Raw genomic sequence first — 57671 nt, forward strand, 5'->3', positions numbered from 1 at the left:
CCTCGATCGTCCGTGGAATGGATATGGGCAAGGTTTCCGTTGTCACATTCAGATGAACCGACACCGGAGGCTCTGTCGATTCAATCATAGTTCCCGGACACATCATGGACCAATCGAGCTCAGACTTCTGCAGCCGTTCATAATTCAGGTTGTGAGTTTTAAACGCGGGCGGGAAGCCGGGCAGATTATTGCCAATGAGGTCGGTATATGGAATATCCAGCAAGCCGGCCCCTCCCATTACCCATACCCTGCCGGAAAAACTAGGGTTGATCTCACATTGGCTTATGATGTTATCAACGAGACGAACGAACTCATCTCCTTGACCTGCATGGCCAGCAGCAATAATAGCGGCGTCTTGATGCGAGAGCGCCTCGCAGACGCTTACCGGGTTGATGATATCGTCCACGATCACCTTCACATCTTTGGCGGAACGCTCTCCTTGCTGTTCATAAAACTTCTCGGAGTTTCGTACGAATGCGGTCATTTCATGTCCCATTTTACACCCTTGCTCCAGCGCTCTTCTCCCCGTATTTCCCGTTGCTCCAAAAACAATAATTTTCATCGTTTTTCCTCCTTTTATTATGACTCCCGATATTTCATCTCTGGATTGACTCAAGCTTAGCATCGTTTAAAAATCTTGATAAGAACCCACTTTAATGTAGGGTCCTTACTTAAAAGTAAGTTTTAAGCAGGAAGGGTTATCCCTGTTCGTCCACAGCGAAAATCGTAAAGGAAGATGGACTGTAAATAACAAAAGCTGCCTGGGAAAATCCAGGCAGCTTTTATTATGAATCCTTGAATTAGCGTGAAAATGAATTAACCAGCTTTAAGAAGCAGACTCTTCATATTTCCGTTTATTATGGTTTTCTCCCCATGCGCACATGACTTCTGCTACAGGAATTAATGTTTTGCCATATTCACTAAGGGAGTATTCTACTTTTGGAGGGACGGTTGGGTAGACCGTTCTATCGATTATGCCCTCTCGTTCCAAGTCCCGTAGATGTTGCGAAAGCATTTTTTGAGAAGCATCAGGTATCAATTTTTCCAGATCGTTGAATCGCTTATTGGATTGTATCAAATGCCATAATATCAATGGTTTCCATTTGCCGCCTAGCACATGAAGGATTGTCTCCACCGGACATTCAAGCTGATGAATCATGGATAAATCATCCCCTTGCCTTTAAGTAAGCTCATTACCCTAAAGGGTTCACTTAACAAAATTTTACAGGATGTTTGCAAGCCGGTCAACCTGAAATCTTCTGCCCGTGGAATCTATTCATCTCGAACAGCCTCCAAGCAATAAAAAACGGCAATTGATCCTTTTCAGGATCGAAAGCCGTTGTACTTCTTAATTAAGCTCTGTCAACCATTTATGCGCGATCGCGGCCACGGTTTCTCATGCCGGCAAGACCCAGCAAACCAAGGAGACCAAGCCATCCCCAATCGAAATCATTATCGTCTGCGGCATTTGCCTTGTAGTTGTTCGTACGCACCGTATTCCCGTTATCAATACGATTCATATCCGTGCCCAACGTGCGGTTTGTTGCGTTAATTCCTTTATTGACTTCGTGACGTATTTCATTGCCTGGCGTGTTATCCATCCTTGTCATATTGTCGGCAAAAGCTGGAATAGCGGAAAACATCATCAAGCAGGCTGCAAGGCCAAAAAACGCTAACCACTTCTTCATCTTTTTTACCTCTCTTCAAGTTAAAGTAACAAGCTCAATTATTTTTCATCAATAATGCGCTTATTATTCTCAGAATGGATAAAAACATATTTAAAAATCATCTTCCACGACTTTCCGCACGTCGCTGCAGCTAATCCTTTATTTCTATCTCCACAATTAATCAGCCCCCTTAGTGAATGTTGGCCTGAATCGCCCATTTACATCCGCTGCCGGGTTGTGTTATCCTTGATTCCATAGTTTTCGAAATAGATTGGCAAAGGCGGTGAGAACCCATGGTCGAGGATAACGAGGAAGTCAAACGGGCAGTGAAAGTATACAAAGCACTCGGAGAGCCGACCCGGATCAAAATAGCGATGCTTCTTACAGAAGAGAAGAATCTCTGCTGCTCCGAAATCGGCAGCAAGCTTGAGTCCGTTGCCGGATCCACGCTGTCGCATCACTTGAAGCAGCTTACGGATTGCGGCCTGCTCACGCTGCGCAAAGACGGCACGTACATTTATTACAGCGTCAACAAAGAAGTCGCGGGGAAGTACGCCCCTTATCTACTGGGGTAGCCGTTTTTTTTTCGTCCTATATTTCGATATATTTAGAAATATAAAATATTTATAAAGAGAGATACGGATAAGGAGCTGGAACGTTTGTCATACAATTTAAAAATTTATATGCTGGCTTTAGTCAGCTTTCTCGTCGGCACATCCGAATTCATCATTGCCGGCATTTTGGATAAGGTATCCAATGATATCGGTGTCTCAGTCGCGGCGGCGGGTCAGCTGATCACCGTTTTCTCCCTTGCTTACGGGTTCGGAACACCGTTCCTGATGGCGGCCGCTGCCAAAGTCGACCGCAAAAAGCTAATGCTATATGCACTCTCGGTCTTCATCGTTGGCAACGTCGCGGCCTACTTCTTCTCCGGCTTCAGCGCCCTTATTGTTTCCCGCGTTATTGTAGCGCTTAGCAGCGGCGTGTTCGTCGTGACGGCGCTCACGGTCGCCGCGAAGCTCGCACCGGCGGAGAAGCAGGGCAGCGCCATCGCCACGCTCGTCATGGGTTTCAGTACAGCGCTGATCGTCGGCGTACCACTCGGCCGGCTAGTCGCTTCCGCCTATGACTGGAATGTGGTTTTCGGTGGCATCGGCCTGCTCGGCCTGCTCGCGCTGCTGCTCATCGCCTTCGCGATTCCGAAGACGGACGGCGAGCAGCCGGTACCGCTGCGGGATCAACTGAAGCTGCTCAAGAATCCGAAAATCGTCGTCGCGCTCGGCATTACGTTCTTCTGGCTCGGCGGCTATTCTATTACCTACACGTATATTTCCCCCTTTCTGCTTGATATTACGGGCATGAGCGAGAAATTCGTCAGTATCGCGCTGCTCGCGTTTGGCATCGCCAGTCTGATCGGCTCCAAGCTTGGCGGCTTCGGCACCGATCGTTGGGGATTTAAGCGCACGCTGGTGACCGGCATGTTGTTCCACGCAGCCTGGCTGGTCGTGATTTCATTCGCTGCCCATTCGCCGGGACTAATGTTCCCGCTGCTCATGCTCTGGTCCTTCTCCGCTTGGTCGTCCGGCCCGACGCAGCAGTATCATCTGATCTCGCTCGCGCCAGAAGCGACCAGTATCATGCTTAGCCTTAACAGCTCCGTCGTGCAACTGGCCATGGCAGCCGGCGCGGGCATCGGCGGCATCGTCGTGGAAGGCGCTTCGCTGACCGCCATCACCTGGATTGGGGCCGCTGGAGTAGCCGTCGCCGCGCTCATGTCGGCTGCAGCATTCGGCTACTTCCGCGTCGGAGCGGCTTCCCGGGCAGCGCATAAGGAGGCTCGCGCAGGGAAAATCAACCTGTAAAGCAATCCCCTTTCACGCCAACCGGGCAGCGCCAAAGGCGCCTGACCCAATCATCGCGAGAAGAAGCCCGCGGCTCCCGCTTGACAAGCAGGCCGCAGGCTTCTTTTCGCAAACATGCTTCATCCTTCGTGGCCTGGCCGCAGATTCTCGTTTCTCATCTTCCAGCCAGAAAGAGATTGATTTACTTTGGACATAGAGGAATAATTAGATCGTATCCATTCTAATAAGGCGGTGATCGACTTGGTTCAATCGGGCGTAGGCATCATGACCATTCAACTTACCATGGAAAATCGCAACAACCCTTTCTTTCTGACCGTCCTCTGGGACGCTCATGACGTCGTTCTCGTCGATGCCGGACTTCCTGGCCAGATGGAGATGATTCGCTCCGCGTTCCAAGAAGCGGGGATTCCGTTCGAGAAGCTGACCAAAATCCTCATTACCCATCAAGATTCGGATCATATCGGCAGTTTGCCCGATTTGGTACAAGCCTTTGGAGACCGGGTTCAAGTGTATGCTCATGAAGTCGCCATCCCTTACTTGGCGGGGGAAATCCCCCTCGACAAGAGCAAGAAGCTCGTCAGAACGCCAGTCAAAGTCGACGTCGCCTTGCAAGACGGCGATATTCTGCCTTTTGCCGGAGGTATCCGCGCGGTGTTTACTCCCGGCCATACGCCGGATCACACGTCCTTCTACCATATTCCGAGCAAGACCTTAATCGCCGGCGATGCCTTAAGGGCACAAGACGGCATCCTGCAGTCATACAGCCCGGTCTATACGCCGGATCAAGCCACGGCGCTGCAATCCATCGCTAAATTTCAAACGCTGGATCTCTCCAAAATAATCGCCTACCATGGCGGAGAATGCACGGATGACTTGCAAGAGCGCCTGCAGGATATCTTGGACGCGGGTCCGGTCGAGAACAACTAACTGCTTCCCTGCTCTAAGCCGATGGGAACATGGAGAAAGGACGGCTACATGGCTTCAATTGCCATGTAGTCGTCCTTTCTGGCGTATTACGCACCTAAATTTAGTTACTACAAAACAACAGCGGCAGCTGATAATCAGCTGCCGCCAAGTGTTGTCTGCCACTTCTCGATTATATCCCCGGCATGACGTTGCCGCCATTGACCGGAATATAAGCTCCTGTGATGAAGCTGGCCAAGTCCGAAGCCAGGAACGCGACAGCATTCGCGATCTCCTGATCGGTGCCGCGTCTTTTGAGCGGAACGTTCTTGACATAACCTTCGCTTTCATCCAAACCATTCGTACGCTCTCGTTCGCTGATCGTCCACCCTGGGGCAACCTGGTTGACCGTAATTTGATGTTCGCCGACTTCCTTTGCCAGCACTCGATAAACGCCGTCCATGCCTCTTTTGCCCGCCACGTAAGCCGATTGCGTCGGGAAATTCTGCATCGAGCACTCCGTATTTATGCCGATGAAGCGTCCGTCCTTCTTCTCGATCATGGCCGGAATGAAGGCTTTTGCCAGATAAACGCTCTGCATGACGCAGGACTCGAATTGACTCGCGTAGTCCTCGGCCGGCTGTTCCAGCACGGAAGTCCATTTGTACTGGACGACCGCGTTTGCCACGACAATGTCTACATGACCCAAGCTCGATTCGACGGTTTGCTTCAGCGCTTCGATGGAATCCTGCTTCGTCACGTCGGCTTTGATGGAAGCTGCGCGCCTTCCAAGTGCCTCGATCGCGCTCTTCAATTCAGCTGCTTTGGCTTCATTGCTATGGTAATGCAAAGCGATATCTGCGCCGCTTTCCGCGAGCGTAAGAGCGATAACTCGGCCGAGCTCACCCGTCGCTCCCGTCACCAAGGCTACTTTCCCGGTAAGATCAATCTTCATGTGTTCGTTCTCCTTGTCTGTCCGGATTTATTTCCTTCGCTTATCTCCCCTACCAATAGGCGGGGGCAATTACGTCTAAGTCAATTGCTGTGCAATCTCCCAGATATGTCCTGCCGGATCTGTGAAGGCTGCCGTACGCACTCCCCACGGACGGTCCACTGGACCGTTAAGAAGAGCAACTCCCCGTGTATCTAATTCGTTACATATCGCATCCACATCATCCACCCGAATGGTAAACTGGAAACGTGATCCGGATTCTTGGCTTGCGACTGTTCCGGGATGGATAAGGCCATATGCCTGGGAAATATCCAGGAGATTAATGCTCATATTTCCGAAGTTGAATACCGCAGATACGTCGTCTTCATATACAGCGGTAAATTCAAATACTTCTTGATAGAACTTCTTCACTCTTTGCAAATCTTCTGCAAATATTGTAATAACATCAACGTTCATCTGCCCTAAAGTGCGCATATGTACCCCCTTACATTTTCCAGCGCTAATCGTTGTATTTCACACCACAGTATTTTATTCTACATAAATTGGAGGTATCCTGCCCGATTGCGCACAGCAAAAAGAACCTTCAAATCCATTAGTGGATTTTGAAGGTTCTTTTTTTACTGTTTCTATTGCAACGTTCCTGCTCGTATATGTTCGTTATTGCTATTATTGTTCTTTTTTGCTTAAGAACTCATTTTCCACAGCTTCACCATCAGGATTATTATTCTTGATCTGGCTTAGACGTCCATTACGAAACTCGCCGCCATGAACATCATTTTGTCGCTGCCCGTTATTATCGGTTTGATCATGCTGGTTATGGTTATAGTTTTCATTATTTGACATTTATTGACACACCCTTTCCGTACAGATTATATCTAGAGTGTGTAGGCCTGGTTAAAATTATGCAGCCCTAGGATTTCTATTTGGTTACATCTTCCAATCTCAGTATCTTTTCCATAGCCATTACATCGACAAAATTGCCGTCTATTATCCCCTGTTTATAAAAGATTCCTACTTCGCGATACCCAAGTTTACGGTATAATCCTTGACCTAGACCGTTGAATGGAAAAGTAAAAAGAAGTATTTTATAAAAACCACTACATAAAGTAACCTCTTCAAGTTTCGTTAGCAGCATGCTTCCAATGCCTATCCCTCTATGTTCTCTTTCAATGTAAATCGACAAGTCTGCAACACCATCATATGCGGAACGAAGAGAATATTTATTTAAGGATGCCCAGCCCACAACAGCAGCGCCTTCAACAGCAACAAGAACGGAATATCGTGCACTACGGCTATTGAACCAACCTTCCATATAGCTGATGTCTTTTGGTTCGACTTCTAAAGTGGCAATACGATCTTCAATTCCTTGATTGTATAGGGTTAGAATCCCCTGAATATCCAATGGAGTTGCGTGCCTCACGAGTATCTCCGACATTAGTTTGCCTCCTGTTTGGATATCGAACGGACAATAGTTCTCGAAGCTTTGCCCAACCCTAGAATAAATCGAAAAGTAGGACCATGACTATGTGCAGATAAAGGTCCTGCAAAGTATAGCCCTTTTAGATTGCTTTCAAAGTTCTGATTTAGCTTCGGAAATGCGGAATGACCTTTCTCTCTGATAATCTTTCTTTTTAAACGGTCTTCAAGAAAAGGCAACTTATCCAAATGAATATGAAACCCTGACGCTAAGATAATATGATCAGCATATGTTTCATCACCATTAGTAAACTTTAGTTGTACTTTGTTGTTTTCTATACTTGCCCGGTTAACCGTCATATTAGAAAGCTTTGGAACCTTCTCTTCCACGAGAGGCTTCAAAAAGTGTGCAATAGGAACCGTTACTGAACCGGCCTTCCATAGGAACCTTTTAAAGGGACGAGGCAACTTATAAAAAACCTCTCCGATAAATGTAAAACTGATTATACCTAATTATTTGCAAATTGCAAATAATGATGTTATAACTTACTCAGGAGGTCATGCAAATGGAAAATGTCAGAAATATGTTTCAGATCCTATCCCGAAATTTCGGTTTGTTAAATGAACAATGCTGCGACGCCTGTTGTGGCCAAGAGGTATCTCTTGTACAAAGTCACATCCTATATGAAGTTAATCGACAGCATAATCCCTCCATGCAGGATATTGCAGGAGCTCTTGGGATGGACATCACTACTTTCAGCAGACAGGTTAAAACCTTATCTGATAAAGGATTATTGAAGAAAACCCCTCTTCCTTCCGATAATCGTATTCATATTTTATCACTAACGCCTGAAGGCTTACGTATTGAAAATGCGATTAACCTAACCGTAAATACTCAGCTTAACGGCGTCCTTTCCACGATGAGTGAATTTGAACGAGAAACGGTGCTGCGATCCATTCAATTGTTTAATGATGCTGTGCAAAAATCACCAGCTTGTTGTATACCTCCAAAATAATGGAGGTTTACATCTTTATCTATACTTGCAAATTGCAAATATTAATGGAGGAGAAAATGAAAAATGAGTATAACATTGCCAACAGCTATTATAGGTGGAGGTCCAATAGCATTAGCCGCTGCAGCTCAGCTTGTGAAGAGAAACATGCCCTTTATTTTATTTGAAAAAGGCGCTCAGATCGCTTCCTCTGTACTTAGCTGGAAACATGTAAGAATGTTTTCTCCATGGGAGTTCAACATGGATTCAGCTGCTAAGGAGCTCCTTATGGAGTCTGGGTGGCACGCTCCAGCAAAAGATCACATGCCTACGGGGCTGGAATTAGTTAATGAGTACCTGTTACCACTATCTCAGCTAAAACAATTACAATCCTTTATTCATCTTCAATCATCGGTTAAAGCCATCTATCGAAAAGGATTCGATAAAATGAAGACAGCTGGCCGGGATCTTGCCGTTTTTATTATCGAATATGAGCAGCATGGCAATTTATTACGCATAGAGGCTTCTTCGGTTATAGATGCCACTGGAACATGGCTTACACCTAACCCGATGAGCTTCTTCTCGAACGTCTGTGAGACCTCGGTGGAGGTCTGCGTCTTGCCCGTTAGCTCCGCGCCGAGTTGGAACGATCCGAGGAGCGGGAATGCTTTGTCACTGGACTTGCCTCCGATCTTTAGTTGTACGCCGATCTTGATCGTAGCCGAGACGGACGTCTGCATAGACGTGGTATAACCGAACTGGAAGCGCGCGACACTATCGCGGAACGGCTGCCCGTTGAGAACATAGGGCGGCGGGCCTTCAACAACGCCGAGGAGCGAGCGAAATTCGCGACTCACCGGCAGCTGCAACGTCGAGGAATCGTCGCGCACAAGTTCGTCCGACTCCCAGCGAGCGACGTAGAGTGATGACTGCGCGTTATAGTAATTGAAAACGTACCAAATTTCCTGGCGCAGCTCCGTCGCCGAGACGGCTTGCACGTACGTAAACGCACCGAAGTGTGCCCACAGCGGGTAACGCGTGTAGCCCTCGCCAAGTGTCTTGGCGTCGTACCAGGTGTCGGACGCGATGCCGTACTCCTTCTTCTGTTGCGGCTTCCAGCCGGCCCACGTCTTTCCATGCCAGCCGTTGACGATCATTTGCAGAATCTGCCCGGTATTGCCGCCTTTGGCCGATCCCGCGGCGACGGCCACGAACTCCGCAGATCCGTGAAACTCCGCGTGCTCGACTATGTCCGTGATGCGCAGTCCCGATCCCGGGCCGCCTGCCACGTAGCTATAGATGCCGCCCCAGACATTCCAGTGCTTCGAGGCCATTGCGTACATCAGGCGCGGCGCGCCGGCTGCATCGACAAACGCGCAGACGCTGACATTGCCGACATTCGTCCATTCCCCGCGTATTTCGCTGCCCCAAATCTGACCGTCATCCGACCAGGCCACGGCGGCCTTGTCTTCGCCGCCTTGCTTGTGGCTGCCGAAAACAAACATGCGCTGGCCAATGGACGCAGCCGAAATCTGGCGGTCACCGTACACCGTGAAGTTGTCGAAATAGACCGGCTCAGCCCACTTCTCTCCATCGATCGTCCAAGTACGCGCAACCTGTCCGCCTCGATTCGAGAAGAAGACGTACATGACGCCGGCGTGCGTGCATGCGGCGATCGACATTACGTCTGCATTCCCCTGCCAAGAGACTGGCTGATTCGGGATGACGGGCTTGTTCGACCAGATCACCTCGATGCCCGATCCGGTTGACCGTGCCTTCGTAGAGGCGATCCTTGTCTCGTGACCGGAATGCTGCGCGATGCGCTGCATGTAGAAGAGGAATGCGTAATCGTTGTAATAACAGCCGGTCGTAGGGGACGAACCTCTCCAGGGGCTCGAATCCTTTAGATAATGCTCCGTATAATCTGCCATGAAATCTCTCCTTTGAATCTGCAAAATAGGAAATGCGTCAAGAGCGAATTACTCATGACCAATAAAGCTTACTGAGAAAAATACTAGAAGTATATTAACTAAAGTTAAGTGTTTTCCTATCACGGGAATTCTGTACACAAACAGACCCGAAAGAAACGGGCACCTTTGTTCAAGGTTCCCGTCTTTCCGGTCAACATGAATGACGCTTTGGCCGCCTTAACCCGCAGCCTCCTTCCGTTGAATATGCAGGCCGTCTTCCTCCGACCATTCGGCATAGTAGACTGCCTTGATGCTGTCGACGCCCTGCTCCGCGAGCTGCGACTGCAGCCATTCCTCACTGCGGCCAATCTCCTTGAGCTCGGCGCGCTGCAGCGTACCTTGTTCGATAAGAATGCGCGGCAGCCCGGCCTTCTGCTCCTGCACCTGCAGCTCCGCTCGAGTCGGGGGCTCTTCGCCCGGCTTTTTCATCACGCTCAGGCTGCCGTTCGGTTCGAATACCGCGAAGGCGACTTCGCGCACGGTGAAGACGCCTTGCTCCCTCAACAGCATGCCGACTTGATGCATGTCCAACCGATTCCGCTTCATCGCCTTAACGTCGATCTCGCCGTTGCGAATAATGATATCCGGTCTGCCGCTCAGCGGCACCGACAGCCACGGCATAACCTGAACCGCTTTCTCCAAGGCAAGCGACAGCGCCATCCACAACGCGAGAGCGTAAATGAGCATCGAAAAATGCACGTCGCGGTCGTAGATCGTATTGCCAACAAGCTCGCTCAGCATAAGAGACGAGACGAAGTCAAACGGCGTCAGTTGGGAAATTTCTTTTTTACCGAGCAGCTTCGTCATGAACCATAAACCGAAGAAACCCGTGATGAGCTTCAGCGAAATCAATGCGTAATCCATAGAAAGTCACACTCGCAATCCACTTCGATTTTATGGATATATACCCCGCTCGCGCCGTGGTGAAGCGAAGAACCATTCTATTTAGCAAAAATAATAGGATATTTCTGCGAATACAAAAAAGCCGCATATCGCATGCGACTTTTAATCCAGATACAAAATCTCGACTTCGCCGGGAGCGAAGGTTTGTTCCGCATAAACTTCCCCCCAACTGCAAAGCGATCTTAGCAAAAAGGATGTCCAAATGTCCCTTCTCAGACGCACTGCTCGCTCGATATGACGCTTAATACGACCACGGCAATCGATTTGCTCCCCATCGATTTCCACCTCCACCACATTATATGCGCAGGTGAGGCATGGGACATCGCGCTAAATTCCTCCTGGGTTATCCTTTTGAAAGTATGATGGAGTTACCTTCCATTTGAACGCCGCTGCAGCATTCCATCGTGAAGAGCCCGCTAGGGTGTAACCCTCCTTTACTTACGGCCCTTCCTTCAAGCAGAATCTCGTTACGGCAGAAGGCAAGTCCCTCCGTGCTTCGCGCCGATAGAAGCACGGCCTGGGATGTTCTGAACCGGTTGTCCTCAATACGAATGTTGCGGTGCACCGGTTCCGTGGAAGACTCATTCTCGGGAGCAATACGAATAACGGGATGCTCCTCCCCGCCGCAGGCGCCAAATTGATTGCTAGTAATGCGCAAATCCCCGACAGCGCCTGATTCATACCAGGAATTCGCATCGGCCGCAACCAGAATAGCGCTCATATATATGCTCTCAAACCTGTTGTCCTGTATGACCGTTTTTCGTGGTGACGTTGCCAAGATGCCCCGTGTTGGTATTCTCGCAAAATGATTTCTCTCAATGATGACTTCTGGCGTCCAAGTCACATTCTCGATTACATCAAGCGCCCCGTGGACTTGTGGAACAGGCTGCTCCAATGTCAGGAGAAACTCACGTGGATTCAGCATTTCCACCGCCGCGATTTGGCCAAAAGCATATGACGCAAGACTGCTGGCATCAACAAAGGCAATTTCGTCCCCTGGAAAGAAAGCGCGGAAACCATATGTTTGCGGATGCATGAATCTAACCTGTACTTGTTCAGGCGCAGGTTGTCCGACGATGCGCAAGTATGTGCCATGAATGTTGATGGCATCGTCGTGTGCTCCGGCAAACCGGCTGCCTGTAATAGAGATAAGGCCCCGACAGCCAGACAAATGAAGAAAATCGGCGAATCCCGCCACCGTTCTCCCGGTCTCGGGACGTGGCGTCATATCGAGGTTCGTGAAAGTCAATTCCTCGCTGAACTGGCCGACAACGCCTAGCCCATGCATGAAATGAAGTCCCATGTCGGTCATTCGTATCCTCTCACTTTCCACAATCAGGACACCGACTTGGTCACGTATACCGTCCCTCATCTGAACGGTTATCCCCGGCAGGACATCCGGAATGGCATCTTCATCAAAATGAAAACGAAGGCGGCGACTGCCGATTTCCTCAATGCTTTTAGCCCGCGCTGGCCAATTATCCACACGCCATGTGCTGTTTTGGTTCAAGCCGCAGTGTTGTACCGGTCCTTCGCGAAATGTCCATCCTTCTCCAACCCAAGTAAGATGACCATCTTCCAATATATAGTGCGAGTCCGGATGCACAACAACGTCAACACTATGAACACCACAATGCTCAACGGTCATCTCAGTCACGGTCGGTACCGCATAATCGAAGCGCAGGTTGCGAATTTCAACATCCGCGCAGCCGTCCAGCAGAAGCATCGTTTGTTTACCATGGACAATAAAAAGGGACCCGTTCCCCTCCAGTGTAAGTTGGCGCAGTCTCTTCAGCAGAAGTGCGATTGTTTTCGTGACGTCCTGATTTTCCTCTTCGCTGGCTGTATTGGTAATGGGATAAGCCGCCTTAATTGCATGCTCAGGATAAAAATGATACGTTCCGAAAGGAACGTCCAGAATGATTGGGACATCTTGCGATTCCGCTGCCTCGAGTGCGAGCCGCATGGCCATCCCGGCATGATTCTTCAAAAACTCTGCGTCGCCAAAGTCCGCTAGCGATATTACTTTAACGAGAGTTGGATCCGGATGCTGTGGTTTGTCGGAATTCAACTTAAAGCACCTTCATTCTATTAGATTAGGTTATAATCATTATTCGCGAATATCCTCCGATCCCCTCTTGGTATAGATACAAATAAACCATCATTCGAAATCGAATGATGGTTTATTTTTTTCGAGATAATGGTTAACAAACGTTGAGTTTAAACCGGAAACCTGTTATTTTGCAAAAGCATCGCCGGAAGTCTTAACCGGAGTGAGCGTTACCCCGCCTGTATTGAAGATTGATCCGTTATCCGAGACGTATTGGTATTCGTTTGTATCGCTGCTGAAAAGCTTGAAGGTGCCGGTGGAATCCTCATAAAGCTCTTCCTTGACCGGGAATCCGGATTCCTGATCGAGATACACGATGTACTGCATATTGGCCTGCGTGTTGTCATTAATATTGGACTGATAGCTGTTCATGACCTTATTCAGGGTCTTTCCGTCTGACGTTTGCTCGGTGCCGACGGAAGTCCAATAGCTTGCTTTATAATTATCCTTAACGCCGCTAAAAGCGAGATTTTTTTGATCCAATTTTTCGAATGCCGACGGATCATCCGCTCTCTTCAGAATTTTACCGCTTACGGGATTACCGTTCTGGTCCCGTTGAATCACGACCATGTCGTTAAAGCCGTTGAGATAGTACGTGCTTTGATAGCGCAGCAGCTTGTGATCGGATGAATAATCCATTATGTCCGTTCTGAAATCCTTCGTTTGCGGGTTATACCAATGTTCCAATGTAAAGTTCTGGCTGCCGTCGGTTCTCGAGTACGTGTCCTTACTGTGTTCGATGGATCCCTGAGCTATGTCTGATGTAATACGCTTGTCAGTTGGTGCAGACGCCGTAATGACCGTATTTTTCGGAATCGCGTCGTTACCGTTAGCCGCGAATGCGGTAATGGTGCCAAAGCTTCCGATGACGAGTGCCGACGCCAGGATTGTTCCAGTTATTTTTTTGCTTTTGACCGCTTCGAGAAGTTTCATGTTATTCCCTCCGGATATGTGATTTGCGTTTGGAATGCGCATTTCCTACTAACAATTTCATTATAATAACGCCATATTTCAGAACTATCGGCAAGTTGTAAATTAGTTGTATAATCCGGGAAGGATGATTTGGATAACGGTTCCAACGTTTGCGCGGCTTTGAATATTTAACTCTCCCTTATGAAGCCGAACGATTTCGGAGCAAATGGCAAGTCCTAATCCGGCTCCGTGATTCGTCTTCGAACGGGTCTGATCCACCGTGAAAAACGGCTCAAACACGTTCGGAATATCCTGCTCGGATATCCCGATTCCCTGGTCTTGCACTTCGATGACATAGCGGAAGTTTCCCGTCTGATACCCGCGTAACCAGATGCTGTCCCCCGCCTTCGAAGCCTTGATGGAATTGTCAATCAAGTTGGTGCAAAGGATTTTGATTAAATCTCTTTCCATAGGCAGTCTCAAGGCTTCCGCAGACATGGATAGTTTCACCTGCCTCTTTTCCAGCTGCGGCTTCATTAATTGTGCAGTCTCTTCGAATACTTGCTGTATCTCCTCGACGGTCATGTTGGGCTTGTTATTGTCGACGAGGATGAGATCCATGAGCTTAAAAGCAAGGCTTTCAAGCCGTTTTCCTTCGTTGTATATATAATTGAGGGATTTGTAAAACACCTCTTCATTAAAGGTCGTTGTTCTGAGCAAATCGGCGTAGCCGATAATGGAAGTAAGCGGCGTCTTTAATTCATGCGTCAAGTAATGAATAAACCGCTGCTTGTTCGTGGCGGCAGTCTCCAGTGCATTGACCTTTTCCTCGATTGCCTCAGCCATCTTGTTGAATTGTTCCGACAGCAGCCCAATCTCGTCCTTCGATAACACATTGACGCGATGCGTATACTGACCAGAAGCAATGGTCTGTGCGGAACTGGTGAGCATCCGGACAGAACGTGTGAGAAACCAAATGAGGCTGTACAAGCCGGCGGCCAGGACGATGGTAATGACGATATTGATCTTGATGAAATTTCGAATCTGAGCGTTTTTGTCCTCGTAAATGCCAGTCAAATCCAGGATGTACGTAAGCTTGAAGTCGCGTCCGCTCAAGTTGAGATCACCGGCGACAAACAAAACGCTCTTGTGGCCGATGCTGCGAATGATGTATTTTCTGCCCTCGGAATTTTCTAATTCAAGCTCCGGTCTCGGGACGGCAATCGTTTCGGAGAAATCGGTAAATACCGTTTGTTCGCGATTATCCTTAATTTCAATGGAAACGTTGCTCGGATCAAAGGATTTCAGGTATTTCGAAGCGTTATTCTGCAAAAAAACGGCTGGATCGTCTTTTGTGGTATTTAAAAGCTGATTCAAATTGTTGATATACGACCAGTCCGTTTCGATTTGAGCGGTTAAAATATGCTGGTCCGATAAGCCTCTATCGACTTCCCTTACTAGATTCTGATTGAAATTATGCGTGATCAGGTAAAAGGAAGAGGCGTTGAAGAGTACCTCAAACAGGAGGAAGGTGCACCAAAACACTTTCAACCATAGTTTCATAAGAGAACCTCAAGCCGGTAACCGAATTTGTATACGGTTTTTATCCGGTCTTCCCATCCCAGTTTTTTTCGCAGCTTTTGGATATGAATATCAACGGTCCTCGTCTCGCCGCTATACTCGTAACTCCAAACGAGCTCAAGGATTTTTTCCCGGGATAGCGCTTTATTTCGGTTATTAATGAGAAGCAGGAGCAGCTCGTATTCCTTCATCGTCAGTTCAACAATGACACCGTCTCGCTTGACCGCACGCTCCTCCAGGTGAATCTCGAGGCCTCCGTAGTCCATCCGTTCGCTTTTTCTGCCGTAACGGCGAAGCACGGCTTCGATTCTGGCGAGTAACTCCATCGCTTCGAAAGGCTTGACGATATAGTCATCAGCACCCATTTTCAGCCCTTTCACCTTATCAACAAGGGCATTTCGGGCCGTCAGGAAGATCACCGGTATTTCGATGTTCTTGAAACGCTCCAATAGCTCGTACCCTTCGACATCCGGGAGTGAGATATCCAGCAACACCAAATCGGGCGTGAAATCCGTAAGAACACTATGCGCGTCTTGCCCGCTATAAGCCTGCTGGCATTCGTAGCCAGCCAATTCAAGATTCAATCTGATCAGATCGGAAATCGCCGGGTCATCTTCGATGATGATTATTTTTTCCATCCCTATTACCTCGCAGACATTATTTCTTCCCTATTAATGATAGAGGAAAAGGGCTTAATAACCTATGTCCAAGTTGTAAATTAGTTGTAATATTATTCAACGATGATATGCCCATTTTAGCATGTGCGAAATTCGAGCAATCTTGGTAAATTCAAGGAAGCCGGGATGGCAGTGCTACTGCAAAAAAAACGACAGTTGATCAAGGATCAACTGTCGTCGTATTGTTCTGAGGTTTTTGGCGTATTCAGATGCCCTCCAGCTTTAAACCCGTCAATCTGCCATACTGCCTACAGGAGCGTCTCGGCTCCGTCAATGTAGATCTCCGTACCGGTAATGTGGCTGGACTGGTCGGAGGCGAGGAACAGCACTAGATCGGCCACCTGCTCGGGTTGCCCCGGTCCGTGCTCAAGCGGTTGTGCTCCTTCCGGGTATTCGACCGGAATGCGAATTTTGTCCACCGCTTTCGTACTCTTTGTATTCTCACCTATATTCGTCTCGATTGCCCCCGGACAGATAGCATTGACTCGAATCCGGTAACGGGCGAGCTCCAGTGCGGCCATCTTGGCGAAGGCTACTTGACCTGCCTTGGAGGAGCTGTAGGCGGACATCCCGAATCCGGAAAATTTCCGGTTGCCGTTGATCGAGCTCGTCACGACGATGCTGCCCCCCTTCTCTTTCATATGAGGAATGGCGTTTTTGACCGTTAGGAACGTTCCCCTCAGGTTAATTCCAAGCGTCTCGTCCCACGACTCCGGCGTTAGATCCTCAATCGGGGCGAGCGTGCCGTTGATCCCGGCATTGGCGAATACGACGTCAAGCCGGCCGAATCGTTCTGCCGCTGCACGGATGGCGCGCTCCATTCTGCCCTGATCGGATACGTCGACGTCATAAAATTCGGCTTCGCGGCCCATGCCGCGGATCTCCTTCTCGACGTCCTCAGTACGCTCGTCGATTAAATCAAGCAGGCAGATATTCGCTCCGGCACGCGCAAGCTTCAGCGCGGAAGCCCTGCCGATACCAGAACCAGCTCCCGTCACCAGTGCCGTTTTGCCGGCGAGCGGAAGCCCCTCTGTCGGCATGCCTCCTTGTTCCATATCATCCAATCGTTGGTCCATTGTGCATCTCTCCTTTTCAAAGAAATCTTGCTGGGAATAATTAACCGATCCTCTATTGTATACCCATCTTTGACTAGGATAACTCAAGCTGCACAATAGACGTGCGTCGCAAAATATTGTACTCATTTATGGGCTGAAATCATTTGACGTAATGCTGCCATCCAGGAACGACCTTTGCAACATCCATCCTCTCTTCCCATTCAATAAACCGCTCCTCACGCAAACTCTCCAACGCCTTCCGGATTTGACCGGTCTCCCGCCCGGCTAAACGTGCCAATTCAGGAATGAGTATACGTGCATTCTGATGTCCGTTCCTGTTGTAAAGGATTCGCAGCAGCTTTCGCTCCGTATCATTTAACACATTAAGCCCCCTCATTCCTTCTTGTTATTTCAACGTCTACTATCTGTTCGAGAGCGAAAATGCGAATGGCTTGTGCCTGAAAGCAATAAGCCTTTAGCCGGCCGCCTTTCACCGAAATCACACGTACGTCCCGAATGCTAACCTTACGTTTCCGATCGATGTATATAAGCTGCACAACCTTGCCAATAAACTTCTCCATCCGCTTCACCCCAACAAGAACACTTGTTCCTATTATACACCGAACATACGTTCTTGATACAAGATGTAAAATAATCCAGCCACAGGGCTGGATTGATCTCCTATCGATATATGTAATGAATGGGAGGCTTGGGTATTTATTTATTTATTTCGCCGTTCATTTTTGAGCAGCATTGGTTCTTTTCAGGACAGCTTGAATATGTTTATTCAGCGTAGACACATCGGCAAGCGAAGTCGGCTGGTCAGACAGCCCGAAGCTTTGCTTCAGCTTAGCGATACGATATACGCTGGCATCAATCACGGATTGCGGAATTTTCCCGTTTTGCACGGCTGTCGTTAGTGCATGAAGCACGGATTGTTGCTGGGCCACATCATGACCGACTAGAATAATATCGTTGCCCGCGAGCACGGCTTGAACCGATGCGGGACCAATCGCTTTAACCTTTCCTACGGCCCCCATCGTCATGTCGTCAGTGATGACTACCCCGTTAAATTTCAGTTCCTCTCTAAGAAGATCTTGGATGATTATGCGGGACATCGAAGCAGGCGTGTCCGGATCAAGCTTGGTCATTAGGATATGACCGATCATCACTACAGGAGCGCCTTCTTTTATTGCCGAACGGAACGGAACGAGTTCAATGGAGCGAAGTCGCTGCAGATCATGATTGACAATGGGCAGCCCGAAGTGGGAGTCAACGGATGTGTCGCCATGACCGGGAAAATGCTTGACTACAGGTATAACCCCTTGCGACTTTATACCAAGCATCTCCTGCACGCCCATGCTGCTGACTAATTTTGCGGTGGAGCCAAAGGCGCGGTCGCCGATAACCGGATTATCTGGATTTGTATTGACGTCAAGCACCGGCGCAAAATCGGTATTCAGGCCAACTGCTTTCATCGCTTCGCCTAATGCTGTACCGACTTGGTACGCATAGTTCGTATCGTTGGTACTGCCGACGGACTTACTGGCCGGGAACTTCGTTATTTCCTTCGGCAAACGTGACACCCGCCCCCCTTCCTGATCCGCGCTTAACAGAAGCGGCAGCTTACCGCCAGCCTCGTGATTGATCTGCTTGAGCCCAGCAAGAAGCTTGTTCGTTTGTGCTGCGGACACAATATTATCGCTATATAAAATAATTCCGCCTACTTGGCGTTCCTTAATAAGCAAGCTGATATCCGACTGAACTTCCGTGCCGTCCATTCCAACCAACACCATTTGCCCAATCTTTTCAGACAAGCTCATGGATGCAACGAGGTCGGCTGTCTGATCCACCGTTGGCGAGGGCTCGTGGTCTATGGGCTTCGGAACTGTGGAAGGACTGAGTGTTGTTGAGGGCGGCGCTGCGGGAGCAGATGGTTCTGCGTGCTTTGTACTGCATCCGCTAAGTACAATGAGAAAGAGCGCAGCTGCGTATATGAGAAACATTCGTAGTAAGCGCATATTAACCCTCCAATTCATTAATGGACTGCGTCACGGAAATATGTACACTATCATCATAACACACTCGCTTATTGCAACGATCCGCCAAATTGGAAGAGCCTATCATCATCTATTCTTGCCAGAAAGACAACCTCTTACGCTTTGTTGAGTGGTGGCGGAGCAAGTGGGAATACTATTAGAGCGGAATCTATAACATTTCACGAAAAAAAAAGCCCGATCTCTCGGGCTAGCGCGTTCAATTCGGATTCCCCCACTCGGGAGGCAATAACCTGGCGTACTGCGGCTGCGCGTACCGGTCATCGATCAGCAACAGCGCTCCGCGGTCACTTTCCGAACGGATAAGCCGGCCTCCGGCCTGCAGCACCTTGTTCATGCCTGGAAAGACGTAGGCATATTCGAAGCCGTTTTTCCCTTGGCGGTCGAAGTAGTCTTTGATGATATTCCGTTCCAGCCCAACCTGCGGCAGCCCCACTCCGATAATGGCGACTCCGGTCAGCCGGTCCCCGACCAAATCGATGCCCTCCGAGAAAATGCCGCCCATGACGGCGAACCCGACAAGCGTGTCTCTATTCCCCGGTGCGAAGGCGGCCAAAAATGCCTCACGCTCCTCCTCCGACATATTCGACCTTTGGATGAGTGTGCGAACCTCTTTATCCCTTGGTTCATGTTCTTCCAGCCCCTGATCCATAAACCGTTCATACACGCCGTTCATATAAGCGTAAGACGGGAAAAACACGAAAATGTTCCCTTGATGCCGGCCGGCCATCCCGCGCAGCAAACCGGCAACCTGATTCATCGTCCGCTCGCGGTCCTGATAGCGGGTTGACAACCGTTCGATTCGGACATCCAGCTGCTCCGGCGAGAACGGCGACGGGATGACAACGGTGTAATCTGTTTCAGCATCTCCGCCCAGCATGTCTCTGAAATAGGGAAGCGGCGACAGCGTTGCGGAAAACAGGATTTGCGCCCGGTAGCCTTTGGCATATTGCCGCAGCAAATGCGACGGATCGAGACAAAACAACTTGATCCGAACGTCGTTCCTCTCCTTTTCGATATAGGTGACGTATCGCTCATCGTACAGCTTGGCAATACGCAAAAAATGCTGGCAGCCGAAATAGACGTCCGACAGCAGCGCATCGGTGTCTCCCGTTATCAGCTGTTGTTCCGCAGCGCTAACAAGCGATTCAAGCAGATCAAGCAGCTGCTCAGGAAGTTCGCGCTCCACGGCTTCGCCATCCGCGTCTTCGCCGATTGATTTGCGCAGTGCGATGAAGTAATGATTCACCGCCTTTGCCGATTGGTGCACAAGCGGGCGGACGTTTTTGCTTGCGCGCTGCAGCTCGAGAAAATCAGCCTTTCGGAGCTCTGCCGAATACATCTCGCGCGCCCGGTCAACGAGGTTATGCGCTTCGTCAACAAGCAGCGCCGTTTGCCGCTTCTGCTCCTCAAAGAGCCGCTTCAGGTTGACGCGGGGATCAAAGATATAATTGTAGTCGCAGACAACCGCATCCGCCGCATAGGCGGCATCAAGCGAGAATTCGAACGGGCAGACTTGATGCTTGCGGGCATAACGTTCGATGACATCGCGTGTCATTCTCGTCTCATGGCCAAGCATGTCAAGAAGCGCGCCGCCGACGCGGTCGTAATAGCCTTTTGCATATTCGCAGAACTCGGCCGTGCAGCGTACTTCATCCTTAAAACAAACCTTATCCTTTGCCGTAAGCGTAACGGCATGCAGCTGGAGCCCGCCTTCTCGCAGCATCTCAAGCGCCTCTTCCGCGGCTGTGCGCGTCGTCGTCCGGGCCGTCAAATAAAAGATCCGCTGCAGCAGTCCCTCTCCGATCGCCTTCACCGCCGGAAACAGCGTCGACATCGTCTTGCCAATGCCCGTCGGGGCCTTCGCGAACAGCTTGCGCTTGTCCGCTATCGTATGGTACACGGAAGCCGCCAGCTTGCGCTGTCCTTCCCTGTATGACTGAAACGGGAAACCCAGTTGCTTGATACTGGCATCTCGTCTCTCAACATGCCGGCTCTTCATCGAGGCGTAAGGATAATACCGGGTAACCATTTCATGAAGGAACTGCTCGAGTTCCGTCATTGTCATCGTACGTACGAATTGGCGGCTCTCCCCGCTGTCCACTTGCACGTAAGTCAGCTGAACGCACATCGATTCAAGCTCTCGATCTTTCGCGACCATGTAGGCATAGCACTGTGCCTGCGCCCAGTGAACGGGGTACGTTTCCTCCATAAGGGAAGGTAACCGCCCGGAAAAGGACTTGATTTCGTCGACGGTCAGCCCTTGATCCGTTTGAAGCAGTCCGTCGCAACGGCCGTCGATGACAAACAGCAGGTCCTCGCAAGCAATCTCTGCCGATACGTAGACCTCTTTAGCATCCTGCTCGCCATATTGCTTTTGAATCTGCTGATGCGTCCTCGTCCCTTCCGTAAGCGAAGTGGCAGATCTGAAGCCGGTTTCGATATCCCCGCTGCGATACGCGTACTCGACCAGTGCCCGCACGGATAATTTCACGGTTGTCGTCATATTGCTCTCCTCACCATTAACCGATCATAATTTCGTATTAAGTCGACTATACCAAACGGATGTTCGGCAGTAAAGACTATGGCTCGCTGATTGGTGATATACAAGGAAGACAAGACCCTCAATAAAAAACGGCAGCCGATTTTCCATCCAGCTACCGTCAAATAATAGTCCATTTCCCTATTTCCCTGCGTGTCTCACGCTGTGCACGTTGTCCGCAAGCTTACGAAGCACCGACGGATCAATTGGCGACAAGTTGGATTTGCCGTAACGAACAGCCGATCCAAAATGCACTTCCTTTACTCCCGTTTCCTGAATAAAACCGGCGATGCCTTCCGTTGTAAGACCGCTGCCGGCCAAAATCGTGAGTTTGCCTTCGCCTGCCGCGGTGACAAGCCGCGCCATCTCCTTGGCAGATTCGACCGCCGGCCGCGGCCCGGCGGAAGTCAGCACGCGCGTAATTTGAGGATACTTCATCAGCGTCTGCAACCCTTCATGCTGGTCTGCCAGCTCGTCGAAAGCGCGGTGGAACGTCACTTGCAAGCCGCCCGTCAGCGGCAGCAGCCGCTCCAGCGCCCGCTCGTCGATTTTCCCTTCCGGCGTTAAAGCGCCCAGCACAATGCCGTCCGCGCCGGCTTTTACAATCGCCTTTATTTCCAATGCCATGGTATCGATATCGTGCTCTGCGTATACGAATGAACGGCTGTGCGGACGTACCATCACAAAAACCGGAATACGGACAGTACGAACCACCTGTTCAACCAGCCCGATTCCAGGAGTTAAACCACCTTCCGTAATAGCTGTTATGAGCTCAAGACGGTCCGCTCCATGCGCCTCCGCCGTCAAAGCATCGTCCATGCAGGTTGCGATGACTTCCAATATCATGAATGCACCTCCAAATTTATCTATCCGTCATAGTCAGTTTAAGTTCTCTATACCGCTGATCGGAAGCCTGATTTCAATGCGAGTGCCTACGCCTACCTTGCTTTGATAGACGATTTGGCCATGATACTGCTTAATGATTTTATGACTGATCATGAGACCAAGTCCCGTCCCCTTTTCTTTCAAACTATAGAAAGGCTGTCCCAAACGGTGAAGGTGCTCCTCCGGAATACCGCAGCCTTGATCTTGTATGGAAATAAGGCATTCCCCGCTTGCCTCCAATTGCAGGCTGATTTGAATTTCTCCGCCGCCTGGCATAGATTCAATCGCATTCTTTAAGATATTGAGAAAGACCTGCTTTATTTGATTTTTCACGCATGCAACCGGGAAATACTCCCCATGATAGTCGCGTTTGAACTCGATATTGTTTAATAAACTTTGCGGCGTCAAAAACTCGAGCGTCTGTTCGATAACGTCTTTGACGTTCGTGAGGGTATATGCTGTGGCCTGCGGCTTGGCCATCGAGAGAAGCTCGCTCGTAATGATTTCAATGCGTTCCAATTCGTCCTGGAGCAAATCGCCGTACTTTATTCTAGGGTTCTCCAGCTTATATAATTGGAGAAACCCTTTGATGGTAGTCAGCGGATTACGGATTTCATGAGCTACGCCCGCCGCCAATTCCCCGACAATGGACAGTTTCTCGGATTGTAAAAGAAACTCCTCCGCTTTTTTACGCTCGGAGATGTCACGGCTGATGATAACGATATGCTCGATCCGCCCCCCTTTCCCTTCGACCGGTTTGCATAGGGAATCAAACGGGATCAAACGACCGTCTTGATGGCGGAACCGAATTTCCATCGAACGCGATGTCTTCTGCTCCAAAATCTTTCTCACGGTTTGGTTAAACACCGTCATGTCATCAGGGCTTATGATCCGGTCCAGCTCTTTGCGATCCTTTACCATATCGGGATATCCTAACACGAATGCATGAGACGGAGAAAAATACCGTACCGAGTGATCCGGATCCATTACCACGATAAGGTCGGACGTATTTTCGGCGATAAGCCGATATTGATACTCGCTTGTGGAGAGGGACAATTCCATTTCGTTGCGTTCGGCAATGGTCCGGCGCAGACGTTCATGGGACTCGATCAGCAGCCCGCCTAACAGGACTCCTAATAGGACGAACAATAAATATTGCAGATGGAAGAGCGGCTCGTTCACCAGGATGCGAAATGTAAATACGATACACATGTAAAGAACAATATAAGCACCCGACAACGCCAGGCTTCTCTTAAAGAGAGGCAGCTGCCGGCGGGAGAAATACACGTGCAAAAGGGAAAAGATCACCATAATGAAGGCCCAGCCGCCTATGGCGGGGAACCAGTTTCCGCTTGTAAGCAACCGGATGGACAAGGCAAAAAGGCCGGTGATTAAGCCCGGAACGGGGCCAAGATAAGCAAACATCAAAATGACGGGAGCATAACGGATATCGTACACATAGCCTTGCTGCTTCACGGCTAATAAAACGAGGATGAACGAAACGACGCCCGCATATAAACCACTCCAAATCAGCGGATGCTTAAGCGGCCTCAGATTGATAAACGAACGGATCACTAAAGGTGCACTAACCAAGAGTGAAAAAATCGAGAGATTCACGATGTAATCAAAGAGAAACAAGAATGATCACCTACGCCTTGTAGTCTTGCTATTACGTCTTTCCCGAAACCTGCATCGAATACTATTATTCTGGAAGCGACCTTGATATTCCTGCCCAGCCCTTCCAGTATTTAGACGTATGACGATCGAGTTAGTTGCACATGCCAAAGGGGGATTTCTGACCATTAAAAAAGGAGCTGCTGATAGCAACTCCCATTCTTAAGCTCACGATATAACGCTCTGATCTGTGACTTCGGATCCGGACGATTGAGAAACCCACAACAGCGACGTGCGGATACTTGTCTGGAGAATCTTCTTCCTCCGCGTTTCGTCGGTATCCGTAAAAAAGAAAACATCGCCGGCGGCATTCAGCAAAGCAGCCTCCGCCGCCCGGGAAGCAAGCGGCTCGCGCTGTATAAGATAAGAGCAGATTTGATAGCAATAGGACTCGTATTTCCGTAAGATAGCAATCTTCACTTTCCTGTCCATAGAGAAACCCTTCTCCCTCTCCGATTGCGTGTTTCAAAAGGCTTAGCCCTTTTACCATAGAGTAAGGAAAACTCTTTAAGAAAAGATGCGGTTAAATATTAAATATTTCTTAAAATGGATAAAAAAACGTATGCCGTTAGAATAATCGCTCCCGAAACGGTGTAACGAGCGACTGATAAGCAGTCTGCCGCCCCACCTCCAGCTTGCTGATAAAACCCTCCCGCCAAGCCGCTGCAGCTTGAACTTTCTCCAGCAACTTTACGGCTAATTGAGGGTCATCCGAGGCAACAATCCAATCGGCCAAGTCCAGGCCATGCATCAGATCGAAGCTTTTGAACCGGTAACCGATGCAGACAAATGGAACGTTCGCCGCAGCTGATAATAGATTGGCATGCAGCTTGAAGTTTATAGTCGCTTCGAACCCGTCCAGCAGCTGCACGTAATCCGCTGCAGAATATACCTTGGGATCAAACGTCACGCGCTCATCATGCCCAAGCTTGCGGTACAGCCTTGTCAGCGCCTCTTTGTCAGGACCCCAGACCGAATACAAATGAAGCTTGTACCCAAGAGCAAGCAGGGAGCGGCCAGTTTCAGCGAGCTGATCCTCCACCTGTTCCTCAGTACCGCCGTAAATCCGGTTATAAGAGGTACCCCAATTGACGCCGATCGTCCGGTGCTTTCCTCGGACTATTCCCTCTGGCTGCCGTGCAGATTCTGGGTTCAGAGCGTTCATCAGCATCGCGGAATCTCCACTGATGGCAATCTGTTTCGGCAAGGCGCCAAGCGATTCCATATAATCTATCGTCCATGGCCCTCGGACCCCGCAATAAGCACTATTCTCCAGCACAGCCTTCAGCTTCAGGCAATATGGCGCACTTTCTTTTGCTGCCTCCGGTATGAGCTGCCCGTCCGGCGACGGCGCCCATTTATGAAGCCGGTCATGACCGCTGCCCCAGACGATTATTTTTTTCCCGAGCTCCAGCGCCTCATGAACAAGATCGACATACCCCGGTACGATTAGCGATCCGCCGCCGAGAACAATCGTATCGTACTGGCTTACTTTCTTCCATTCCACTTGCGGAAGCGAAGGGATAACATGATACTCCTCCTCCTTCAGATGTGCATCCGCCATATCCTTGAACATTTCCCACATCCACTCATCCCCAAGGTTGTTGAAGCCAATCCACCCTAAATACAATACCTTTCGCATTTGTCACAATCACTCCGTTCCTATCCATTCTTCATAAGCAAGGAGTTATAAAGCTGCTTCATCTGAAGCGCTTTGTCCCGGATATGAAAATTCGCCCGAGCCCATGCTTGCCCTTGCCGGCCCGTCTCCTCCAGCGTATCTGCGGAAGCGAGCGCTTCGCTGATTGCTTCCCCGATCCGCTGCTCGCTGGGTCGCTCCTTGGAGTTATGGTCGCCGAAATAATACTGCCAAGCCTCGTCAAAAAAAGGCTCATCCACTAAACCAAAATATCCGTGATTGCCAATAGCCAGCACGGGTTTTCCGCACGCCATCGCCTCCAGCGCAACTCGTCCAGTCCCGACAACAAGATCTCCCAGATTATAGTAATCGTGCATTTGCATTTGATTACCGACCAGATGGACGAATGGCGATTGGCATTCAAGGTTCACCGTCTCTACCAGCTCGGCAATGACGGCTGCCTGGTTGCCTGAACCTGCAATGATAACGTGGAGAGGAAGCGTTCCGCTTAAGCGAATGTTGCGTGCCGCCCTCACTACCATCGCGCATACCGCCGCCTTGTCCCACGCCAGACGGGACGCATAGACCACTACCTTTTCCCCTTCCGGAATGTGAAGACCGGCGCGCAGCGCGGCGGATGATTCGGAGCGATACTGCTGGAAATCAATGCCGTTGGCGATCAGATGTGACGGAATGCCCTGACCATCCAAATAAGCTTGTACCGGAAGACTAACACTTACGAAAGTGCAGCCGGCAGCCTTCATCTGCTGAAGCTGCTCTGGCGGGTAATAAGCGCCATGCACCGTGAACACAACCGGGATCCCCAGCTTCCTTGCCGCTTTCGCTGCGTATAGCCCGGACGGCATTTGGTGAATATGCACCAAATCGATTTTCCTGCTGCGCATAATTTGCGCAAGCGTGTATTCCGCTTTCTTCTGGTGTACGGGGTCCAACAGCTGCTCCGCCGTCAGCCCCACGCGGTGAATCGGACACCCTGCACGGACATAAGCTTCGTACATCACGCCGGTTCCGCCCGCATACACAGGCATGACACCAAGCGAAGGGAAAGCTTTCACGAGGCTCAGCACATAGGTTTCCGTACCGCCGACAGACAAGCTATCCATTACCATCAGCAGCCGAATCCGATTACGTGTCATAATCATGCTCCTTCTTCGATTTGCCGAAGTATTGGCGTGAGCGTTGCTTCGGATGCTTGCGATAGTAATACAGCACCTCCCGCAAATTTTCCACGTTCCTTGCTCCCGAATTGATCACTTTCACAATAAATTCGTAATCCTCCGCGCCTTCAATACGTCTTGTATGTCCGCCGATCCGATCAAACACGTTTCCTCGGAACATCGCCGTTCCATGGCAAATGCAATGCCCGCCTTTTGCGTAGATCTTCCCGATCTGATCGCCGTATTTGAGCCAATGCACCGGCATCCGGCGGTCCGGTTGTCCGTCCTCGAACACTTCGTAGTTCGTACCGAGCAGATCGATCTGCGGATTATTGTTCAGATAGCGGACCTGCTTTGCAAGCCGCTCGGGATGGGATAAATCGTCTGCATCTTGAATGGCGATAAACTCTCCCTTGGCTAAATACATCCCGGCCGTAATGGCGCCGGCATAGCCTGTATTGCGCGGCAGCCGCAGCGTATAGATACCTTTGCCTCCGCTGAAGTAAGGCTCGTTGCTGTTAAGCCAATTGATGACATATTCGTATGACCCGTCCGTGGATGCATCGTCGATGAGAATGAGCTCCCAGCTCGAATAGGTCTGATTGAGCAGGCTTGTCAAGCAATCCTTCAAATAGGGAAGCTTGTTATAGACGGTGATGACAATGCTGACAAGTCCTGGCACGCGTTGTAACGACAATTGTTTCCCCTCCCTTCTTCTCTATTACAGCAGCCGAATATAAGAAATGAAGCGCAGCTGAATAATCGCATAGCTTCCGCTCTCATAGCCGAAAACCTCAGATGTGCGGAGCGTTACCGCTGTGCCGTCTACCGACACAAGCGTACCGCTGATCGTTTCCAGGGCGCTTGCAATCTGAACCTCCTTGTTCACGAGTGATTGCAATTCTTCAATCATTGTTCCACCTGCTTTCCTGTTAATTGAAAGGCGACCAGCTGTTCCAGCGGCACCATGACACTCGACCCTCCATGCTCACGCATAACCAAACAATCGCCGCCCACCTTCGTAATGGTTCCTTCGACTGTACCGGCAGGAGTTAAGAGCTCGGCCGGTTTGCCTGTATAGGGCTCAAAGACTTGCTTAAGTTTTTTTAAGCTGTATGCTCCGACATCGCGTTGTCCCTCAAGCCCAATCAATGTCAATTCCTCTCGAATTGTCTGACGCAGCTCTGCTAAGAGCGTTGACGCATCAAGCGGATCCGATGCCGGCGGCTGTGCTGCGTTCTGCTGCAACAGACGAGCCAGCCCGTCAAAATACTCCTTCAGTTCCTTCTCGTTTACGATAATCTTCATCGCTCCTCCATCCTCCTCATCCATGTGAAGCTTCTAAATCTTCATACTTACTAGCGTATACAGTTGATAGGTGGAACGATTGAGGCATTACACCAGCAACTCTATGAAAATTTGCACTCACTATTGCAAAACAGAAAGGACACCGTCCCTGATGGAAGGTGTCCTTCATAGATAAATATTTATGTGTGACTCACGGCAGAATCATGCGATTGATCTTCAGGGGGGAGCAAAATCGTTCCGTTTTTAATAGCCTCATTGTCGTTTGGGTATAGTATCAAGAAACACAAAACATTTCCAGCGGCAGGTGCTTATAATTCCCGATGCTATCAAATGAACGCACCACTTCACAAGTGTATTCTGACCGAAAGGTTAGTCCTAACCTTAAAGAAAACGAACAAACGCTCACAGCCATTTTTGAGCATTGTTCAGATGTGGTCTTCCGACGCTTGACTCTGCACGATGAAACCAAGCTTCTGCTCGTGTACGTCGACGGTATGATCGATAAGGATCTTATTCAGTCCAGCATACTTAAACCCTTGCTCTATGAAGGAGTTCCTCAAGGACTCGGGGCACTGGATACCTTGGCCCAAATGTGTGATCAGGAGCTTGTTGCGGCTCTTCAGACCAAGAGAGTATCCGCATTCGAAGAAGCCGTTGACCTTATCTTAAAAGGAAGCGTAGCGTTTCTTGCGGAGGGCGAGACCTCCCTTCTTCTGGCTGATGTCTCACGGTTTGAAACAAGGTCTATTGAGGAGCCTTCAACCGAAGCCTCCCTGCGCGGCACCCGTGAAAGCTTTACCGAGCAGCTGCGGACGAATACGACCATGCTCAGGCGGATTATCGTGACGCCGGATCTGAAGATGGAATCGAATCAAGTCGGCAAATTAACGAAAACTGAGGTCGTTCTCGCCTATATCGAAGGTCTTGCAACTCCCTCCTTGGTTGATGAAGTGAGGACAAGAATTAAGGCTATCGATATCCAAGGTGTCCTGGAATCGGGCTATATTGAAGAATATATAGAAGATTCCAGCTATTCGCCGTTCCCGCAAATGACAAGTACCGAGCGGGCCGATGTCGTATCCGCGGGACTGATGGAAGGGAGAATAGCCGTCTTTGTTAACGGAACTCCTATCGTTCTTGTCGTACCCATGACGTTCTGGGACGGCCTTCAGGCTCCCGACGATTACTACGAACGTTTTTTGTATGTAACCATGAACCGGTGGATCCGTTATTTGTTCGCCTTGTTCTCTATTCTCTTTCCATCCGTTTATATCGCGCTGACGACGTATCATCCCGAAATGATGCCGCCGAAGCTCATGATGAGCATTACGGGTCTTAGGGAGCATTCCCCTTTCCCGACGGTCATTGAGGTGTTCATGATGGAATTCATGTTTGAAGGATTAAGGGAAGCCGGGATTCGCCTTCCGCAGCAAATCGGTCCGCTCGTCAGTATCGTGGGAGCATTGGTAATCGGTCAAGCCGCCGTTCAGGCAGGAATTATTTCGGCGCCAATCGTAATCGTCGTATCTGCGGCCGGCATTTCTTCGTTTGTTATTCCGCGTTACCGTTTCGGTTATCCCCTAAGAATGCTGAGGTTTCCTCTGCTGATTCTGTCCGGATTATTTGGTCTGTTTGGTGTGGCCATAGGGTTGATTATGATTCTCTCCCACCTGATTCAATTAAATCCGCTGGGCACGCCATATCTTGAGCCCCTCGCCCCGACGAGGAACAGCAAGCTGAAAAATATTTTTCTGAGAAGACCCAGAAAGCGCATGAGCTAGAATGTTAAGGCGGGATCGATTAATGAAGAAAACAATGATCACCATTTGCTTATTAATCTTGACTGCGGCAATCAGCGGCTGCTGGAATCTGAAGGAGACTAACCAACTGGCGATTGTGATCGGCGGAGGGCTGGACGCGAGCGAGGACGGACGGCTGGAAGTCAGCTCCCAGATTGCCATTCCAGCCGGTTTGGGAGGTCCGGATACCGGTACAAATAAAAAAAGAAGCTTTGAGGTCGTCAGTGCAACCGGCAAAAATTTTATGGATGCGGGACAGAATCTGCAGGCACAGCTCTCCCGTACCTTGTTTTACGCCCATCGCCAGACGATTCTGATCGGCCAGCGATTGGCGGAGCAAGGAATAGCGGGAAATGGAATGCTTAAATATTTGGATATGATCGTGCGCAACCCGAAATCGGAGATGAGATCCGTGATTTGGATCGTTAAAGACGGTACAGCCAAGGATATCCTGGCCACAGAGCCCACCTTCGATCCTTTAATCAGTACGACCCTGGTCAGCGTTCAGATGGCACTCGGGATGAAGCCCTATAACTATAGGGAATTTTTGTGTGACTCGTTATCCAAAGGCGGAGGCGAATTGTTGCCAGCCATCAGTATCCTTCCATCCACCAAGAAATTCATCTATTCAGGGGCTGCGATACTGGATAAGGAGCATGAACTTCACTTAACCGGATTTTTGAAACCTGACGAGTCATATTATGCAAATTGGATTATTGGAAGACAAAAAACGCTTACCGTAACATCCTCTGAGAGCCAAAGCAATGGCACCATCAGCTTAAGAGTCATGTCACTCCGTAAGCACATTTCAGTGAACAAGGACTTGCACGGCATGCGCGTGCATATCCAATTAAACGGCTCCGGTAACCTTGTGGAAAACAATTCTTCGCTGGATCCTTCCAGCGCCAAGGACCTCAAGACCATTCAAAGCATGTTGAGCCGAGATGCGGAGCAGGCTGTCGTTAAGCTGATTCATAAAGCCCAGGAGCAATACAAGGTAGATTTTCTCGGGATCGGCGAAATTGTTCATCGCAAATATCCCCGTGAATGGAAATCGTTAAAGAAGAACTGGAACGATACTTTCATTCATATTCCGATTACGGTGGAGGTACACCTTCGGTACAAGGATCCGGGACAAACGAATTCTTCGATATGAGTGACAACAGGTGCACAGGAAAGGACCGTGGATATGAAAATAACGGGGTGGCAATTATTCTGGATCGTTGGAACGGTGGAAGTAGTGATGGCTGTCTGGCTGCGCATCTCGCCTGCCGTGGAAATAGCCCAGCAAGATGCTTGGCTGTCCATGCTCTTGTCATGCGTTCTGGGCGTGGCCATCACCTATCTAGTCGTTAGAGTCGGGATGCTTCATCCCGGCCGGAGCCTGGCTCAATTCAGTCAAGAGCTGCTTGGGTCATGGCTTGGCAAATTGGTCACCATCCCCTATTTTGCGGCCTGGTTTATTTTATCGGGGGACGTGCTCCGTTCGTTTGCGGACTTCATTCATCTCGTGCTGCTGGATCGAACGCCGGTATGGTTATTGATGGCGATGATTGTTGGAGCTGCCGTCTATTTAACGGGTACAAGCGGGATTACGGGAATTGGACGCTTTTGCGAAATAGCGGGACCTGTAACCATAATTACGCTGCTGATCAGCTTCCTGCTTAATGCATGGAACACGAAGTGGAGTGATTTGTTGCCGGTAATCGGCGATGCGAGCCTGACTGAGATTGTCAAGGCCTCCTTGGCTCCGGCTTCTTTTCTGGGTGAATCGTTTATGCTGCTGGTCCTGTTGTCGTTTATATCTAGTTCCAAGCACATACTGGGGAAGTCTATGATGAGCGTCGGGTATACCGGAATTATGGTCACGATGGCAACGGTCATGGTGCTGCTGGTTTTTGGTCCGGAGGTGGCCAAGGAACTCAGATTCCCCTACTTTATGATGGTCCGGTCGATCAACATCTTAAACTTCATTCAGAACCTGGATATTCTCGTCATCTTTATTTGGATATTTGGAGTGTTCGCGAAAATCTCGCTGTATTTGTTCATTACCAGCTATGAAATGGCGCAGTGTTTCCGGATCAAGTCATGGAGGCGTCTGATCTGGTTCAGCGCTCCTGTCATCTTTACCATTGGGATGTGGATTCCCAACGAAGAAACGATTATGGTGCTTCAGAGATTATGGGAAACCATCGTGATTCCCGTCTGCGCGATAGCCATTCCATTATGCCTGTGGATCGTAACATCGGCGAAAAGAAAGCTGGTCAAAGCAGAGTAAGCCGGGGAACCCCGGCACAAAAAGAAACCGCAAGCAGCTTTCGCCGCTCGCGGTCCTCGCAAACCTCTTCTTACTGAATCGGTGCCAGATTAGTACCCCCGATGACGGAATACGCAGAACTGCCCGGCGTCTTCCAGCCAACTGCGAGATGATCGCCGCCGCCCTCTTCCTTGTGAAGCACCTCGACGTAGTAGCGCTGGCCGGCTGTCAGAGTAATCTGACCGGACTGTTGGCCCGTATTTTGGGTCCAGCTCAGCTCGTTCACCCAGTCGACGACTTCCCCGATCTGTACTTTGTTCGCAGGATTAGCATCTGTGCTGAGGTACAACACGCTGTTGTTATCACCCGCGATTGAGAACTGATAAGTGCCTGAGACCGAAGGTACGATATAGCCGCGGATGCGCGTGCCGTAATTGTCGCCCCAGTTCGACGGAGCCTGGAAGCTCGTCAGCGAGCTGGTGCCCGTCGGAGCTGTTCCGGTCGGGATGCTGGCAATCGTGCTGCCCGTTATATTCGTCCAGTATTCGCGCGTAATTGTGCCTGTAGGCGTCGTGCCGCCTGATGCATTTGTCGTCACGCTCAGCGCGGTGCTGGCCGCTGAAACATTGCCCGCTGCGTCCTTCGCCTTCACCGTGAAGCTGTATGCCGTGCTTGGCGACAGACCCGTTACGTTGAACGAAGTCGCTCCGGTAGTCGAACCTGCAAGCGTTGAACCGTTATATACATCATATCCGGTTACGCCAACATTGTCCGTCGAAGCCGTCCAGGACAGGCTGACGCTGGTTGACGTTTTGGATGGCGACGAAAGTCCTGCTGGAGCCGTAGGAGCTTGCGTATCACCCGCCGCCGCATTTGTCGTTACGCTCAGTGCGGAGCTGGCTGCAGAAACGTTCCCCGCTGCATCCTTCGCCTTCACCGTGAAGCTGTACGCCGTGCTCGGCGACAGACCCGTTACATTAAACGAAGTTGCACCGGTAGTTGAACCGGCAAGGGTCCCGCCATTGTAAATCTCATAACCCGTCACTCCGACGTTGTCCGTCGAGGCGCTCCAAGACAGATTGACGCTGGTCGACGTCTTCGCTGGAGACGTCAGTCCCGCAGGAGCGGCAGGAGCTTGCGTATCGCCGCCTCCGCCGCCGACCGCCATGTTCACATCACACGACTTATATTGACCCGGTGCCGGATCGCCAAAAGTGTTGTTGCTGCACATAACTCCGTTCGTGTACGTGCCGTAATTATAACTGCCCGCAGCGCCGTAGCGAACTTCCTTCGTGCCCGTGAAGCTGCACTGGTTGTTCTCGCCCGCGCACGGCACCCATACCGGCGTCGGAATCGAGCTTGTCGTGACGCTGATCGCGCTGCTCTGCGAAGATGTGTTGCCGGAGGCGTCCTTCGCTCTCACCGTAAAGCTGTAAGCCGTATTCGAGGTCAGACCGCTCACCGTAAACGAAGTTGTCGTCGAACCTACTGTCGATCCGGCTAGTACGCCGTCTTTGTAGACATCATAACCGGCAATGCCGATATTGTCTGTTGAAGCCGTCCAAGTCAGTGTAACGCTTGTATCGGTCTTCGATGGGGACGTCAAATTCGTCGGCGTTGTTGGAGCCGTTGTATCCGGAGGTCCCGCGATAACCGTAATCGTCTGCTCCTTCACGCTGGCGCGGCCGCCGTTATCCCAGACGCCGAGAATAACTTGATACGTGCCCGGCTTCTGGTACGTATACGTTGGGCTGGCAGTCGTAACAGGAAGACCTTCGCCGAGATCCCACAGATTCTCAACGATTGTGCCGTTATCGGTCGACGTGTTCGTGAATGTCACGGATTGCCCAAGCTGCACAGTCAGAGGAGCCGTGAAGTTCGCGACCGGCTTCGGATCGCTGAAGCCTCTGCTTGTAAGCTGCGTGTTCGTGCCGTTGCCGCTGACCGTATTGTTGCTCCACTCCAGATTCGACGCGGAGGACGGATACTGATCGATTGACGGACCGCCGTTGTTGGTGATCGTGTTGTTGATAAAGCTGAGGCGATCGGTTCCGCCAGCGGTCGTAATTTCAATCGCTTTGCGTCCGTTGTTTGTAATCGTATTGCTGTCGAACGTAATGTTTTGCGTATTGCCGTGAATGCGGATTGCGTTGCCGTCATAGCCCGGATAAGCTGCAGCCGGATTACCGGAGGCTCCGTTTTTGAACGTGTTTTTGTAGAAGTATTGGAACTGCTCCGTCTGTCCCGTGCCTTCGCCTTGCAGCTGCATCCCCCACATGACCATGTTCTGGACCGTGTTGTAGTTCCAGAGCTGGTATCCGGTACCCGGTGACTGCTGCATGCCGACCTGTTGGCCGCCGTCAACGAGGTTGCCGGATGTGACGCCGTGGTCGACCATCACTTCGAGGCCCATGTTGCCCACCGTCGTGCTTGAGCCGACATAGTTGTTGCGGACCGCGATATACGCGGAACGCACCGTGCTGATCCAGTGGTCGACCGTATTGTTCTCGACCAGGGAATAATCGACGTTGGTATGTAGCTCAATGCCGAGACCTTCCATCTGCTGGCCGGTGCCTGTGACCGTATTACCACGGACGACTGCATAAGGGCTGTCGTCATTAACGAAGATGCCGCCGCGTCCCGTATCCGCGACGTAGTTATTTTCGATCAGGGAATGATCCGAGCCCCAGCCTACGCGTACGCCGCCGCCCCAGTCCGAATTGACGCCAATGCTCGTGACCACGTTGTCTTTGATCGTCAGATTATCCGTGTTGATTCCATACAGCGCGAACGGGCCGAAGCCGGACGACATGCCGAAATCTTTGACCTTGAGATTCAGCATTTTGTTGCCGCTGCCGTTCTCCGAGACAACCGCGGATTGCGGAACTGTGCTGTTGTTAGCGTCGAGCGTCATCGAGGACACTTCGGCGCCGGACAAGTTGTAGAGCGAGAAGAACGTATTTGCCGTTGTGGAATTGTATTCGATAATGGTGTTGTCCCGGCTTTGGCCCGTAATTTTGACGCCGGACTTGCCGCTCACCGTGCTGCCCAGGTAATACGTTCCGTTCGGGATAAATACGGTGTCGCCGCTCGAAGCCGCATTAACGGCAGCTTGGAAAGCCGCGCTGTCATCGCCCGTGTCGGTGCCGTTTGCACCGTAAGACGTAACGTTCAAAGATGCCGCATAGGCAGGCATTGCCGGTATGACGGGAAGCAGCAGGGCTGTCGTGCATAACAGACTGATGATTTTTTTGTTCGTCTTGGAAGTCCTTAGTGACTTCGCTAGTTTCATGAGTTCACTCTCGCTTTCTTCATTGGAATAGTGGTATACATTCGATTCCGGCTTACCCGCAAAGAAGTTCCAATCTCTGGCGCTTGCTGGTATGTACCATGCCTCACCTCCCTTCAATAAATAACAAGGATGCAAGAGGCCGCTTGCATTGCACGGCCTCTTGCCCAACCGTCACTTAGCAATGGCTATCCGCCTTTACTCGCCGCTTCCGTATACAATGCGTGCATTGCCCCAGTCCGCGTGATCCCAGTCGCTTCCGTTGCCGCCGCTTGTGACGACCAGCTTCAGCACCTGCGCACCGCTGATGTCCAGATCAACAGCTGCGGTCTCTGATTCTGCGGTCATGACGCCGCTGTCGTAAGCAAGCTCCCCGTCGAGCCATACCTCGAAGGAGACCGACCCGTTGCCGTACGTCTCATCATCCACCCCGACCTCAGCCTGGAAACGGCCGTATGCGCCGCTGACGGTGTAGACAATTTCCGAGGCGGCGTGCGTGCCCAGTCCTTTGGCGTATTCAACGCCGTTTAACGTAATCGGCTTGCCATCGGAGGATTTGTCACGCATGATGTTGCCCCAGCCGGCTGTTCCGATGTCCCAGGCATAATCACTCAAATACACGTCACCCGCGGGTGCGGCTTGAACGGCCGTGGCCGGATCGCTGGCTTCGGAAACGTTACCCGCTGCGTCCTTCGCCTTCACCGCGAACGTATTGGACGTTCCCGGCAGCAAGCCCGTTGCTTCGAATGCCGTATCGGATGTTGTCCCGATCAGAATGCTGCCCCGATACACCTCATAGCCTGTAACTGCTTTATTGTCCGTCGATGCAGCCCAGCTGAGACTGACGCTTGTCGAGCCGCTTGCTTCAGCGGCCAGACCAGCCGGCTTGCTAGGCGGTTCAGCGTCTGGCGCCTCGGTTGTAACCGACAGGGTCGCACTAGGAGAGGATAAGTTGCCCGCAGCATCTCTGGCGCGGAGCGTAATCCCGTACGTCGTGAGCGGCGACAGCCCGGATACGAGATATGACGTTTCTCCCGGAGCAGTTGAACCTTCAAGTATTCCGTCTACGTACACCTCGTAGCTGACAACCCCGACGTTATCCGCTGCCCTGTTCCAGCTCAGAGCAATCGATTCATCGGTTTGGAGTGGCGAGACCAGACCGCTTGGAACCGACGGTGCCTGTGTATCCGGCTTGCCTGGACGAACGATTACGATGCGTTCCTTGAGGCTCGCGCGTCCTTCGTTATCCCAGACAACCAGCGTTACCCGGTACGCGCCGAGCCGGTCGTACACATAGGTCGGCTGCGCGCTCGCGCTCGGCAGCCCTGCGCCGAAGTCCCACAGTTGATGCGAGATGGAGCCGTTGTCCTTCGATTTATTCACAAACGTGACCGGTTCGCCGAGGCGCACGAGAGTTGGCGCTTCGAAATCCGCAGTTGGCTTCGGATTAGTGAAGCCTCGTGACGACGGCTGCGTATTGCTGCTGTTGCGGAGCACGACATTCCCTTTCCATTCCAGGTGTTCCGCGGCAGCCGGATACGGATCGACGGCGACACCTTTATTGCCCGTAATGATATTGTTCGTGAAGCTCAGCCGGTCAACGCTTGCCGCTCCCGTGAACTCGATGCCTTTGCGCCCGTTGCCAGATATGACGTTGCTGTCGAACGTCAGGTTCTGCGAGCTGCCGTGAATGCGTACGCCATTCCCGTCATATCCCGGATACGCCGCGGCAGGATTGCCCTCTTGCGTGTTAATGAAGCTGTTTTTGTAGAAATATTGAAACTGCTCGATTCGACCCGTGCCCTCGCCCTGCAGCTGCATTCCCCACATGACCATGTTTTTGACCATATTGTAGCCCCACAGCTGATGGCCCGTGCCCGGAGACTGTTGAATGCCGACCTGCTGGCCGCCGTCCACGATATTGTCTGTCGTCACCGCGTTGTCCGCCATGACCTCAAGGCCAATGCTGCCGACCCTTCCGTCTGTCGGCTTCACGATGTTGCGGCGAACCGCCACTGTGTCGGAACGAACCGCGCTGATCCAGAAGTCGACCTCGTTGTCTTCAATGATGGAGTTATCTACATTCGTGTGCAGCTCAATGGACAAGCCGTGTTCCTTCAGTCCCGAGCCGGTTATTTTGTTGGAACGAATGACGGCACCCGGACTGTCATCGTTGACGAGAATACCGCCGCGGCCCGTATCCGCGATTACGTTGTTCTCGACCAGCACGTTTGAAGAACCCCAGCCTGCGCGAACAGCTGCTCCCCATATGGAAGCGGTTCCAATATTAGTGACAATGTTATTCGTAATGCTGGCATGAGTCGAACCTACGACGTACAGCGCATGCGGACCAAAGCCCTCCGTCGCAATAAAGTTCTGAACCCTGAGATTTTTCATCTTGTTATTGCTGCCGCCTTCGGAGACGACGGCCGACATCGCGATCTGACTGTCGCCGGCATCCAGCGTCAAGTCCGATACCGTTGCGTTCGTCACGTTATGCAAGTAGAACATGTATGTATCCGCTTCGGAGGTGAATTGAATAATCGTTTTATCTCGCTTCTCGCCTCTAATGGAAACGTCAGCCTTGCCCATTACTGTGCCTGACAACTGATACGTGCCCTTCGGAATAAGAACGGTATCGCCTGCCGAAGCCGCATCAACGGCTGCTTGAATCGCTGCCCTGTCGTCCAGTCCGTCATGGCCGTTTGCGCCGTAATCTGCCGCCGAGATCATATTTCCTCCAGCTGGTGGTGCCGCGGCGGCTGCTCCCGGCAGCGGGCTTGCCGCGGACAACAGAACGAGCGACAGGAACAAGCCGGTCACCGTCCGTTTGGTTTTTATCACTGTTATCTCTCCTTCGCACTTGGAATGGGAGCGGATCCGCTTCTTCCCTTCTCCGCTCCTCCATCGTCTACGATCCCTCCCGTCATGGAAACTGTTCATTTTTCGAATAGCAGCACTACGGGGCTATATTTCGCGTTAATTACTGTATTAATCGTTTTGTATAGAACTGTACAAAAACGCAAAAGTCCGCAGAATCTCTCTGCGGACTAACGCTTTACGGTCTAATTCGGACCGCCCGGTTACTATTGTGCTTATTTCTTGAATGTCGAGGAATCATACGCTTTTTGCAGGATTTCCAGGTAACGTTCGAGCTTCAAATCTTGAAGGCCTTTCAGGTAATTGTCCCAATCCTTGTCGAGGCTCTTGTTCCCCGTGATGAATTGCAGCGCGTTCTCGTCAATGTAGGTTTTGATGTTCGTTTGGAGCATGGTAGCTTCGTCGACATCATTGGAATCCAGCCAGATCGCCCAAAGCGGGAACAATTCTTTTGGCTCATGCCCTTGGTAGAGCAGCGTTGCTTGATACAATCGACGCTCGTAATTCGCCGAATCGTAAATGTCCGTGCCTTGTACCCAGCTGTCGCGGTATTCTTTTGGCATATAGAAGTGAGCCATGCCGCTCCAGCCGGCGTTGCGCGGTGCTTCGCCTTCCGTCACGGGAATTGGAGCTACCATCGGCTTGACGCCTTCTCCGAGAGCAAGCTCGCCTTCCTTTGGATCTCTCCAGTCGATGCCCTTCATGCCGGAAGCGCCATTCGTTTGACCTTCATCCGTAAACATGTAGTCGACCAATTTAATGAGTGCGATTTGCTCTTCTTCACTTGCATTGCTTGTAATTGCAAACTTCGCGCCCGGAGATACGCCGCCGCCGTCATGTGTAGCGAGCGAGACTCCGCTTGGGCCTGCAAGCGGCGGAAGCGGGTTATAATCCTTCGAGTTTTTGTTGCCTTGGTCAATGTTCAGGAAGATAGCCGGGTGCATGCCTGCGCCTGCACCAAGAATTTGCGCATCGCCGTTTTCGCCGATTTTTTTGAACGCCTCGGCATTTTGTGTAAACGCGCCCGGATCAATCAATCCTTCGTCAAATAAGGATTTAATGTACGATAAGCCTTGTTTCCATTCGTCTGTTACTGCCGAAGAGCTGACTTTGCCGTCTTTCATCATCAGATGGTTGCGGTCGTCGTCATAGACGAATGCGTTCATCAAGTAAGGAACAATGCGTACGCCGAAATCCTCGGTCGAACCGCTGAGCGGCACTTCGTCTTTCTTGCCATTGCCGTTTGGATCCTGGTTTTTGAAAGCTTCCAACACCTTTTTGAATTCATCGGTCGTTTTTGGAAGTGGCAGATTCAGCTTTTCCAACCAGGACGTGTTCAGCCACATTTTGTTCGGGTACGAGCAGTGGAAACATTGGGAATACGCAGGCAGCCCGTAGATATTGCCGTCCGGCGCTACGCTGAACGCTTTGAAATCCGCGTCGCTATCCAGCGCTGCTTTGATGTTTGGCGCCTGCTTGTCGATCAGGTCGTTCAGCGGAATAAGCACGCCTTGCTTGCCGTACTTAATCAGGTCCGCTTGCGAGAATTGATCGATGTAGGCCGTCAGCATGTAGGCATCAGGAAAGTCGCCGCTGGCCAAGGAGATTTGGCGCTTTTCTTTTGCGCCATCTGAAGGAATCGCTTCGAAATTGAACTTGATGTTGAATTTCTCTTCCACGAATTTCGTAAATTTGTTCGTAGCCAGGTCGATGTTCGGCTCTTGGACCGCGAACAGCTTGATATCTACTGGCGCAGCAGGTTTGCTGTCGTTTGTCGACGCGGAATTGGCCGGTGTGTTCGTATTCGTCGCATTGTTGCTTGTGTTGTTTTTCGAGCAAGCCGACATGACGAAGCTGGCCATCAAGACCGTGACGAGCAGGATTACCATTCTCTGTTTTAACACGTGCAATCGCTCCCTTTTTAATCGATTAGAGGTTTGAACTTCCTGATGCGCTTCGAGCGGCATCCCCCCTTTCCGTGTCATGCCGGATCAGCCCTTGACGGATCCGACCAGCATCCCTTGGACGAAATATCGCTGGACAAACGGGTAGATGATGAGCACGGGCAGCGTTGCGACGACAATCAGCGAGTATTTCAAGAGCTCTGCCAGCTGCTGGCGTTCCACCTGCTTCAAGGCATCCATGTTGGAGCTGCCGCTGTTGTTTTGAATAATGATGCTGCGCAGTATCAGCTGCAGCGGGAATTTGTCGGCGGACTTCAAATAAATCAACGCGTCGAAATAGGCATTCCATTGCCCTACCGCGTACATGATGATAAGAACGGCGATGATTGGCTTGGATAAAGACAGTACGACGCTGCGGATGAAACGCAGATCGCTGCACCCGTCCATTTCACTTGCTTCCACGAGCTCTGCCGGAATGGATTGCTGGAAGAATGACCGTGCAATGATGACCTGCCAGACCCAAACCGCGTTCGGGATAATAAGCGCCCATCTCGTGTCGATCAGGCCCAAGCTTTTCACGACCATATAGGTTGGAATCAATCCGCCGCTGAACAGCATCGTGAACGTGATGATCATCATGATCATGTTTCTGCCATAGAAGGTCGTCCGCGAGAGCGGATACGCCAGCATGATCGTCAGCGAGACGCTGATTAGCGTGCCCGCCGCTGTGTAGAGGAGCGAGTTGCCGTAACCAGTCAGCACCTGCGGATTTTTGAACAATGATTCGTAGCCCCTCAGCGATATATCAACCGGCCACAGCCAGACCCGCCCCGCCGATACGGCGGAAGGGCTGCTGAACGAGCTGCTAAAGATATAGATCAGCGGGTAAAGCACGGCGACCAGCACGAGTGCAAGAATGATGTAAATGATAGTCAAAAACACTTTATCGCCCGAAGATTCTCTGATTTTATTTCTTACTTTCGCTACATTAGCCATGGAAACACCTCTTCATTACCAGATGCTGGATTTCAATAACCGACGTGCCATTGCGTTAACCGTGAATAACAAAATGAGATTGATGACCGAGTTGAACAATCCGACAGCCGTTGCGAAGCTGTAGTTTGCGTTCAGTAAGCCGATCTTGTACACGTATGTCGCAATAATCTCGGAGTTTGCGATATTCAATTGATTTTGGAGCAGGTACACTTTCTCAAAGCCGATCGCCATGACGTTCCCGACGTTTAGAATCAGAATGATTGAGATCGTCGGCAGAATACCCGGCAGGTCGACGTTCCAAATCTTCTGGAAACGTGAGGCGCCATCCACTTTCGCTGCTTCATATAACGTGGGGTCGACGCCGGAGAGTGCGGCCAAATAAATAACGGCGGAATAGCCGGCAGTCTGCCAAATGTCAGACCAGACGTAAATGGATGAGAACATGCCGGGGCTGCCGAGGAAATTGACGGAATCGAGTCCCAAATGATTCAGGAATACGTTCACAAATCCAAGCCTAGGCGCCAGGAAGAGCATGATGATCGACACCATGACGACCGTGGAGATGAAGTATGGTGCGAAAGAAACGAGCTGCACGAAGCGTTTGAACCTCTGCGCCCGCACTTCGTTCAGCATCAGCGCCAGCAGGATCGGTATCGGGAATCCGGCAAGCAGCAGATAGAAGCTGAGCGTAAGCGTGTTCTTTACAATTTTGCCGAACATCGGATTCTCAAAAAACATTCTGAAATTATCAAATCCGACCCACGGACTTCCCCAGATGCCTTTCGTGACGTAATAATCCTTGAAGGCCAGCACCGCGTTCAGCATCGGATAGTATTTGAAAATGATGAAGAACAAAAGCGGTGGTGCTACGACGAGATACAATTGCCAATGTCTAGCAAAACTCTTTCTTGCGCTGAGACGTTTGCCAGCGGCTTCCAAAACAATCCCCTCCTAATAAATCGTGCCTTGATGTATGAGAGCGCTTTCTACAGGACGATCATAGGGGATTTTACGGTCTTCGGGGTAGGTACAATTGCATCTTTCTGCGTACAAATCTCCCGAAAATAGAGGGACAATTGCGTATCACACGGCCATTTGGTCCCTACAGCACCGTGCATCCACACAAAAAAGCCGACCGCGTTTGCCGCGGCCGGCTCCATTCCTTATTTTGTGTTTTTATCCGTTAACCATTGATTGTACGCTTGCTGCATAATGCCGACATAACGGTCCGATCCAAGAGATTTCAGTCTTTCTACGTACGACTGCCAGTCCTTTTCCAGGTCAAGCTGACCCGTGATGAACTCCATGGCGCTCTGGTCGATTTCGTTTTTTATGTTGGATTGCAGGATGCTCACTTCATCCGCGTTCTCCCCGTCAATCCAGACCGACCACATCGGAAAATACTCCTTCGGTTCATGTCCTACATACCGTTTCGTAGCTTGAAATAGCCTTCTCTCATATCCGTTTGGCGAGAAAATGTCCATATCCTGCACCCAGCTGTTCCGATAGGACTTCGGCATATAGAAATGGCCCATCCCACTCCATCTCGTATTATGCGGCGGCTCTCCTTCTTTCGGTGTAATGCTGGCGAACTGGGCAGGAATTTCTGGATCAAGAGCCTGCTCGCCTTGATCCGGCCTTCGCCAATCGATGCCTTCCTTGCCGATTTCCCCATTTGCTTGACCTTCCGGAGTGTAAAGATAATCGGCGATTCGAATGAGAGCCACTCGTGCTTCGGGACTTGCCTTGTCCGTGATGACAAACTTGGCTCCAGGCATAATGCCGGACGGATAGAATACCGTATACGATGCATGTGGTCCTTGAAGCGGGGGAACAGGTGCGTAATCGCTCCCGCGCTTGTTGCCTGGCCCCGTGTTGACGAATATGGCCGGATGCATGGCCATGCCCGCCCCCAAAATTTGCGTCTCAGCATTCTCCCCTAGCTTTTGGAAGGCGTCTGCATTCTGAGTAAAAGCGCCAATGTCGATGAGTCCCTCGTCATACAAGGATTTGACATACTTCAATCCTTCCCGCCATTCGGGCTTCTCCGCCGCCAAGCTGATTTTGCCGTCTGCCACATTTAAATACGTCCGGTCGTCGTCGTATACGAATCCGTTCATTAAATACGGCAGCACGCGTACGCCAAACTCTTCAGTCGAGCCGCTTAGCGGAATCTCGTCCGGCAAGCCGTTGCCATTCGGATCTCCGTATTTGAACGCCCGAAGCACTTCACGCAATTGCTCTGTCGTCTTCGGCAGATCGAGCCCGAGCTTCTTAAGCCATTTGTCATTCATCCACAGCTTGTACGGATACGAGCAGTGGAAGCAGTCGCTGAATGCCCCTAGGCCATAAATATTGCCATCCGGCGCTGTATTCAGCGCGCGCAGCTCAGGCTCTTTCTCGAATGCCGCCTTGATATGAGGTGCATACTGATCTATCAGATCGTTGAGCGGGTAGAATATGCCCTGCTTGCCGTATCGGACGACGTCTGCTTGTGAAAACTGATCGATATAACTCGTTAAAATATAGGAATCGGGATAATGACCGTTCGCCAGCGAAATTTGCCGCTTCTCCTTCGCCCCTTCGTACGGAATCGTTTTCCAATCGAAGGAGACGTTGAACTTCTGTTCCAGCAAACGAGAGAACTCGTTTGTTTTCAGGTTCTGGCCTGTGTCCTGCTGCGCAAAAACGCTGATGCGAAGCGGTTTATTCGTCTCAGCGCCTTGGCGATCAGTCGCATCGCAAGCAGAAAGGACCAGAAGAACGGCGCAAGCGGACAGCAGGGCCAATCCGATCCGAATAAGGTTGTTCAATGCCATCCCCCCCTTCATTCCTCTGTTGTTTGCCGGTAGGAACTTGGCGATAAGCCCGTTACGCGTTTAAACGCTCTGCGGAAAGAATGCGAGCTATTGTAGCCGACGCGGGAAGAAATTTCGTCGACCGTGTACCGGTTCTCGCGCAGCAGCGCAATAGCATGCTCCATTCGTACCTGCTCCAAATAATCAGATAGATTAGTGCCGGTCACTTCCTTGAACAGCTGGGAAATATATTTTTCCGGCCGCTCCACCTTTTCCGCTACCCGGTACAACGTCAGATCGGAATCTGAGAAGTACTCGGATATATAATCTTTGATTTGCTCGACTATCCGCGTATGACTGTCATTCTTGCGGCTGATGACGACGGAGCACATCACGCCGGCAATATCTTCGATTTCAGTCTGAAACGATCGTTTGTCTGTGGCGTGAATCGCGATGATCCGGTCCTTAAGCTGCTCGAATAGGCCGGATTCCATGAACGTCTTCTGGTCGAGCAGCTTCAGCAGCGTTCCCTTCAGCTCACCAACAAGCTGCTGCCACATCTCCACTGACAATTCACGCTGCTCGGTGTTGAGCGCCAACACGGAATGGACTATACGTCTTGCCTCTTCCGATTCGCCCGCGCGGATCGTGCCGATCAAGCGCAGCTCCATGTCGAGCGGATAATAATAAGTCGCGCTCTCGAGCCTGGTTTCTTCAAACCAGACGACCCCTTTACGATCGGCATGCAGGGCATGATCCAACGTTTGCTTCGCTTGTTCGTAGGAAACGTTGACCTCCGTTTCCGATTGAAACGCGGCGCCAAACGCGGCGGTAAAGGAAATGCGGTATTCGTTGAACGCATGCCGCGACAGCTGCTCGAGCAGTCCGGCGATCTCGCTGCGCCCCAGCGTGTTGCCGGTTTCCGCTTCCTTCGATGCGAATACGATAACGATCCGATCGGCGCCCCAGTCGGTGGTCAGCGTAAAGCCTGCAATGTCGAGAAGCGCTTGCTTCAGAAGCAGCCTTGCCGCATGCAGCTCGTTCAGCACCTCTACGCTGTCCATGCCCGTGTAGCCTTGGACGTGCAAAATGCACACGTAGCCGGAATGACCGTAAATCCCCGTATTCGCTTGGGAGGCAGCCGCGAAAATTTCTTCCCGGGACTGCAGTTCCCCGGAGAGGAGCCTTTTCAGGAACGCGTCGCGAATGAGCGGAAGCTGCCGGCGCAGCTCGGATTCCAGCTGATTGCTGCTACGGATCATCTCTGCGATGTTCCCGTGCAGGAAGTCGTATTCATTCCTCTCCGTCGTCTCGACTTTTCCGAACTGTTCCTTGACGACGGACACAAGCTTATGGATCGGAACGCTGTTGCGATAGGCTAGCAGCAGGCCGACCAGCAGGCCGACGACAATTGCGATGCCGGTGAACGTCCAGGTCATGAACTTGATCTGATTTGCATATTCGAGCAAGGCATGCCTTGGAATGCCCGAACGGTACACCCAGCCGTTCGTATCCGAGTGAATGGTGATAACGAGATCGTCATTGTAGAACTGGCTTGTTTTGCTTGCGTCGAAGGTTGTATCCTTTGCCAGCACCTTCATGTCCGGCACGCCCGTGCCGAGCGAAGCGATTGTCCTGCCGCTCACATCGCTGATCTGCGTCCAGCCTCCATACTTGTCCGTGATGCCGGTTAATAGGTTCGTAATCGTCTTCTCGTCGATCATGACAACGGCGACCGCAGGAGACGAACCGCTGAAGCTGTCCAGCGGAAAGGATTGCATATACGTGACGACCGAGGTCATTGTTCCTTTGTTATTGAAATTGCGCAAGGGCATGATCTCGCTCCGGTGCGTTTTACCGAGAATGGATTGTTTCCATTCCGCGAGCGACTGGTCCTCATACCGGAAGCTGTCATAGAAATGCTCGGGTCTCACATAGGCGGAGCCAGGCGTAAGGATAACGTTGTAATTGCCCAGGTAAATATAAAATTGCTGCAGAAAATCGTTGGTCTGCCCGAACGTCAGCACGCTGCGCAATATTTTCCAAATGCCGTATACATTCGTCTGTTCCCCGTTGCTCTTCTCGTTCATTAACACATTCAAATCCGGGTTAATCGCAAGCTGCCTCGTAAAACCCTCGACCTCAGCCATCCGCCTCTCAAGCAGCTCTTTGCTTTTCTGCAGCTGTATGACGCTGTTCTCGATTGACAGCTTCTGCGTGACCGAGATAGAGCTGCGATAAGAGATGTAACCGGCTATGCTGGGAATGATAAGAATAACGATGTAAGACACCAGGAAGCTCCTGAATACGCTGGAAAACTTCTTCATTTGCTCCCCCCTCCCTATATTTATGGTAGCGCTATTAATTGCTCTATTACTATTATTATACAAAATACGATTCCCCGCACTTCATTTCGTTGACAGGATAACGAAAAGCAACCGAAGGATTGCATTCCCTCAGTTGCTTTTCGCTGTTCTATTCTCAGCCTATCATGGTTAGGCCTATTCGTATTTAGTAACGCATCCATAAAGTTGACGATTTGTCCGGCTCTTCAACTTTTTGTGCTTCATTGTTGAATTGAATAAATGATAATGGCTTAGATTTCGAAGTTTACTCCCGTCAATTGTTCGCTCACGGTCCAAAGTTTGGCCGCGGCTTCCCGATCAACCGCCCATGGCGAAACGCCGGCTTTATTCGGTTGGCCTTCCTCACCGGACTTAACCATTCGCGCGATGTCCACATTTTCGCAATAGACGCCGCCTTTTCCTATAAGCATAGGACTTACCGCGCACCAGACGATGGTTGCAGCGCCTTCCGGAATCGTTTTTTGCTCATCATTATAGCTGGTGTAGCCGCGTTCTCCCTGTTCATTGACAGCCCCCATCGCCAGGAGTTCATCATCGGATAAATGCCGTGACAAATCCGTTAAAATACTGCCGGGATGAACGGAATAAGCACGTACATTGGCGCTTTCGCCTCTGCGGTCAAGCTCCACAGCAAACAGGGCGTTTGCGGTTTTGGCTTGCGCGTAAGCCGGCCACTTGCTATACGGTTTGTTCTTGAAGAACAAATCATCAAAGTCTATTCCGCCAAGACGGTGGCCTTTGGAGGATACGGACACTACTCTGGCGCCGTTAGCCGCTTTAAGTGCGGGCCATAGTCTGGCTGTTAATTGGAAATGCCCCAGGTGATTCACGGCAAATTGCTGCTCGTATCCTCTGCTGTCATAGGCTTCTCCCGAAGCCATGACGCCTGCACTGTTCACCAGAATGTTCAAAGGCCGTCCGGAACGGATAAAACGCTGAGCAAAGTCGTCGATTGATGCCGGATCCATCAGATCAAGCGTTTCGAGCTCAACGCCGGGAATGGAGGCAAGTGCCGCCTTTGCTTTCTCCGGCGTGCGCGCGGGTACGATAACTTTGGCACCGGCAGCGGCTAATACCCGGGTAGTTTCAAGACCAAGTCCGGAGTACCCCCCTGTAACAATAGCGACTTTGCCTTCCAGATTGACGTCCCCCAGCGCTTCGACCGCCGTAGTCCGCGGGCCGAAACCGGTATGGAGAGGCTCCTGCGGGGTAAAAGTGTATTTATTCGTGTTCAAGTTGATCTTCCCCTTTCGTTACTTGCCGTCTTTAATTTCCTGAAAATGCTCCAGCTTGTACTTTAGCAGATCGAGCGTGGCCGTCCATTCCGCGATTTCCGCTTCAACCAACCGCCGGTGCTCGTCGAGCAGAGCGTAACATTGTTGTTCATCCTGTTGATTATAGGCATCAATATATTCTTGGACTTTCTTAAGCGGCATGCGCGTATTTCTCAGATGGGTAACAAACACGATTTTGCCCAAGTCCACGGTACTGTACTTGCGCTGGCCGCTGTATCCGCGTTCCGGCGGCTGTATCAGCCCGATTTTCTCGTAATAGCGGAGTGTATCCGGCGATAGACCGGTTTGCTCGGCAATGTCTGCGATGGTATAGGTCATGTTGTTGTCAACCATGTACAATTGGCTGCCTCCCTTGTTTTTGACTTGAATCTCAGTTGCACAGGATCAGCATACCCGTTAGAGTGTGCTCCAAGTCAAATCCATAAAATGGATGTGTAACCGCAGATGCATCAAAAAAAGAACCGGCAATAGTAGGATTGATCTTCCTCCCTACTTTGCCGGTTCTTCTATTGTTATTTACTTTTCCTCGCTGGACAAGGCTGTCAGCAACTTCAAGTGGCAAGGACCTTTGGAGCCGTCCGGGCATGTGGTGCCGGAAGTTGTGTTCCCCAGTACCGTAGCGGGATAAGACAGCATAACGGGTATAGGATTTCCGTAGTAGTCCTTGTACACCTGGGTAAATTCGCCCTGCCCGGTCGATATTTGCGCAGATCTCATATCAAGACCATCCATATTGGCACCGGTGCAATCCGTCCCGCGCAGGTTCGCTTCATAGAAGCTGGCATCCGGGTTAGGCGGCTGCGTGGCCGGAGTCAATTGCGCCTGCTTGAAGCTCGCATTAACGAGTACGGCTTCGCTGAAATCACTGCCCGCCAGTTGCGCGCTGTCGAATTCAGCTTGAATCAATATGGCTTTGTTGAATTTGGCCAGATTCATCGTGGCACTCTTGGCGCTCGCAATAAGATCCGGATCGAGACCGGCATAGGTCATGAACAGCGAGCCCGAGAAGTCCACCCCGTCGCAAAACGATCCTGTAAGATTCGTGTTGATGAGGAATGCGTCATCTGCAACCGCCGCTTCATGCTTGACCGGATCCCCAGGCGACGGCGCATTCTCAGAAATGAGGTAGGCGCTGTCCAAATTAGCCATTGACAGGTTAGCGCTAGTCAATTTGGCTCCTTTCAAGCGGGCATGCATGAGTTGCGCTTTCTCCAGATTAGCATTCTGGAGCTGAATCTCATACATCCGGCTGCCGATGAATGAAGCGCCGCGAAGATCTTTCTTGGTTAAATCCAATCCATCCGGCAGCAAGGTATAATTCGCATTCAAGGAGGTTATACTCTCCGGGATATCGGTGATCTTGGCTTCGGACAGATCCAGATAGGACCAGTCCGTTCCGAGAAGTTTATACGGTACCACTGCTTGAACGAAGGTCGTACGATCCTTCTCGCTTCTTGTGAAATCGGGTGGATACTGGAATATAGTTTGCGTCAGATCACAATGGTCAAACCGGGTATTGTGCATAATCGCGCCTTCTAGCTTCGTGTTCACAAGAGATGCGCCGCTCAGGTCCGCTCCAGTCAAATCCGATCCGTTCAGGTTTGCTCCGTCCAAAATCGCGCCGCTCAGATTGGCGTACGTCAGATTAGACTTGGACAAATCGACACCCTTCAGATTGGCTTTGACCAGCTTGGCATGGGATAGCTGGGACGGTGAAGGCAGTATCCTCGTTAGATCCGTGCCGCTGAAATCGGCATACGCGAAATTGGCACCGTTCAGGCACTTGCCATCAAATTTGGCCTGCTGCAGATTGGCATTTACAAACTGGGCGTTATGGAAGGATTGTACCTTGGAGAAGTCCGCCCCTGTTAAAACAGCATTCGTAAGGTCAGCGTTATCCAGGTTCAGCCCGGATAAATCGGCGCCGGACAGATCCAAGTCTCGCGCAGAGTTCGTTATGATAAGGATAGGCAATAAATTGCCGCCTACCTTGAATAGAGACTCTTCTTTCATTTTTAAAGTGCCATTCCCATAGCCCCAATTGACGGGATACCAGCCGCCCTGGACGGATTGAATATATTTACCGGCATAAGGACCGGCTGCGCACTGGAAGGACACCTGCCCGTGGCCATGATTAATGAGCCGGAACTTTTGCTCATCCCCAATATGGTCGGACGTAAAATTATGATCAGTATTATTCCACAGCATCATCGCGTCATTATAATGGCTGTTCCAGTACCAATTCGTTTTTGGGTCCTGAAGTGCGATCAAGCCGCCGCCCAAGTTATAAATATTAAATTCTAGATTGCTGCCTCCGCCAATACCAACGACAGCTAATCCGCCCGCATAGCCTAATTCATAATAATAGCATTCTACATACCCAAGCGTGTCTGTGTTGAATGTCCACTTTGTAATAGGATTCACTGGATCCCGTCCTTTCTTGGCGTGCTTGGCGTCCATTCGCTGACCGAAGGCTCCGTACTGCCCGTTGGAGAAGTGATTTGTTGGAAATTCAAGGTATATAAATTCCGCCAGAGGTCAACGGCCATGGATGCTGCGACCAACCCTCTCTGCGTAACTAAATGACTTCCCGCTGGCGTGTATATATCCAGATAGTACTGATCCGCGTCATAACCATTTCCATACTGGCTAAGCACATAAATATGGCCTTGAATTTCTACGCTCATGGCGAGATAATTCACATCCTGAGCAGTGTCGTGATTCACCAGGTTAATCCAATACGGATGCGCAGGATCGGTAAAAGCAGCTACCGGATGGCCGCCGCGGCTGAAGGCCTGAATTCTCCGGTTGCCTTTCTCCAATACGTACACCGTCTGATTCGGAGCGATTGCCACAAGCTCCGGCTGCTGCAGCAATCCCTCCCTCGTGCCTGGCCCAAGCGTGATCATTGCCCATGGAGCTTGATCATCCGGCTGGCTGCTGGAAGGAATTCGCAGGATCTGCATGACGGGGTACGCGGGATTGACGGCAACAACATACCCATTGGAATGGTACGCCATGGATGCGGGGAGCAGATTGAAGCGTCCCCAGCTCTCTCCAGAGGATAGGTCGAATTCCCGATCCGGACTGTTCTGCGGTACCGAAGGGTCATTGATCGGCTTGATCCGCCTGAGATGATAACCATTCGTTGAATCTCCGGTTGGATCGAGGTAAAAGTACTCGGCAGCTCCGCTTTCCGCTCCTAACTGGGGATAAGCGAGCAGCGGTGCTTTATTATAGCCTTTAGGTGTATTCATCACGCCTGCATTCGGATTGGGGCCATATGCGATATTTTTGAAAGCGAATAGCTGCAGGTTGTCTCCGTTGTCTCCATCGATTGGGGGGATATTCATGCCTGATGCTTGCCAGGCATAACCCAGCAGTCCCATATTGGAATTCAGCGTCAACCCTGCCAGACTCTCCAGCACATGTCCGCTCCCTCCCGTTCCAAGGTTTTCAGCTGTTTCGGATGGAGCCTCGGCTGTATGCTGCCACGTATATTGGCAATCCTGTTGAACTAACAGCTGACTATGCTGATAAGTCGTCTGTTCATTGAGCGGGTACAGCATTTGCTTAACGTTTACGGTGGCGATCAATTGTTCTTTGCCTGGCGTAAGCAGATTATCGAGCTGTTCGGATTTTCCTCCGCCGACAAGCCATCCTTCCTTGGAATACACGGCTGCCAGGAAAATCACTTTGCCGCCGACCGGAACGTCCTTTAGCTCAAACGATAGACTGGCTTCCTTAGGATCAAGAATTTCGCCTCTGTATGTACGGGTTGTATTGTCGCTATATTGTGCCGTAACGATATAGTAAGCGGCGGTAGCTGCAAATTCAGGCTGCTGCCCGTCGTCAGCTGCGGCAATAAGGGAGATCGATGCATCCATGGTCACGGTCAGTTCAAAATCAACCACTCGCGGAGAAGCGATAACCTCGCCAACGGTTTGGGCCAGCTGTGCAACGGTTCCCTCAAGCGCCAAAGCCTTTAATCCCCAACCTACGACTGGAATAGCTTCCTCCACCTCCTCGGCCGACAATATCGCAGCAAGCTCTGCCGCAAATTCCGATCCAGTGAGAAGCGTGGTGACAATCCGGTCTGCAAGCGAAGCGATCATGTTTTTCACGTCATTGCCTGTATTGCTGGAGTCATCAATGATATCTTTGACGATCGTATAGATGGAGTAGACCGTTGGCGCGATAAACTTGACTTTTTTGAACAGCGTGTCGAACATCTTGCTGCTCTCGGTGCCTACCGTCATGATCAAGGATACGGTCGGAATGACCAATTCCATCAGCGAAGTCGCCCCGATTCCGATCCAAGCCGCGCTTGGGTCCGCGTCCGAATGCGAGTTGCCGTTGCCTAAGCTTCCGATGGATAGACGCAGCTTGCCGATCGGATCTGCGGCAGGCAATTGGAACGAGAACAAGGAAGAAGCTTCCGTTACAGGTATGCCAAGAAATGTCCCCTCTGAACTGACGTTGCCTATGAACTTGAGCGATTTCGTTCCAAGAAGAAGCTGCTCCGCCTCTCCGAATGCCTCCATCCATTCCTTCACTTCGAGAAGGTTCTCTCCCCTAAGCAAAGCAAGCAATGCATCGCTGTTCATCTCAATGGGAGTGACGCCATCTCCCTTATAGAAAGTCGCGTAGACGGACATATGCCTGATGAACGAATTCGTCACCTTCAGATCAAGCTCGAACGAGTCGGTCAGCTTCTCCACCGCTACCGAGACGCCGTATTGAGGTCCGCCATCTTTCAGGTTATAGTGATATCCGCCTTGATTGACGGCCTTGACTGCTGGATTCTCCTGATCTGCCTTGATGTGGCTGATTCCTGGCTGTACATTCCAACGGACACCCCGCAGCGTAGCATCGCTGTAAATCTTGCTCTTAATGCCAGCCGCAGCACCCGCGGTGAGATTCAACAGATACGGATGAAGCTCGTAGGTGTAGAACGGTTTTCCTGCCTTATCCAATACAGGTTGACCACTCTCGTCTTTTATGATTGTCGGCGTATTCCAGCCGTCCTTCAGCTGCTCGAGCATATAGACCATCTGGCGGAGCTCATCCGAATCATCCATATGATTCAATACGGTGTCCGAGTGGTCGGGCGTTAGAACCGTTATGCTTGGGTTAAGAAATAAGATGGATTTGGCCGTATCGGCAGAAGAGAATACTTTTCCGCTTGTCGAGGTGGAGATGGCTGCTGCCTTAAGTGTGGGGATGGCTTGATGATCCGGTGCACCGTAGACCCGGATTAGCTGAACCTTGGAGCTGTCATGAGGTACGGAGACGCAATAATGAGTAGGGTGACGGTCATCCGGTTCAGACAAAAAACCGCTCTCGCTCAATGAATGGATGCTATGCCTGACAAGTGGGTACGATGAACCTCCTGCTCTTAAAAAAAGCGGCTCATCCTGTTCCGTTTCACCCAGAAATCGGAGATCGTAATGAACGGTAAGATTTCTGACTGTCGGCTCTCTCAGTAACATAAATTACCCCTTTCGAAAATAGAATAGTTGGAAACCTTATCCAGTTCCCAAGCTCATTATAGTCAATGACAGGGACATATGAAATGAGTCGCTGGAACTACGGAATTCACCTCTCTTTTCCTATGGAAATTGCAATAGAAAATGAAAAGAAGATCCTCATACTGCAGGATCTTCTTTTTGGGTGTTAACCTTATACCGTTTGATAAATGTTCAGAAGATCTTCACTTATTGTCCACAGCTTTTTGGCCAAAACCGGATCAATAGCCCACGGACGTACGCCATGCTGCAGCGTGCTGTCTGCAGGAACAATTTCCGCGATATCGCAATCTTCGCAATAAACGCCTCCTTTACCATTCAGCATCGGACTGACCGCACACCAAACGGATGTTGCTGCGCCTTGTTCGGCGGTTTTAAAGCCTCCCGATGACGTAAAGGTGCCATCTTCGTTCCGTATTACGCCCCATCCAGCCAATTCCTCATCGCTCAGGTGTCGCGTTAGCCCCGAGAGTATGGCACCGGGATGAACCGCAAAGGCGCGCACTCCGTGTTCTCGTCCTCGTCTATCGAGCTCAACGGCAAATAACGAGCACGCAGTCTTCGACTCCCCGTAGGAGACGACTTTATCGTACGGCCTCCTGGTGAATTGAAGATCATCAAAATCAATCGGACCTGACATATGGCCGATCGACGAAAGGGCCACGACCCTTGCGTTCCCTGAGAGCTTAAGCGCGTCCCATAAACCTTCCGTCAGTTGAAAATGTCCCAGGTAATTCGTCGCGAAATGGGTATCAAATCCCCGTGAATCTTTAATCGTAGGAGAAAAACTTACGCCTGCGTTCAAAATCAATAGATCGAGCGCGCGATTTGAACTCCGGAAAACGGCAGTGAACTCATCAATTGAAGTAGGATCCGCAAGATCAAGCTGTATTACCTCTATATTTTTCAATGGAGCGAGCAGCTCCTGTGCTACTGTGACATTACGGGCACCAACAATGACAGTAGCTCCGGCTTCGGCCAGTGCTCGCGTCGTTTCCAACCCGATGCCACTGTGCCCGCCTGTAACGATGGCCACCTTCCCGCTAAGGTCTTGTCCGGCCAGTACTTCTTGAGCAGTCGTTTGGGATCCGAATCCTGAGTGCAACGGCTTTTGTTCAGTCATCATAGGGTTGTGTGCTCCTTTAAGGTTGGATTAGACATAAAACACTAAATGTCTATACGTCTATAATAGCCAAGTGGACAAAGTTTGTAAAATGTATAAAATGGATATATGGATGATAAAAAGAATTTGCATATCGTTGCCACGGCATTAGAGGTGTTCTTCAAGTACGGTTACAAACGAGTATCGATGAACGACATTGCGGAGGCTGCCGGTATTTCGCGCGCAGGACTCTATTTGTACTTCAAAAATAAGGAGGAAATATTTAACGCCGCGATTGTTCACCATGGCGACATCCTCATTGAGGAAATTAAGAAAGGACTGCTATTGCATAATACGACGGAGGAAAAAATGTTATACGCCTTTGAAGTATGGGCAATCCGTAACTTCGACGTTTCGCAGCAATCGCCGGAATACAAAGAAATAACGGACAGCTCATACCAATTTGCCCGGGAGGCGCTCGATACAAGTTACGCAAAGCTGGAAGCCTTGCTGGCCTCTTTGCTGGAATTATCCCCTGCCGCCTCCAATCGTATTCCTCCAATGAGATTGGCACATCTGATAACAGGCGCATTGCGCGGCTATAAATCGGTTGCCAATAGCTCGGACGAGCTTCGACATCTGATTCAGGACTTGCTCCGAATCGTCTCAGCCGGTCAATAAGGGATAAAATCAAATAAGAGCCGCTTCGGATGTTTTATCCAAGCGGCTCTTATTCATTATCCATTAAGCAATTTACCGTTAAATAGGATCTTCAAGGTTCGAATAAAGAGAACGGCTAAAACGATACTGAGCAAAGCCAGAATGATCGCGGAAATGGCGGTTAGCAGCCAGGAATCGACGAACAGCGCGTATTTGATAGCGGCATTGCTGAGAGCGGCAATCGGAAAACCTACCGCCCACCAGGAAGCGCTGAACGGGATGGACTTTTTGAATACTTTGAAGAACAAAACAATGAATAAGAACAAACCGAAATAAAACAAAATGGAGGCAAAAGGATCAATTCTCTGCTCAACGTTCGTATAGCCAAGAAATCCAACCTCAAACGGCGCAATCAGGATAATCATGGAGGGCGTTAATCCCGGCGGCAGAGGAGCATGATGGATCAACCTCGATAAGATCATGGTAAAGAATGCCAATGCCACAAATCCTCCAATGGCAAGCGACAACAAATTAATTTCATGCGCCCATGGAAAAGGCATCGTCCCGCCGGCAACCGCAATATCTATCGTCCCAACCACAGGAACCAGCCAAGCTGGAACAACGTTACCCGGCTCTTGCTTCCCGTTCAACAATCGTGAAACGAAAACAAAGCTAAGCGCTAACGTCAGGACGGTTCCGATTATCCAAATCACCTGCCCTGCCGTTTCACTGTAGCTGCCGATAACGGAGGACAATAAAAGGATAGCTATCGTAATCGTACCGAAAAAGTTCCCCATGATCGGATGCGCAAATTCAGCTTTGACTTTCTGCGGGTATAGAACCCACTTCGAAATATAGCCTATACTAAGCGCGATAAATATTACAACGGCAACAATTCCGATGATATCAGCGATGACGGCGGAAGTTCCGAATAATATACTCGCTTCATGCCAAGCCATTGAAAGACCTGAAATTCCCATCACTGAAGCAAATAAATTTACGGGCAAGAATTGAATAGAACCGATGCTTCTTTCTTTCTGTACGGCAGCCATGGTTTGCATGGATAGTCCCCCACTTCCTATGCTCTAATTCAGAGTGTCGTGCAATGTCGTTTGTCTCTGTAGCCTCATTGTATGAAAATCAAAATGATAGATCAATGTCATTGTTTCTATGAAAATGATAGATGGGACCAATGGTTTTGGACTATTCCTCACTGTTACAAGACTCAAGCTGTGAATCTTGCTTGAGCAGCTTGACATGAGCCGTAATAAGATCGATAAAACCACGCGCAGCCTTCCCCATATATTTATCACGGTGATACACAATGCCTACTTCTCTGCACAGGGTAGGATTTTGAATCGGAATTGGGAGCAAATCATCGTTATTGTACATTTCAAAGAGGGTTTTCGATAAAACGGTGCCGCCTGCGCCTGAACGAACGAGTCCAAACAAGGATTCGATCGTTGTTGTTTCGATTAAAGGTTGGAGGGCAAAACCAGCCCTCGAACAGGTCATATCGACTAACTGGCGGCAGCGATGGGTTTCCGGAAACATCACAATCGGCACATTCAGGATCTCTTCGAAATTAATGGCAGGACGGTCTGCATATGGATGTTCCGGCGTTGCAACAAAATAAAATTTTTCGCGGTACAGCGGTATCGCAGAAATTCTTTCATCCTCAACAGGCAGAATCGTTATGGCCAAATCCAATTCGTTTTGCAGTACACGGTTTACGATATCCTCGACACCAAAGATTTTAATTCGGACTTTGGGATATACGCGATGGAAATCAAGCAGTAAGGAAGAGACTAACTGGTTCAGTTCGCCGGGAAGCGCACCAATGGATAAAGTTCCGCGTTCAATCTGCTGAAGCTCTTGAATTTGTTCTTTGGCGCTTGTTAGATTGCCTATTGCCAGCTTGCTCTGTTTATACAAAATCATCCCGGCTTCGGTTATCGCTATTTTTTTTCCGATACGGTCGAATAAAGGGACGCCTAGGTCGTCTTCCAGCGCTTTGATCTGATGACTCAAGGAAGGCTGAGTAATCCCGAGCTTTTCCGAGGCTCTTGTAAAATGTAATTCCTCGCATGTCACGATAAAGTAATGCAATTGTCTTAACTCCATTTGAACGGCCTCTTTCCTTTACGGTATCTCTTCAATATAACGGGTTGCGTCGTTATCCATCAATACAGCTTTTTCTATCATGATCATAGTCATGTTAATCCAAGGCGAATAATATCCATGCGTCGATAAGATAATGGGAAAATTAGAGCTAAACAACGAAGATTGGCTTGCCTGTCCTTTCATAATCATCTGGCATTGTCACGGCTATTGCTGTATTTTTATTAGTACAGCTATTGTATACGGCACCTGAGGGCCGACCAGAAGAAAGGATGAATTTCATGTTTAAGCTGCTCAGTAGAAGCATCCGCGACTTCCGCGCAGCGTATCCGCAGCTACTGTTATTTGAATATTTATTCATGCTTCTTACCAGCGTCATCATTATTCCGATTA

50 protein-coding genes (2 of these 50 running past the window's edge) are annotated in these 57671 nt (G+C 50.4%); 11 read left to right on the forward strand and 39 right to left on the reverse strand.

The genetic code is table 11. The features are described from left to right. The 3 genes from BM200_RS05325 to BM200_RS05335 all read right to left on the reverse strand — a co-directional run. On the reverse strand, positions 1 to 562 hold the 5' portion of the coding sequence (locus BM200_RS05325) for an NAD(P)-dependent oxidoreductase (protein ID WP_091182145.1). It extends 167 nt beyond the left edge of the window; 562 of the gene's 729 nt are visible here — the first part of the coding sequence; the start codon lies at positions 560 to 562; its stop codon lies beyond the left edge, outside the window. Between the two features lie 264 nt (positions 563 to 826). After that, positions 827 to 1159 carry a winged helix-turn-helix transcriptional regulator gene (locus BM200_RS05330; protein WP_091182148.1) on the reverse strand — a complete coding sequence of 111 codons (333 nt, stop codon included), beginning with the start codon at positions 1157 to 1159 and terminating at the stop codon, positions 827 to 829. Positions 1160 to 1370: 211 nt separating this feature from the next. After that, on the reverse strand, positions 1371 to 1688 hold the full coding sequence (locus tag BM200_RS05335) for a WGxxGxxG family protein (RefSeq protein ID WP_091182149.1): 318 nt from the start codon (positions 1686 to 1688) through the stop codon (positions 1371 to 1373). A 272-nt stretch (positions 1689 to 1960) separates the two neighbouring features. Between BM200_RS05335 and BM200_RS05340 the strand changes: the two genes are divergently transcribed. The 3 genes from BM200_RS05340 (at position 1961) to BM200_RS05350 (ending at position 4456) form a co-directional block, all read left to right on the forward strand. Then, a complete protein-coding gene (locus tag BM200_RS05340; RefSeq protein ID WP_091182152.1) occupies positions 1961 to 2242 on the forward strand; it encodes an ArsR/SmtB family transcription factor in 282 nt (93 codons plus the stop codon). An 84-nt stretch (positions 2243 to 2326) separates the two neighbouring features. Then, positions 2327 to 3529, forward strand: coding sequence for an MFS transporter (locus BM200_RS05345; RefSeq protein ID WP_091182154.1), 1203 nt, complete (start codon positions 2327 to 2329; stop codon positions 3527 to 3529). Between the two features lie 240 nt (positions 3530 to 3769). Beyond that, positions 3770 to 4456 (forward strand): MBL fold metallo-hydrolase, encoded by a 687-nt coding sequence (locus tag BM200_RS05350; protein WP_175532733.1) that lies wholly within the window; start codon positions 3770 to 3772, stop codon positions 4454 to 4456. Between the two features lie 169 nt (positions 4457 to 4625). Here the strand turns inward: BM200_RS05350 and BM200_RS05355 are convergent, their stop codons facing one another. The 5 genes from BM200_RS05355 to BM200_RS05370 all read right to left on the reverse strand — a co-directional run bounded on the left by BM200_RS05355 (position 4626) and on the right by BM200_RS05370 (position 7190). Next, the gene (locus BM200_RS05355) at positions 4626 to 5387 is read right to left on the reverse strand and encodes an SDR family NAD(P)-dependent oxidoreductase (protein ID WP_091182156.1); all 762 of its coding nucleotides are present in this window, start codon (positions 5385 to 5387) and stop codon (positions 4626 to 4628) included. Positions 5388 to 5462: 75 nt separating this feature from the next. Next, positions 5463 to 5858 carry a VOC family protein gene (locus BM200_RS05360; RefSeq protein ID WP_091182158.1) on the reverse strand — a complete coding sequence of 132 codons (396 nt, stop codon included), beginning with the start codon at positions 5856 to 5858 and terminating at the stop codon, positions 5463 to 5465. A gap of 192 nt (positions 5859 to 6050) precedes the next feature. Then, positions 6051 to 6227 (reverse strand): hypothetical protein, encoded by a 177-nt coding sequence (locus BM200_RS29885; protein WP_175532734.1) that lies wholly within the window; start codon positions 6225 to 6227, stop codon positions 6051 to 6053. 76 nt (positions 6228 to 6303) lie between these two features. Continuing rightward, complete coding sequence (locus BM200_RS05365; RefSeq protein WP_091182161.1) at positions 6304 to 6819, reverse strand: arsinothricin resistance N-acetyltransferase ArsN1 family A; 516 nt, start codon at positions 6817 to 6819, stop codon at positions 6304 to 6306. Next, positions 6819 to 7190, reverse strand: coding sequence for an NAD(P)/FAD-dependent oxidoreductase (locus BM200_RS05370; RefSeq protein ID WP_139230751.1), 372 nt, complete (start codon positions 7188 to 7190; stop codon positions 6819 to 6821). The genes BM200_RS05365 and BM200_RS05370 overlap by 1 nt, the downstream gene beginning before the upstream one ends. A 176-nt stretch (positions 7191 to 7366) precedes the next feature. On the opposite strand from BM200_RS05370, the gene BM200_RS05375 reads away from it, so the two are divergent. The 3 genes from BM200_RS05375 (at position 7367) to BM200_RS05385 (ending at position 9561) form a co-directional block, all read left to right on the forward strand. Then, a complete protein-coding gene (locus BM200_RS05375; protein WP_091182165.1) occupies positions 7367 to 7816 on the forward strand; it encodes a MarR family winged helix-turn-helix transcriptional regulator in 450 nt (149 codons plus the stop codon). 63 nt (positions 7817 to 7879) lie between these two features. Beyond that, entirely contained in the window at positions 7880 to 8545 is a 666-nt protein-coding gene (locus tag BM200_RS05380) for an NAD(P)-binding domain-containing protein (protein ID WP_091182168.1), read from the forward strand. Between the two features lie 383 nt (positions 8546 to 8928). After that, a complete protein-coding gene (locus BM200_RS05385; RefSeq protein ID WP_139230752.1) occupies positions 8929 to 9561 on the forward strand; it encodes a hypothetical protein in 633 nt (210 codons plus the stop codon). Positions 9562 to 9939: 378 nt separating this feature from the next. Here the strand turns inward: BM200_RS05385 and BM200_RS05390 are convergent, their stop codons facing one another. The 17 genes from BM200_RS05390 to BM200_RS05480 all read right to left on the reverse strand — a co-directional run bounded on the left by BM200_RS05390 (position 9940) and on the right by BM200_RS05480 (position 28283). Then, entirely contained in the window at positions 9940 to 10626 is a 687-nt protein-coding gene (locus tag BM200_RS05390) for a YetF domain-containing protein (RefSeq protein ID WP_091182172.1), read from the reverse strand. Positions 10627 to 11008: 382 nt separating this feature from the next. Beyond that, positions 11009 to 12736, reverse strand: coding sequence for an alpha-1,3-galactosidase-related protein (locus tag BM200_RS05400; RefSeq protein WP_091182175.1), 1728 nt, complete (start codon positions 12734 to 12736; stop codon positions 11009 to 11011). A 165-nt stretch (positions 12737 to 12901) separates the two neighbouring features. Continuing rightward, positions 12902 to 13708 carry a hypothetical protein gene (locus BM200_RS05405; RefSeq protein ID WP_091182176.1) on the reverse strand — a complete coding sequence of 269 codons (807 nt, stop codon included), beginning with the start codon at positions 13706 to 13708 and terminating at the stop codon, positions 12902 to 12904. Positions 13709 to 13810: 102 nt separating this feature from the next. Beyond that, entirely contained in the window at positions 13811 to 15250 is a 1440-nt protein-coding gene (locus BM200_RS05410) for a sensor histidine kinase (protein ID WP_091182178.1), read from the reverse strand. Next, positions 15247 to 15906 carry a response regulator transcription factor gene (locus BM200_RS05415; RefSeq protein WP_091182180.1) on the reverse strand — a complete coding sequence of 220 codons (660 nt, stop codon included), beginning with the start codon at positions 15904 to 15906 and terminating at the stop codon, positions 15247 to 15249. Before BM200_RS05415 ends, BM200_RS05410 begins: the two co-directional genes overlap by 4 nt. 287 nt (positions 15907 to 16193) lie before the next feature. Then, entirely contained in the window at positions 16194 to 17021 is an 828-nt protein-coding gene (locus tag BM200_RS05420) for an SDR family oxidoreductase (protein ID WP_425434524.1), read from the reverse strand. Positions 17022 to 17160: 139 nt separating this feature from the next. Next, positions 17161 to 17382: a hypothetical protein gene (locus tag BM200_RS05425; RefSeq protein WP_091182183.1), complete on the reverse strand. Its 222-nt coding sequence runs from the start codon at positions 17380 to 17382 to the stop codon at positions 17161 to 17163. A gap of 355 nt (positions 17383 to 17737) precedes the next feature. Beyond that, a complete protein-coding gene (nagZ, locus tag BM200_RS05435) occupies positions 17738 to 19021 on the reverse strand; it encodes a beta-N-acetylhexosaminidase (protein WP_091182188.1) in 1284 nt (427 codons plus the stop codon). A 235-nt stretch (positions 19022 to 19256) separates the two neighbouring features. After that, positions 19257 to 21563: an ATP-dependent DNA helicase gene (locus BM200_RS05440; RefSeq protein WP_091182191.1), complete on the reverse strand. Its 2307-nt coding sequence runs from the start codon at positions 21561 to 21563 to the stop codon at positions 19257 to 19259. Positions 21564 to 21740: 177 nt separating this feature from the next. Next, positions 21741 to 22445 carry a copper homeostasis protein CutC gene (locus tag BM200_RS05445; RefSeq protein WP_091182194.1) on the reverse strand — a complete coding sequence of 235 codons (705 nt, stop codon included), beginning with the start codon at positions 22443 to 22445 and terminating at the stop codon, positions 21741 to 21743. 33 nt (positions 22446 to 22478) lie between these two features. Continuing rightward, positions 22479 to 24122 (reverse strand): ATP-binding protein, encoded by a 1644-nt coding sequence (locus BM200_RS05450; protein WP_091182197.1) that lies wholly within the window; start codon positions 24120 to 24122, stop codon positions 22479 to 22481. A gap of 204 nt (positions 24123 to 24326) precedes the next feature. Continuing rightward, the gene (locus BM200_RS05455; RefSeq protein ID WP_091182198.1) at positions 24327 to 24590 is read right to left on the reverse strand and encodes a hypothetical protein; all 264 of its coding nucleotides are present in this window, start codon (positions 24588 to 24590) and stop codon (positions 24327 to 24329) included. 136 nt (positions 24591 to 24726) lie between these two features. After that, positions 24727 to 25800 carry a polysaccharide pyruvyl transferase family protein gene (locus BM200_RS05460; protein ID WP_091182201.1) on the reverse strand — a complete coding sequence of 358 codons (1074 nt, stop codon included), beginning with the start codon at positions 25798 to 25800 and terminating at the stop codon, positions 24727 to 24729. Between the two features lie 20 nt (positions 25801 to 25820). Further along, a complete protein-coding gene (locus BM200_RS05465; protein ID WP_091182203.1) occupies positions 25821 to 26954 on the reverse strand; it encodes a glycosyltransferase in 1134 nt (377 codons plus the stop codon). After that, positions 26944 to 27672: a glycosyltransferase family 2 protein gene (locus BM200_RS05470; RefSeq protein ID WP_091182206.1), complete on the reverse strand. Its 729-nt coding sequence runs from the start codon at positions 27670 to 27672 to the stop codon at positions 26944 to 26946. The genes BM200_RS05465 and BM200_RS05470 overlap by 11 nt, the downstream gene beginning before the upstream one ends. Before the next feature lie 24 nt (positions 27673 to 27696). Continuing rightward, positions 27697 to 27888, reverse strand: a complete 192-nt coding sequence (locus BM200_RS05475) for a hypothetical protein (protein ID WP_091182210.1) — start codon at positions 27886 to 27888, stop codon at positions 27697 to 27699. Next, complete coding sequence (locus tag BM200_RS05480; RefSeq protein ID WP_091182213.1) at positions 27885 to 28283, reverse strand: hypothetical protein; 399 nt, start codon at positions 28281 to 28283, stop codon at positions 27885 to 27887. The genes BM200_RS05475 and BM200_RS05480 overlap by 4 nt, the downstream gene beginning before the upstream one ends. 320 nt (positions 28284 to 28603) lie before the next feature. On the opposite strand from BM200_RS05480, the gene BM200_RS05485 reads away from it, so the two are divergent. From BM200_RS05485 to BM200_RS05495, 3 genes are read left to right on the forward strand one after another with little or no spacing between them, the layout of a single operon-like run. After that, complete coding sequence (locus BM200_RS05485; RefSeq protein WP_091182216.1) at positions 28604 to 30064, forward strand: spore germination protein; 1461 nt, start codon at positions 28604 to 28606, stop codon at positions 30062 to 30064. A gap of 22 nt (positions 30065 to 30086) precedes the next feature. Next, positions 30087 to 31238, forward strand: coding sequence for a Ger(x)C family spore germination protein (locus tag BM200_RS05490; RefSeq protein ID WP_175532735.1), 1152 nt, complete (start codon positions 30087 to 30089; stop codon positions 31236 to 31238). Between the two features lie 33 nt (positions 31239 to 31271). Beyond that, positions 31272 to 32360: a GerAB/ArcD/ProY family transporter gene (locus tag BM200_RS05495; protein ID WP_091182220.1), complete on the forward strand. Its 1089-nt coding sequence runs from the start codon at positions 31272 to 31274 to the stop codon at positions 32358 to 32360. A gap of 70 nt (positions 32361 to 32430) precedes the next feature. Here BM200_RS05495 and BM200_RS05500 read toward each other — a convergent pair whose 3' ends face one another. The 12 genes from BM200_RS05500 to BM200_RS05555 form a co-directional block, all read right to left on the reverse strand. Continuing rightward, positions 32431 to 35631, reverse strand: coding sequence for a fibronectin type III domain-containing protein (locus tag BM200_RS05500; RefSeq protein WP_139230753.1), 3201 nt, complete (start codon positions 35629 to 35631; stop codon positions 32431 to 32433). A 195-nt stretch (positions 35632 to 35826) separates the two neighbouring features. Further along, on the reverse strand, positions 35827 to 38472 hold the full coding sequence (locus tag BM200_RS05505) for an NPCBM/NEW2 domain-containing protein (protein ID WP_175532736.1): 2646 nt from the start codon (positions 38470 to 38472) through the stop codon (positions 35827 to 35829). Positions 38473 to 38723: 251 nt separating this feature from the next. Next, a complete protein-coding gene (locus BM200_RS05510) occupies positions 38724 to 40397 on the reverse strand; it encodes an extracellular solute-binding protein (protein ID WP_091182226.1) in 1674 nt (557 codons plus the stop codon). Between the two features lie 102 nt (positions 40398 to 40499). Beyond that, the gene (locus BM200_RS05515) at positions 40500 to 41408 is read right to left on the reverse strand and encodes a carbohydrate ABC transporter permease (protein WP_091182228.1); all 909 of its coding nucleotides are present in this window, start codon (positions 41406 to 41408) and stop codon (positions 40500 to 40502) included. A gap of 15 nt (positions 41409 to 41423) precedes the next feature. Further along, positions 41424 to 42347, reverse strand: a complete 924-nt coding sequence (locus tag BM200_RS05520; protein WP_091182230.1) for an ABC transporter permease — start codon at positions 42345 to 42347, stop codon at positions 41424 to 41426. Positions 42348 to 42571: 224 nt separating this feature from the next. Further along, on the reverse strand, positions 42572 to 44221 hold the full coding sequence (locus tag BM200_RS05525) for a type 2 periplasmic-binding domain-containing protein (protein ID WP_091182232.1): 1650 nt from the start codon (positions 44219 to 44221) through the stop codon (positions 42572 to 42574). Positions 44222 to 44235: 14 nt separating this feature from the next. Further along, on the reverse strand, positions 44236 to 46533 hold the full coding sequence (locus tag BM200_RS05530; protein WP_091182235.1) for a helix-turn-helix domain-containing protein: 2298 nt from the start codon (positions 46531 to 46533) through the stop codon (positions 44236 to 44238). Between the two features lie 269 nt (positions 46534 to 46802). After that, positions 46803 to 47807, reverse strand: coding sequence for an oxidoreductase (locus BM200_RS05535; protein WP_091182237.1), 1005 nt, complete (start codon positions 47805 to 47807; stop codon positions 46803 to 46805). An 18-nt stretch (positions 47808 to 47825) separates the two neighbouring features. Beyond that, entirely contained in the window at positions 47826 to 48200 is a 375-nt protein-coding gene (locus tag BM200_RS05540; RefSeq protein WP_091182240.1) for a MerR family transcriptional regulator, read from the reverse strand. A gap of 183 nt (positions 48201 to 48383) precedes the next feature. After that, entirely contained in the window at positions 48384 to 50291 is a 1908-nt protein-coding gene (locus tag BM200_RS05545; protein ID WP_245772903.1) for a pentapeptide repeat-containing protein, read from the reverse strand. Then, a complete protein-coding gene (locus tag BM200_RS05550; protein WP_245772904.1) occupies positions 50288 to 53200 on the reverse strand; it encodes an NHL repeat-containing protein in 2913 nt (970 codons plus the stop codon). The genes BM200_RS05545 and BM200_RS05550 overlap by 4 nt, the downstream gene beginning before the upstream one ends. 349 nt (positions 53201 to 53549) lie before the next feature. Next, on the reverse strand, positions 53550 to 54521 hold the full coding sequence (locus BM200_RS05555; protein WP_091182246.1) for an oxidoreductase: 972 nt from the start codon (positions 54519 to 54521) through the stop codon (positions 53550 to 53552). A gap of 123 nt (positions 54522 to 54644) precedes the next feature. Here BM200_RS05555 and BM200_RS05560 point away from each other — a divergent pair, with 123 nt between their 5' ends. Next, positions 54645 to 55178 (forward strand): TetR/AcrR family transcriptional regulator, encoded by a 534-nt coding sequence (locus BM200_RS05560; protein ID WP_175532739.1) that lies wholly within the window; start codon positions 54645 to 54647, stop codon positions 55176 to 55178. Positions 55179 to 55234: 56 nt separating this feature from the next. Here BM200_RS05560 and BM200_RS05565 read toward each other — a convergent pair whose 3' ends face one another. Then, entirely contained in the window at positions 55235 to 56218 is a 984-nt protein-coding gene (locus tag BM200_RS05565) for an SLAC1 anion channel family protein (protein ID WP_091182248.1), read from the reverse strand. Between the two features lie 142 nt (positions 56219 to 56360). Next, complete coding sequence (locus tag BM200_RS05570) at positions 56361 to 57281, reverse strand: LysR family transcriptional regulator (protein WP_091182251.1); 921 nt, start codon at positions 57279 to 57281, stop codon at positions 56361 to 56363. A gap of 278 nt (positions 57282 to 57559) precedes the next feature. Here BM200_RS05570 and BM200_RS05575 point away from each other — a divergent pair, with 278 nt between their 5' ends. Continuing rightward, a protein-coding gene (locus BM200_RS05575; protein WP_091182253.1) for a glycerophosphodiester phosphodiesterase crosses the window boundary here: on the forward strand, positions 57560 to 57671 show its 5' end (the start). It continues 1661 nt past the right edge of the window; only the first 112 of its 1773 coding nucleotides appear in the window; its start codon is at positions 57560 to 57562; its stop codon lies beyond the right edge, outside the window.

Origin of the sequence: Paenibacillus catalpae, from assembly GCF_900112695.1 — a bacterium.
Classification (GTDB): Bacteria; Bacillota; Bacilli; order Paenibacillales; family Paenibacillaceae; genus Pristimantibacillus; species Pristimantibacillus catalpae.

Excerpts from the sequence above, each read along its gene's own strand:
- BM200_RS05330 (WP_091182148.1), bottom strand. The coding sequence starts at position 1,159 with ATGATTCATCAGCTTGAATGTCCGGTGGAGACAATCCTTCATGTGCTA.
- BM200_RS05335 (WP_091182149.1), bottom strand. The coding sequence starts at position 1,688 with ATGAAGAAGTGGTTAGCGTTTTTTGGCCTTGCAGCCTGCTTGATGATG.
- BM200_RS05340 (WP_091182152.1), top strand. The coding sequence starts at position 1,961 with ATGGTCGAGGATAACGAGGAAGTCAAACGGGCAGTGAAAGTATACAAA.
- BM200_RS05355 (WP_091182156.1), bottom strand. The coding sequence starts at position 5,387 with ATGAAGATTGATCTTACCGGGAAAGTAGCCTTGGTGACGGGAGCGACG.
- BM200_RS05360 (WP_091182158.1), bottom strand. The coding sequence starts at position 5,858 with ATGCGCACTTTAGGGCAGATGAACGTTGATGTTATTACAATATTTGCA.
- BM200_RS29885 (WP_175532734.1), bottom strand. The coding sequence starts at position 6,227 with ATGTCAAATAATGAAAACTATAACCATAACCAGCATGATCAAACCGAT.
- BM200_RS05365 (WP_091182161.1), bottom strand. The coding sequence starts at position 6,819 with ATGTCGGAGATACTCGTGAGGCACGCAACTCCATTGGATATTCAGGGG.
- BM200_RS05375 (WP_091182165.1), top strand. The coding sequence starts at position 7,367 with ATGGAAAATGTCAGAAATATGTTTCAGATCCTATCCCGAAATTTCGGT.
- BM200_RS05380 (WP_091182168.1), top strand. The coding sequence starts at position 7,880 with ATGAGTATAACATTGCCAACAGCTATTATAGGTGGAGGTCCAATAGCA.
- BM200_RS05385 (WP_139230752.1), top strand. The coding sequence starts at position 8,929 with ATGCCAGCCGTTGACGATCATTTGCAGAATCTGCCCGGTATTGCCGCC.
- BM200_RS05390 (WP_091182172.1), bottom strand. The coding sequence starts at position 10,626 with ATGGATTACGCATTGATTTCGCTGAAGCTCATCACGGGTTTCTTCGGT.
- BM200_RS05405 (WP_091182176.1), bottom strand. The coding sequence starts at position 13,708 with ATGAAACTTCTCGAAGCGGTCAAAAGCAAAAAAATAACTGGAACAATC.
- BM200_RS05410 (WP_091182178.1), bottom strand. The coding sequence starts at position 15,250 with ATGAAACTATGGTTGAAAGTGTTTTGGTGCACCTTCCTCCTGTTTGAG.
- BM200_RS05415 (WP_091182180.1), bottom strand. The coding sequence starts at position 15,906 with ATGGAAAAAATAATCATCATCGAAGATGACCCGGCGATTTCCGATCTG.
- BM200_RS05420 (WP_425434524.1), bottom strand. The coding sequence starts at position 17,021 with ATGGACCAACGATTGGATGATATGGAACAAGGAGGCATGCCGACAGAG.
- nagZ (WP_091182188.1), bottom strand. The coding sequence starts at position 19,021 with ATGCGCTTACTACGAATGTTTCTCATATACGCAGCTGCGCTCTTTCTC.
- BM200_RS05440 (WP_091182191.1), bottom strand. The coding sequence starts at position 21,563 with ATGACGACAACCGTGAAATTATCCGTGCGGGCACTGGTCGAGTACGCG.
- BM200_RS05445 (WP_091182194.1), bottom strand. The coding sequence starts at position 22,445 with ATGATATTGGAAGTCATCGCAACCTGCATGGACGATGCTTTGACGGCG.
- BM200_RS05455 (WP_091182198.1), bottom strand. The coding sequence starts at position 24,590 with ATGGACAGGAAAGTGAAGATTGCTATCTTACGGAAATACGAGTCCTAT.
- BM200_RS05460 (WP_091182201.1), bottom strand. The coding sequence starts at position 25,800 with ATGCGAAAGGTATTGTATTTAGGGTGGATTGGCTTCAACAACCTTGGG.
- BM200_RS05465 (WP_091182203.1), bottom strand. The coding sequence starts at position 26,954 with ATGACACGTAATCGGATTCGGCTGCTGATGGTAATGGATAGCTTGTCT.
- BM200_RS05475 (WP_091182210.1), bottom strand. The coding sequence starts at position 27,888 with ATGATTGAAGAATTGCAATCACTCGTGAACAAGGAGGTTCAGATTGCA.
- BM200_RS05480 (WP_091182213.1), bottom strand. The coding sequence starts at position 28,283 with ATGAAGATTATCGTAAACGAGAAGGAACTGAAGGAGTATTTTGACGGG.
- BM200_RS05485 (WP_091182216.1), top strand. The coding sequence starts at position 28,604 with ATGCTATCAAATGAACGCACCACTTCACAAGTGTATTCTGACCGAAAG.
- BM200_RS05490 (WP_175532735.1), top strand. The coding sequence starts at position 30,087 with ATGAAGAAAACAATGATCACCATTTGCTTATTAATCTTGACTGCGGCA.
- BM200_RS05495 (WP_091182220.1), top strand. The coding sequence starts at position 31,272 with ATGAAAATAACGGGGTGGCAATTATTCTGGATCGTTGGAACGGTGGAA.
- BM200_RS05500 (WP_139230753.1), bottom strand. The coding sequence starts at position 35,631 with ATGAAACTAGCGAAGTCACTAAGGACTTCCAAGACGAACAAAAAAATC.
- BM200_RS05510 (WP_091182226.1), bottom strand. The coding sequence starts at position 40,397 with ATGGTAATCCTGCTCGTCACGGTCTTGATGGCCAGCTTCGTCATGTCG.
- BM200_RS05515 (WP_091182228.1), bottom strand. The coding sequence starts at position 41,408 with ATGGCTAATGTAGCGAAAGTAAGAAATAAAATCAGAGAATCTTCGGGC.
- BM200_RS05530 (WP_091182235.1), bottom strand. The coding sequence starts at position 46,533 with ATGAAGAAGTTTTCCAGCGTATTCAGGAGCTTCCTGGTGTCTTACATC.
- BM200_RS05540 (WP_091182240.1), bottom strand. The coding sequence starts at position 48,200 with ATGGTTGACAACAACATGACCTATACCATCGCAGACATTGCCGAGCAA.
- BM200_RS05555 (WP_091182246.1), bottom strand. The coding sequence starts at position 54,521 with ATGATGACTGAACAAAAGCCGTTGCACTCAGGATTCGGATCCCAAACG.
- BM200_RS05565 (WP_091182248.1), bottom strand. The coding sequence starts at position 56,218 with ATGCAAACCATGGCTGCCGTACAGAAAGAAAGAAGCATCGGTTCTATT.
- BM200_RS05570 (WP_091182251.1), bottom strand. The coding sequence starts at position 57,281 with ATGGAGTTAAGACAATTGCATTACTTTATCGTGACATGCGAGGAATTA.